55 protein-coding genes (2 of these 55 only partly in view) are annotated in these 55,994 nt (G+C 72.7%); 25 read left to right on the top strand and 30 right to left on the bottom strand.

Features of this window, described 5'->3' with window-relative positions; translation table 11 throughout:
- Positions 1–163 carry the 3' end of a FadR/GntR family transcriptional regulator gene (locus tag IFT88_RS00575; protein ID WP_231567194.1) on the top strand. 575 nt of this gene lie to the left of the window's left edge, so only the last 163 of its 738 coding nucleotides appear in the window; the start codon falls outside the window, past its left edge; it ends in the stop codon at positions 161–163.
- A gap of 137 nt (positions 164–300) precedes the next feature.
- Here IFT88_RS00575 and aqpZ read toward each other — a convergent pair whose 3' ends face one another.
- Both aqpZ and IFT88_RS00565 read right to left on the bottom strand, forming a co-directional pair.
- The gene (aqpZ, locus tag IFT88_RS00570; protein WP_192118314.1) at positions 301–1,083 is read right to left on the bottom strand and encodes an aquaporin Z; all 783 of its coding nucleotides are present in this window, start codon (positions 1,081–1,083) and stop codon (positions 301–303) included.
- 89 nt (positions 1,084–1,172) lie between these two features.
- Entirely contained in the window at positions 1,173–1,571 is a 399-nt protein-coding gene (locus tag IFT88_RS00565; RefSeq protein WP_192118312.1) for a phage holin family protein, read from the bottom strand.
- Positions 1,572–1,883: 312 nt separating this feature from the next.
- Between IFT88_RS00565 and IFT88_RS00560 the strand changes: the two genes are divergently transcribed.
- On the top strand, positions 1,884–2,408 hold the full coding sequence (locus IFT88_RS00560) for a hypothetical protein (protein ID WP_192118310.1): 525 nt from the start codon (positions 1,884–1,886) through the stop codon (positions 2,406–2,408).
- 52 nt (positions 2,409–2,460) lie between these two features.
- Here IFT88_RS00560 and IFT88_RS00555 read toward each other — a convergent pair whose 3' ends face one another.
- Positions 2,461–3,069, bottom strand: coding sequence for a hypothetical protein (locus IFT88_RS00555; protein ID WP_192118308.1), 609 nt, complete (start codon positions 3,067–3,069; stop codon positions 2,461–2,463).
- A gap of 157 nt (positions 3,070–3,226) precedes the next feature.
- Here IFT88_RS00555 and IFT88_RS00550 point away from each other — a divergent pair, with 157 nt between their 5' ends.
- From IFT88_RS00550 to IFT88_RS00505, 10 genes are all read left to right on the top strand, one after another.
- Positions 3,227–4,675, top strand: coding sequence for a sugar porter family MFS transporter (locus IFT88_RS00550; protein WP_082060225.1), 1,449 nt, complete (start codon positions 3,227–3,229; stop codon positions 4,673–4,675).
- A 40-nt stretch (positions 4,676–4,715) separates the two neighbouring features.
- Entirely contained in the window at positions 4,716–5,684 is a 969-nt protein-coding gene (gene iolC / locus IFT88_RS00545) for a 5-dehydro-2-deoxygluconokinase (RefSeq protein WP_043597712.1), read from the top strand.
- Positions 5,677–6,600, top strand: a complete 924-nt coding sequence (locus IFT88_RS00540; protein ID WP_043597710.1) for a Cgl0159 family (beta/alpha)8-fold protein — start codon at positions 5,677–5,679, stop codon at positions 6,598–6,600. Before iolC ends, IFT88_RS00540 begins: the two co-directional genes overlap by 8 nt.
- On the top strand, positions 6,597–8,126 hold the full coding sequence (locus IFT88_RS00535) for a CoA-acylating methylmalonate-semialdehyde dehydrogenase (RefSeq protein WP_192118306.1): 1,530 nt from the start codon (positions 6,597–6,599) through the stop codon (positions 8,124–8,126). The genes IFT88_RS00540 and IFT88_RS00535 overlap by 4 nt, the downstream gene beginning before the upstream one ends.
- Positions 8,127–8,200: 74 nt before the next feature.
- Positions 8,201–9,127: a 5-deoxy-glucuronate isomerase gene (iolB, locus tag IFT88_RS00530; RefSeq protein ID WP_192118304.1), complete on the top strand. Its 927-nt coding sequence runs from the start codon at positions 8,201–8,203 to the stop codon at positions 9,125–9,127.
- Positions 9,124–11,022, top strand: a complete 1,899-nt coding sequence (gene iolD, locus IFT88_RS00525) for a 3D-(3,5/4)-trihydroxycyclohexane-1,2-dione acylhydrolase (decyclizing) (RefSeq protein WP_192118302.1) — start codon at positions 9,124–9,126, stop codon at positions 11,020–11,022. The genes iolB and iolD overlap by 4 nt, the downstream gene beginning before the upstream one ends.
- Positions 11,023–11,066: 44 nt before the next feature.
- Entirely contained in the window at positions 11,067–12,023 is a 957-nt protein-coding gene (locus IFT88_RS00520) for a sugar phosphate isomerase/epimerase family protein (RefSeq protein ID WP_056227903.1), read from the top strand.
- Between the two features lie 40 nt (positions 12,024–12,063).
- On the top strand, positions 12,064–13,116 hold the full coding sequence (locus IFT88_RS00515; protein WP_255349715.1) for a Gfo/Idh/MocA family protein: 1,053 nt from the start codon (positions 12,064–12,066) through the stop codon (positions 13,114–13,116).
- A 6-nt stretch (positions 13,117–13,122) separates the two neighbouring features.
- On the top strand, positions 13,123–14,001 hold the full coding sequence (locus tag IFT88_RS00510; RefSeq protein WP_043597727.1) for a sugar phosphate isomerase/epimerase family protein: 879 nt from the start codon (positions 13,123–13,125) through the stop codon (positions 13,999–14,001).
- A 113-nt stretch (positions 14,002–14,114) separates the two neighbouring features.
- Positions 14,115–14,534, top strand: a complete 420-nt coding sequence (locus IFT88_RS00505) for a tautomerase family protein (RefSeq protein ID WP_043597700.1) — start codon at positions 14,115–14,117, stop codon at positions 14,532–14,534.
- A 59-nt stretch (positions 14,535–14,593) separates the two neighbouring features.
- Here IFT88_RS00505 and IFT88_RS00500 read toward each other — a convergent pair whose 3' ends face one another.
- From IFT88_RS00500 to IFT88_RS00485, 4 genes are all read right to left on the bottom strand, one after another.
- Positions 14,594–15,349 (bottom strand): GntR family transcriptional regulator, encoded by a 756-nt coding sequence (locus IFT88_RS00500; protein ID WP_043597698.1) that lies wholly within the window; start codon positions 15,347–15,349, stop codon positions 14,594–14,596.
- A 103-nt stretch (positions 15,350–15,452) separates the two neighbouring features.
- On the bottom strand, positions 15,453–15,938 hold the full coding sequence (locus IFT88_RS00495) for a tetratricopeptide repeat protein (RefSeq protein WP_192118300.1): 486 nt from the start codon (positions 15,936–15,938) through the stop codon (positions 15,453–15,455).
- Between the two features lie 106 nt (positions 15,939–16,044).
- Complete coding sequence (locus IFT88_RS00490; RefSeq protein ID WP_192118298.1) at positions 16,045–16,851, bottom strand: DUF4184 family protein; 807 nt, start codon at positions 16,849–16,851, stop codon at positions 16,045–16,047.
- Between the two features lie 141 nt (positions 16,852–16,992).
- Entirely contained in the window at positions 16,993–17,916 is a 924-nt protein-coding gene (locus IFT88_RS00485; protein ID WP_192118295.1) for an NmrA family NAD(P)-binding protein, read from the bottom strand.
- 321 nt (positions 17,917–18,237) lie between these two features.
- Here IFT88_RS00485 and IFT88_RS00480 point away from each other — a divergent pair, with 321 nt between their 5' ends.
- Positions 18,238–18,618: a hypothetical protein gene (locus IFT88_RS00480; protein ID WP_043597691.1), complete on the top strand. Its 381-nt coding sequence runs from the start codon at positions 18,238–18,240 to the stop codon at positions 18,616–18,618.
- Positions 18,619–18,793: 175 nt separating this feature from the next.
- On the opposite strand, the gene IFT88_RS00475 is transcribed toward IFT88_RS00480, so the two are convergent.
- The 6 genes from IFT88_RS00475 to IFT88_RS17520 all read right to left on the bottom strand — a co-directional run bounded on the left by IFT88_RS00475 (position 18,794) and on the right by IFT88_RS17520 (position 25,032).
- Complete coding sequence (locus tag IFT88_RS00475; protein WP_192118293.1) at positions 18,794–19,477, bottom strand: hypothetical protein; 684 nt, start codon at positions 19,475–19,477, stop codon at positions 18,794–18,796.
- Positions 19,478–19,731: 254 nt separating this feature from the next.
- Positions 19,732–20,277: a cysteine hydrolase family protein gene (locus tag IFT88_RS00470; protein WP_192118291.1), complete on the bottom strand. Its 546-nt coding sequence runs from the start codon at positions 20,275–20,277 to the stop codon at positions 19,732–19,734.
- 99 nt (positions 20,278–20,376) lie between these two features.
- Positions 20,377–21,681: a PP2C family protein-serine/threonine phosphatase gene (locus IFT88_RS00465; protein ID WP_192118289.1), complete on the bottom strand. Its 1,305-nt coding sequence runs from the start codon at positions 21,679–21,681 to the stop codon at positions 20,377–20,379.
- A gap of 174 nt (positions 21,682–21,855) precedes the next feature.
- A complete protein-coding gene (locus tag IFT88_RS00460; protein WP_192118287.1) occupies positions 21,856–22,971 on the bottom strand; it encodes a nuclease-related domain-containing protein in 1,116 nt (371 codons plus the stop codon).
- Positions 22,972–23,039: 68 nt separating this feature from the next.
- Entirely contained in the window at positions 23,040–24,308 is a 1,269-nt protein-coding gene (chrA, locus tag IFT88_RS00455) for a chromate efflux transporter (protein ID WP_342212014.1), read from the bottom strand.
- Positions 24,309–24,381: 73 nt separating this feature from the next.
- On the bottom strand, positions 24,382–25,032 hold the full coding sequence (locus IFT88_RS17520) for a GNAT family N-acetyltransferase (RefSeq protein WP_192118285.1): 651 nt from the start codon (positions 25,030–25,032) through the stop codon (positions 24,382–24,384).
- A gap of 135 nt (positions 25,033–25,167) precedes the next feature.
- Between IFT88_RS17520 and IFT88_RS00445 the strand changes: the two genes are divergently transcribed.
- A complete protein-coding gene (locus IFT88_RS00445) occupies positions 25,168–26,478 on the top strand; it encodes an amidohydrolase (RefSeq protein ID WP_192118283.1) in 1,311 nt (436 codons plus the stop codon).
- Positions 26,479–26,536: 58 nt separating this feature from the next.
- Here the strand turns inward: IFT88_RS00445 and IFT88_RS17305 are convergent, their stop codons facing one another.
- Positions 26,537–27,037 (bottom strand): MarR family winged helix-turn-helix transcriptional regulator, encoded by a 501-nt coding sequence (locus IFT88_RS17305; RefSeq protein ID WP_082060148.1) that lies wholly within the window; start codon positions 27,035–27,037, stop codon positions 26,537–26,539.
- A gap of 66 nt (positions 27,038–27,103) precedes the next feature.
- Between IFT88_RS17305 and IFT88_RS00435 the strand changes: the two genes are divergently transcribed.
- Positions 27,104–28,453, top strand: coding sequence for an FAD-dependent monooxygenase (locus IFT88_RS00435; RefSeq protein WP_192119346.1), 1,350 nt, complete (start codon positions 27,104–27,106; stop codon positions 28,451–28,453).
- A gap of 231 nt (positions 28,454–28,684) precedes the next feature.
- Here the strand turns inward: IFT88_RS00435 and IFT88_RS00430 are convergent, their stop codons facing one another.
- The 4 genes from IFT88_RS00430 to IFT88_RS00415 form a co-directional block, all read right to left on the bottom strand.
- On the bottom strand, positions 28,685–30,124 hold the full coding sequence (locus IFT88_RS00430) for a PTS ascorbate transporter subunit IIC (RefSeq protein ID WP_446718814.1): 1,440 nt from the start codon (positions 30,122–30,124) through the stop codon (positions 28,685–28,687).
- A gap of 8 nt (positions 30,125–30,132) precedes the next feature.
- Positions 30,133–30,435 carry a PTS sugar transporter subunit IIB gene (locus IFT88_RS00425; protein ID WP_043596598.1) on the bottom strand — a complete coding sequence of 101 codons (303 nt, stop codon included), beginning with the start codon at positions 30,433–30,435 and terminating at the stop codon, positions 30,133–30,135.
- On the bottom strand, positions 30,432–30,887 hold the full coding sequence (locus IFT88_RS00420) for a PTS sugar transporter subunit IIA (RefSeq protein WP_137848180.1): 456 nt from the start codon (positions 30,885–30,887) through the stop codon (positions 30,432–30,434). The genes IFT88_RS00425 and IFT88_RS00420 overlap by 4 nt, the downstream gene beginning before the upstream one ends.
- Positions 30,888–30,999: 112 nt before the next feature.
- Positions 31,000–31,731 (bottom strand): GntR family transcriptional regulator, encoded by a 732-nt coding sequence (locus IFT88_RS00415; protein WP_043596597.1) that lies wholly within the window; start codon positions 31,729–31,731, stop codon positions 31,000–31,002.
- Between the two features lie 161 nt (positions 31,732–31,892).
- Here IFT88_RS00415 and IFT88_RS00410 point away from each other — a divergent pair, with 161 nt between their 5' ends.
- The gene (locus IFT88_RS00410; RefSeq protein ID WP_192118279.1) at positions 31,893–34,058 is read left to right on the top strand and encodes a transketolase family protein; all 2,166 of its coding nucleotides are present in this window, start codon (positions 31,893–31,895) and stop codon (positions 34,056–34,058) included.
- 135 nt (positions 34,059–34,193) lie between these two features.
- Here the strand turns inward: IFT88_RS00410 and IFT88_RS00405 are convergent, their stop codons facing one another.
- The gene (locus IFT88_RS00405; protein ID WP_192118277.1) at positions 34,194–35,339 is read right to left on the bottom strand and encodes a BMP family lipoprotein; all 1,146 of its coding nucleotides are present in this window, start codon (positions 35,337–35,339) and stop codon (positions 34,194–34,196) included.
- Positions 35,340–35,639: 300 nt separating this feature from the next.
- A complete protein-coding gene (locus IFT88_RS00400; protein WP_192118275.1) occupies positions 35,640–37,250 on the bottom strand; it encodes an ATP-binding cassette domain-containing protein in 1,611 nt (536 codons plus the stop codon).
- 648 nt (positions 37,251–37,898) lie between these two features.
- Here IFT88_RS00400 and IFT88_RS00395 point away from each other — a divergent pair.
- Positions 37,899–38,390 (top strand): hypothetical protein, encoded by a 492-nt coding sequence (locus IFT88_RS00395; protein WP_056227872.1) that lies wholly within the window; start codon positions 37,899–37,901, stop codon positions 38,388–38,390.
- Positions 38,391–38,474: 84 nt separating this feature from the next.
- On the opposite strand, the gene IFT88_RS00390 is transcribed toward IFT88_RS00395, so the two are convergent.
- Complete coding sequence (locus tag IFT88_RS00390) at positions 38,475–38,891, bottom strand: hypothetical protein (RefSeq protein WP_056227869.1); 417 nt, start codon at positions 38,889–38,891, stop codon at positions 38,475–38,477.
- A 204-nt stretch (positions 38,892–39,095) separates the two neighbouring features.
- On the opposite strand from IFT88_RS00390, the gene IFT88_RS00385 reads away from it, so the two are divergent.
- On the top strand, positions 39,096–39,749 hold the full coding sequence (locus IFT88_RS00385) for a DnaJ family domain-containing protein (protein WP_082060133.1): 654 nt from the start codon (positions 39,096–39,098) through the stop codon (positions 39,747–39,749).
- A 285-nt stretch (positions 39,750–40,034) separates the two neighbouring features.
- Positions 40,035–41,039, top strand: coding sequence for a C40 family peptidase (locus IFT88_RS17515; RefSeq protein ID WP_052505390.1), 1,005 nt, complete (start codon positions 40,035–40,037; stop codon positions 41,037–41,039).
- A 515-nt stretch (positions 41,040–41,554) separates the two neighbouring features.
- Here the strand turns inward: IFT88_RS17515 and IFT88_RS00375 are convergent.
- Positions 41,555–43,183: a SulP family inorganic anion transporter gene (locus IFT88_RS00375; RefSeq protein WP_192118273.1), complete on the bottom strand. Its 1,629-nt coding sequence runs from the start codon at positions 43,181–43,183 to the stop codon at positions 41,555–41,557.
- 100 nt (positions 43,184–43,283) lie between these two features.
- Here IFT88_RS00375 and IFT88_RS00370 point away from each other — a divergent pair, with 100 nt between their 5' ends.
- Positions 43,284–43,715 (top strand): MerR family transcriptional regulator, encoded by a 432-nt coding sequence (locus IFT88_RS00370; protein ID WP_249408725.1) that lies wholly within the window; start codon positions 43,284–43,286, stop codon positions 43,713–43,715.
- A 10-nt stretch (positions 43,716–43,725) separates the two neighbouring features.
- Here the strand turns inward: IFT88_RS00370 and IFT88_RS00365 are convergent, their stop codons facing one another.
- Positions 43,726–44,796 carry a glycoside hydrolase family 6 protein gene (locus tag IFT88_RS00365; RefSeq protein ID WP_192118269.1) on the bottom strand — a complete coding sequence of 357 codons (1,071 nt, stop codon included), beginning with the start codon at positions 44,794–44,796 and terminating at the stop codon, positions 43,726–43,728.
- Between the two features lie 427 nt (positions 44,797–45,223).
- Here IFT88_RS00365 and IFT88_RS00360 point away from each other — a divergent pair, with 427 nt between their 5' ends.
- On the top strand, positions 45,224–46,477 hold the full coding sequence (locus IFT88_RS00360; RefSeq protein WP_192118267.1) for a M23 family metallopeptidase: 1,254 nt from the start codon (positions 45,224–45,226) through the stop codon (positions 46,475–46,477).
- 96 nt (positions 46,478–46,573) lie between these two features.
- Here the strand turns inward: IFT88_RS00360 and IFT88_RS00355 are convergent, their stop codons facing one another.
- Positions 46,574–47,506 (bottom strand): LysR family transcriptional regulator, encoded by a 933-nt coding sequence (locus IFT88_RS00355; protein ID WP_192118265.1) that lies wholly within the window; start codon positions 47,504–47,506, stop codon positions 46,574–46,576.
- 71 nt (positions 47,507–47,577) lie between these two features.
- Between IFT88_RS00355 and IFT88_RS00350 the strand changes: the two genes are divergently transcribed.
- Positions 47,578–48,549, top strand: a complete 972-nt coding sequence (locus IFT88_RS00350) for an EamA family transporter (RefSeq protein WP_056227852.1) — start codon at positions 47,578–47,580, stop codon at positions 48,547–48,549.
- Here the strand turns inward: IFT88_RS00350 and IFT88_RS00345 are convergent.
- The gene (locus tag IFT88_RS00345; RefSeq protein WP_199858852.1) at positions 48,539–49,015 is read right to left on the bottom strand and encodes a GNAT family N-acetyltransferase; all 477 of its coding nucleotides are present in this window, start codon (positions 49,013–49,015) and stop codon (positions 48,539–48,541) included. The genes IFT88_RS00350 and IFT88_RS00345 overlap by 11 nt on opposite strands.
- 214 nt (positions 49,016–49,229) lie before the next feature.
- Between IFT88_RS00345 and IFT88_RS00340 the strand changes: the two genes are divergently transcribed.
- On the top strand, positions 49,230–49,907 hold the full coding sequence (locus tag IFT88_RS00340) for a ScbR family autoregulator-binding transcription factor (RefSeq protein ID WP_192118263.1): 678 nt from the start codon (positions 49,230–49,232) through the stop codon (positions 49,905–49,907).
- 44 nt (positions 49,908–49,951) lie between these two features.
- On the opposite strand, the gene IFT88_RS00335 is transcribed toward IFT88_RS00340, so the two are convergent.
- The 4 genes from IFT88_RS00335 to IFT88_RS00320 all read right to left on the bottom strand — a co-directional run bounded on the left by IFT88_RS00335 (position 49,952) and on the right by IFT88_RS00320 (position 53,694).
- Positions 49,952–50,917: a hypothetical protein gene (locus IFT88_RS00335; protein WP_192118261.1), complete on the bottom strand. Its 966-nt coding sequence runs from the start codon at positions 50,915–50,917 to the stop codon at positions 49,952–49,954.
- Positions 50,914–51,651: a response regulator gene (locus tag IFT88_RS00330; RefSeq protein ID WP_192118259.1), complete on the bottom strand. Its 738-nt coding sequence runs from the start codon at positions 51,649–51,651 to the stop codon at positions 50,914–50,916. Before IFT88_RS00330 ends, IFT88_RS00335 begins: the two co-directional genes overlap by 4 nt.
- A complete protein-coding gene (locus IFT88_RS00325) occupies positions 51,648–52,907 on the bottom strand; it encodes a sensor histidine kinase (RefSeq protein WP_043593845.1) in 1,260 nt (419 codons plus the stop codon). Before IFT88_RS00325 ends, IFT88_RS00330 begins: the two co-directional genes overlap by 4 nt.
- Before the next feature lie 166 nt (positions 52,908–53,073).
- Positions 53,074–53,694 (bottom strand): superoxide dismutase, encoded by a 621-nt coding sequence (locus IFT88_RS00320; RefSeq protein WP_043593847.1) that lies wholly within the window; start codon positions 53,692–53,694, stop codon positions 53,074–53,076.
- A 197-nt stretch (positions 53,695–53,891) separates the two neighbouring features.
- On the opposite strand from IFT88_RS00320, the gene IFT88_RS00315 reads away from it, so the two are divergent.
- Positions 53,892–54,470, top strand: a complete 579-nt coding sequence (locus tag IFT88_RS00315) for a molybdopterin-dependent oxidoreductase (protein WP_192118257.1) — start codon at positions 53,892–53,894, stop codon at positions 54,468–54,470.
- Positions 54,467–55,441 carry an oxidoreductase gene (locus IFT88_RS00310; RefSeq protein ID WP_342212012.1) on the top strand — a complete coding sequence of 325 codons (975 nt, stop codon included), beginning with the start codon at positions 54,467–54,469 and terminating at the stop codon, positions 55,439–55,441. The genes IFT88_RS00315 and IFT88_RS00310 overlap by 4 nt, the downstream gene beginning before the upstream one ends.
- 206 nt (positions 55,442–55,647) lie before the next feature.
- Here the strand turns inward: IFT88_RS00310 and IFT88_RS00305 are convergent, their stop codons facing one another.
- Positions 55,648–55,994, bottom strand: the 3' portion of a protein-coding gene (locus tag IFT88_RS00305) for an SDR family NAD(P)-dependent oxidoreductase (protein WP_192118255.1). Its footprint extends 331 nt past the window's final position; 347 of the gene's 678 nt are visible here — the last part of the coding sequence; its start codon lies off the right edge, out of view — the gene reads right to left on this strand; its stop codon occupies positions 55,648–55,650.

Here is a 55,994-nt window from a genome sequence, read left to right as displayed (position 1 = left end):
CGAGCGCGGGCTCACCGAGAAGGACCAGGCCGAGGCCGCGTACCGCGAACACCGGGCCGTCTTCCGGGCGATCGAGGCCCGCGACCCGAACGCGGCGCTCGCGGCGATGCGCGACCACATGGCCACCGCCGCCGACCGCGTCCGGAGCGCGACGGTCGTCTAGGTCGTCGCCGCCCGACGGGCGGGGCGACGTCGTCGCCTCTGCTAGAGAGTCGGTCGGCACCGGCGCGACCGCACGAGAACGCAGGAGGCGCGGGTCACGCGACCCGCGCCTCCTGCGTTCCCTGCCGCTCGGGCCGGTCAGGCGCGACGGCGCAGGACGCGGTGCGCGAGGCCCGCGAGGGCGGCGCCGACGAGGGGTGCCACGAAGAAGACCCAGACCTGGGCCAGCGCGTCGGGGCCGCCGTAGAGGGCCGCCGCCAGCGAGCGGGCCGGGTTCACCGACGTGTTGCTCACCGGGATGCTGATCAGGTGGATCAGCGTCAGGGTCAGGCCGATCGCCAAGGGCGCCAGGGCCTTGTACTCACTCTTGGCGGTTACCGACAGGATCACGCCGACGAAGACGGCCGTCAGCACGATCTCGGTGACGAGCACGGCTCCGAGGCCGAAACCGCCGGGCGACGACGCACCGAAGCCGTTCGAGGCGAAGCCTGAGTCACGGGCCGCGGCGAAGTAGCCGGCGGGGCCGTCGGCGGCGACGAGCGCCACGACGCTCGCCCCGGCGGCGGCACCGACGAGCTGTGCGACGACGTAGCCGGGCACGCTCGCCCACGTGGTCCGGCCGGCCAGGGCGAAGCCGACCGTCACGGCCGGGTTGAAGTGGCCACCCGAGATGTGGCCGACGGCGTAGATGCCGGCCATCACGCTGAGGCCGAACCCCAGGGCCACGCCGAGGAAGCCGACACCGAGCGTGTTGCCGTCGTCCGGGAACGACGACGCGAACACGGCCGTGCCGACGCCTCCGACGACGAGGAGGAACGCCCCGAACGCCTCGGAGCCGTACCGCGCGAGGGGCGTATAGGTCTCGGCGTGCTGCGTGCGCTGTTCTTTCGTGGACCGGCTGGCGGGTGTGGTGCGAGGCATGGGGGATTCTCCGGTGTCGGGTGCGGACGGTGTCGGGTGGGGAGGGGGTCGGGTGTGGAAGGGGGTCGGGTTCGGAGGGGTGTGGGCGGCTAGTCGGCCGACGAGGTGAGGTTCTTCACCGTGTCGGAGGGCACCGGCGGGATGCCTCGCTTCACGCCCTTCAGACCGACGGCGACGAGCACCGCGGTCACGACGGCGAAGACGGCGAACGTGATGAGCGCGGCGGCCCAGAGCGGGAGGGCCAGGGCCAGCAGGGCGACGGCGGTGCCGGCGAGGAGGATCACGGTCACGATCGCGAGGACGGCCCCGACGGCGAGCAGCACGGCGCCGGATCGCGCATCCCGTGCCCGGCCGGCGATCTCGTCGCGCGCCGACCGCAGTTCGGTGCGGACGGCCTTGATGAGGGGCTCGATCGCCCGGCTGCCGAGCTGGTCGCGGAACCTGCCCGCGAAGCCTGCGTCGGCCTGCTTCTCGTCGTCTGCGCTCATGGGGTGGTCCTTCTCTCGGCGGGGCCACTCGGGTCGGTGGCCGGGGATCGCTGTGCCGCGGTGCGGACACGCCGTGTCTCGGTGACACACCATTCGGACGCGAGCGGCAGCCCACCCGTCATCGACCTCCAGCGAGCTTCCAGCCTGGGGTCGCGGCGCACTCGCGAAGCGGCCAGGCGGGGGACAGTGCGGGCCTGTCCGGTGGAGGGTGTGCGGTGTGCGGTGTGCGGCGTGCGGTGTGCGGCGTCGGGTGTCGGGCGGCGTGCGTGCGGTGTGCGGCGTCGGGCGACCGGCGTCCGGCAGGATGGCCTCGTGGCTCGACGCGAACCTCCCGTCATCCGCATCGTCGCGTTGACCAGCGCCGCGGTGCGCCAGGCCGACGGGCCCGAACGGTTCGCGCGCACCGACGCCGCCGTCGACCGTCTGCGCGAGGGCGGACGCTCCCGCGAGGACGCCCTCTACCTGCTCTCGTCGTACTGGACCGGCGAGCACGGCCGACAGCTACCGAGCCCGCGCACGCTGACGATCACCTTCGTGGCGACGCTGGTCGTCTGCATCGGTGCCGTCGTCGCCTTCGGCTCGACCGGCATCGCCTGGATCGCCGCCGTCTTCTTCGGCGGGGGACTGCTCGTGCGGGGGATCGTCGAGCTCTGGCGCCTCCACCGCAACTGGTACGGCTCGCGCGAGCGGCGCACCGCCGTCCGCTCCCTCGTGGGCGTCGCCCTCGACGTCGTCGGCGTCTACCGCGACGGCTACCGCCTCCCCCGGGAGGCGCGCGCGGCCGACCGGCGCTGGTCCCGGTTCACGAAGCCGGGGCCGTCACCACGACGACGGTGACCGGACGGCCTCGTGGCCGTCGTTCGGCTCGGCCAGCCACCGACCAGCGTCGTCAGTCGACCAGGATGCGGAGGGCGTCGACGAGCGCCCGGTTGCCGGCGCGGAGGGCGGCGACCTCGGCCTCGAGGGCGGTGAGGCGGCTGTCGGCGGGTGGGGGTGTGGGTGCGGGAGCGGGTGCGGGTGCGGACTCCGGCTCCGGCCGCGGCTCGGGTTCGCTCTCGGGTGTCGGCTCGGGATCGGGGGCAGGACCGGATGCCGCCCAGGGGTCCTGCTCGGGCTCGGGCTCGGGCTCGGGCTGCGGTTCGGGCACGGCCGCGGTCTGCGGCCCGGCCTCGGCGTCGGGCTCGGGCTCACGCGCGGGCTCCGGAGGTGCGGCGGGCTGCGGAGCGTCGATCGGTTCGTCGTCCGTGGGGGACTCGACCCGCGCCTCCTTGGTGGTCTTGACGACCTGCGAGAACTTGGGCCGGGGCTTCCGCTTCGGCTTGGCGGGTTCGGGTGAAGCCTCGTCGACCCAGTCGCTGAGGGTCTGCCGCGGGACGTTGAACTCTTCCGCGACGACGGTCAGGACGTTGCGGTCGGTGGGATTGGTCATCCGACGTTGCAGCACGCGGGCCGTCGCGGCCTCTCGCGTCTCGTCGTCGTACCACTCGTCGAAAGGCATGCTCCGATTTTAGGGACGCGTCCCTCCCTCCCCTCCCATGGACATGTCATGACCGATTGACAGGACATGAAGACATGGATAACCTCGTCCTGTCGCAGCGGCAGGGCGACGACCCGCACCGACGCGGGAAGCTGTAACCACAACCAATGGAGGAATCGTGGTCACCGACACATCGGGCAGTTCGCCCCGAGTAGCTCTTCCCGCCCTGGTCTCGGGCCCGCACACCAAGCGCCTCGGCACCGTCGCGGTCATCGCCACCTTCGGTGGCCTTCTCTTCGGCTACGACACGGGCGTGATCAACGGCGCGCTCGACTCGATGGAGGAGAGCCTCGGGCTCACGCCGGCCAGCGAGGGGGTCATGGTCTCGGCCATCCTCATCGGGGCCGCGGTCGGGGCGTTCTTCATCGGGCGCATCTCGGACGCCTTCGGGCGGAAGCCCACCATCAACACCCTCGCCATCCTGTTCTTCTTCGCCGCCCTCGCCTGCGTGCTCGCGCCCACGTGGGAGTTCCTCACCGGGGCACGGTTCTTCCTCGGCATCGCCGTCGGAGGGGCCTCGGTCACCGTTCCGGTGTTCCTCGCCGAACTCGCGCCCACCGAGCAGCGCGGCGGGCTCGTCAGCCGCAACGAGCTGATGATCGTCTCGGGGCAGCTCGCCGCCTTCACGATCAACGCCGTCATCGGCAGCGTCTGGGGCGAGCACGACAACGTGTGGCGCTACATGCTCTCCGTCGCGGTGCTGCCCGCGATCGCCCTCTTCATCGGCATGTTCCGCGTCCCCGAGAGCCCTCGCTGGCTCATCGCCAAGGGCCGTGACGACGACGCGCTCGCCGTGCTCAAGCAGATCCGCGCCGACGACCGGGCGGTGGCCGAGATGGCCGAGGTGCGCCTCCTCGCCGACGAGGAGAAAGAGGCCAAGAGCGCCCGCCTCGCCGACCTCATCGCCGCGCCCTGGCTCCGCAAGATCTTGTTCATCGGCATCGGCCTGGCCGTCGCACAGCAGCTGACGGGCATCAACTCGATCATGTACTACGGCACCCAGGTGCTGCAGCAGTCCGGGTTCTCGCAGAGCGGGGCCCTGATCGCCAACGTCGGGGCGGGCGTCATCGCCGTCGTCGCCATGCTCGTCGCCCTGCGCATCATCAACAAGGTCGGACGGCGCACGATGCTGATGGTCGGTTTCGCCGGCGTCGCGATCTTCCACCTGCTGATCGGCCTGTCGTCGCTGCTGATCCCCGAGGGGCTCGGCCGGGCCATCGTCGTCCTGGTCTTCGTCATCGGCTTCGTCGGCACCATGCAGGGCACCATCGGCCCGCTCGTCTGGCTGATGCTCAGCGAGATCTTCCCCCTCAAGCTGCGTGGCGTCGGCATGGGGCTCACGGTGCTGATCCTCTGGCTGACCAACTTCGCCGTCAGCCTGCTCTTCCCGATCCTCGTCGCCGGCATCGGCATCTCGACGACGTTCTTCATCTTCGCGGTGCTCAACGCCGGGTCGTTCCTCTTCGCCGTCAAGAAGGTGCCCGAGACGAACGGGCGGTCGCTCGAGCAACTCGAAGAGGACTTCAGCACCGGTGCCATCTACGTCGTCAAGAACGGCAAGAAGTGACCGCGACCGCTCGCCTGGCTCCCGAAAGGACGACCACGTCATGACCGACCACAACGACAGCGCCCCCTACGAGGTCCTCACCATGGGCCGCGTCGGCGTCGACATCTATCCGCAGCAGTCCGGTGTTCCCCTCGAAGAGGTCGAGACCTTCAGCAAGTCCGTCGGGGGAAGCGCGACCAACGTCGCCATCGCCGCCGCCCGGCACGGCCGCCGGTCCGCGGTGGTCACCCGCACCGGCGACGACCCCTTCGGCCGCTACATCGTCCGAGAGCTCGAGCGGCTCGGCGTCTCGACCCGGCTCGTCTCGACCGTCGACGGGCTGAACACCCCGGTCACGTTCTGCGAGATCTTCCCGCCCGACGACTTCCCGCTCTACTTCTACCGTCAGCCGAAGGCACCCGACCTCATGATCACCGCGGGCTCGCTCGACCTCGCCGCCGTCGAGAAGGCCACCGTCTTCTGGGCGACGGTCACCGGCCTCAGCGAAGAGCCGAGCAGGCAGGCGCACCACGTGGCCTGGCAGGCCCGGGGTCGTCGTCCCCTGACGATCCTCGACCTCGACTACCGCCCCATGTTCTGGAAGAGCCCCGAGGTCGCCACTCGCGAGGTCGGGCGCGCCCTCGAGCACGTCACCGTCGCCGTCGGCAACCGCGAAGAGTGCGAGATCGCCGTGGGCGAGACCGAGCCCGAGCGGGCGGCCGACGCCCTCCTCGAACGAGGCGTCGAACTCGCCGTCGTCAAGCAGGGCCCCAAGGGCGTCCTCGCCAAGACGCGAGACGAACGGATCGAGGTGCCGGCCCACCTCGTCCAGGTCATCAACGGTCTGGGGTCGGGCGACGGGTTCGGGGGAGCCCTCTGCCACGGCCTCATCGAGGGATGGTCGCTCGACCGCACCCTGCGCTTCGCGAACGCGGCCGGGGGCATCGTCGCCACCCGGTTCGAGTGCTCCACCGCCATGCCCACGACCGACGAGGTCGAGGCCGTCCTCGAGGAGGCGCACCATGTCTGACCGCACCGCCCCGGTTCTCGACTTCGAGCGCCTCCGCACCCTCCGGGCCGCCGAACCGCACCGGGTGGCCGAGGTCCTGGCCGCCCGCACGCGGCCCGTCCCCTTGGCGGCCGACGGACGCCTCTTCATCGTCGCGGCGGACCACCCCGCCCGTGGTGCCCTCGGCGTCCGAGGCGACGCGACCGCCATGGCCGACCGCTACGACCTCCTCCGCCGACTCGTCGTCGCCCTCGGGCGACCCGGCGTCGACGGTGTGCTCGGCACTCCCGACATCCTCGAGGACCTCGCCCTGCTCGGAGCCCTCGACGGCAAGGTCGTCGTCGGCAGCATGAACCGCGGCGGACTCCAGGGCGCCACGTTCGAGCTGGACGACCGCTTCACCGCGTACTCGGCCGCGTCGATCGCCGACTCCCGGTTCGACTTCGCGAAACTGCTCGTCCGCGTCGCCCTCGACGACCCCGGCACGGCCTCGACGCTCGCCGCCACGGCACGCGCGGTGACCGAGTCGGCCAGGCTGCGCCTCCCGATCATGCTCGAGCCCTTCATGAGCTCGTGGCTCGACGGACGCGTGACCAACGACCTCACGGCCGACGCCGTCATCAAGTCGGTCGCCATCGCGTCGGGCCTCGGCGAATCCTCCGCCTACAGCTGGCTCAAGCTGCCCGTCGTCGACGACATGGAACGCGTGATGGCGGCGACGACCCTGCCCACGCTGCTGCTGGGGGGCGACCCCGCCGTCGACCCGGCCGACACCTACGCCCGCTGGGCCGCGGCCCTCGCCCTCCCCGGCGTCCGCGGGCTCGTCGTCGGACGCACCCTGCTCTACCCGAGCGACGACGACGTCGCCGCCGCCGTGGACCACGCCGCCGGGCTCGTCCACCCACCCTCGACCACGAACGGATCGGCAGAACGATGACCAGCACCACCAGCACGCACACCGCCACCGCCACCGATCGCCCCCTGGTCGCGCACTGGATCGACAACGCCGAGGTGCCCGGCACGAGCGGCCGCACCGCCCCCGTCTACGACCCGGCCCTCGGGGTCGCGACGAAGGACGTCTCGCTCGCCGACGCCTCCGAGATCGAGGCCGCCGTCGCCTCGGCACGACGGGCGTTCCCCGCCTGGCGCGACCTCTCGATCACGAAGCGTCAGCAGATCCTGTTCCGCTTCCGTGAGCTGCTGAACGAACGCAAGGGCGAACTGGCCGAGATCCTCACGAGCGAACACGGCAAGGTGCTGAGCGACGCCCTCGGCGAGATCACCCGCGGCCTCGAGGTCGTCGAACTGGCGACCGGGTTCCCCCACCTGGTCAAGGGCGAGTTCTCGCAGCAGGTGTCCACCGGGGTCGACGTCTACTCGACCAAGGCGCCCCTCGGCGTGGTCGGCGTCATCAGCCCCTTCAACTTCCCGGCCATGGTGCCGATGTGGTTCTTCCCGATCGCCATCGCGGTCGGCAACACCGTCGTGTTGAAGCCGTCCGAGAAAGACCCGTCCAGCGCCATGTTCCTCGCCCGCCTCTTCGCCGAGGCCGGCTTGCCCGAGGGCGTGTTCAACGTCCTCCACGGCGACAAGGAGGCCGTCGACGGCCTGCTCGAGCACCCCGACGTCAAAGCCATCTCGTTCGTCGGGTCGACACCCATCGCCCGGTACATCTACGAGACCGCCGCCCGGCACGGCAAGCGCGTCCAGGCACTCGGCGGTGCCAAGAACCACATGCTCGTCCTGCCCGACGCCGACCTCGACCTCGTCGCCGACAGTGCGATCAACGCCGGATTCGGCTCGGCGGGCGAGCGCTGCATGGCGATCAGCGTGGTCGTCGCGGTCGAACCCGTGGCCGACGAACTGATCGAGAAGATCACCTCACGCATGGCCGGCCTCACCGTCGGCGACGGTCGCCGCAGCTGCGACATGGGCCCTCTCGTCACCGAGCAGCACCGGGACAAGGTCGCGAGCTACATCGACATCGCCCTCGCCGACGGAGCCGACGTCGTCGTCGACGGCCGGGGCGTCGACGTCGACGGTGAGGCCGACGGCTTCTGGCTCGGGCCCACCCTGATCGACAAGGTGCCGCTCACCAGCCGCGTCTACACCGAAGAGATCTTCGGGCCGGTGCTGTCGATCGTGCGCGTCGCGTCGTACGACGAGGGCGTCGCCCTCATCAACGCCGGGGCCTACGGCAACGGAACGGCGATCTTCACCAACGACGGAGGCGCGGCGCGGCGTTTCCAGGCCGAGATCGAGGTCGGGATGATCGGCATCAACGTGCCCATCCCGGTGCCCGTCGCGTACTACTCGTTCGGCGGCTTCAAGGACAGCATCTTCGGTTCGGACAAGGCCTACGGACTTCAGGGCTTCGAGTTCTACACCCGCGAGAAGGCGATCACGTCGCGCTGGCTGGACCCCAGCCACGGCGGCGTCGACCTGGGCTTCCCCCAGAACTGACCGCCCGCCCGATCTGTCCCCAGGCAGTACCCCCGTGGCCCCCGGGCCGCCCGCTCGATGATGAGGTGGACGACATGAACGACGACCCCCGCTGGTTCTTCCCCCGCGGCGACCTGACCCGCGACGGCTGGCAGACCGTCGTCGACGGCGACCTCGACGGTTGGCAGCACACCGGCCTGCGTGTCGGCGAGCTCGGTGACGGTGTCTCGTTGCCCCTCGCCGCCGGTGGGGTCGAGCGCATGGTGGTGCCGCTGGTCGGCGACGTCGTGGTCGAGTGGAGTGATGGCCGAGGTGGGTCGGGCACCGTCGAGCTCGCCGGGCGGGCTTCCGTCTTCGACGGGCCGGCCGACGTCGCCTACCTCGGCGTCCGGACGGAGGCGGTGGTCACCGGGAGCGGTCGGGTCGCGATCGCCGAGGCACCCGCCGACCAGGTGCTCGACGTGCAGGTGCTCCGTCGTGACGACATCCCCGTCGAGATCCGCGGCGCCGGTCGATCGACCCGCCAGGTGCACAACTTCGGCACCCCGGACGGGTTGCACGCCCAGAAGCTCATCGTCTGCGAGGTCGTGACGCCCGCCGAGAACTGGTCGTCGTACCCTCCGCACAAGCACGACGACGGGGTGCCCGGTACCGAGTCCCGCCTCGAAGAGATCTACTACTTCGAATCCGCCGTCGGCCGCGGCCTCGACGCCCCCTCGCAGGCCGACCCGTTCGGCATGTTCGCCACCTACAGCTCACCCGCGGGGCAGATCGACGTGAACGCCCTCGTCCGCACCGGCGACGTCGCCCTCGTCCCGTACGGGTACCACGGCCCCGCCGTCGCCGCCCCGGGCTACGACCTCTACTACCTCAACGTCATGGCGGGGCCCGACCCCGAGCGCGCCTGGCTCATCACCGACGACCCCGCCCACGGGTGGGTCCGAGCCGGCTGGGAGTCCCAGGCCCCCGACCCCCGGCTGCCCTACCTCCCCACCGCACCCTCGAAAGGACCGCGTCGATGACGACGAAGAGACTCACCGTGGGCCAGGCGCTCGTCGAGTTCCTCGCCAACCAGTGGACCGTCGACGGCGACGTGCGAGAGCGCACGATCCCCGGCATGTTCGGCATCTTCGGCCACGGCAACGTCGCGGGCGTCGGCCAGGCGCTCAAGCAGTACCACGTCGATCGGCCGGGCCTGATGCCGTACCTGCAGGCCCGCAACGAACAGGCGATGGTGCACCAGGCCGTGGGCTACGCCCGCATGCACCGGAGGCGCGCGACCTACGCCAGCACCGCCTCCGTCGGTCCGGGTGCCGCCAACATGCTCACCGCCGCCGCGCTCGCGACGACGAACCGCCTGCCGGCCCTGCTGTTGCCGAGCGACACCTTCGCGACCCGGGTCAGCGATCCCGTGCTGCAGCAGATCGAGATGCCGCACGACACGTCCCTGCAGGTGACCGACGCGTTCCGGCCGTTGTCGCGATTCTTCGACCGGGTCGACCGGCCCGAGCAGCTCTTCTCGATCGCGCTCGCCGCGATGCGGGTGCTGACCGACCCGGCCGAGACCGGCGCCGTCACGATCGCCCTGCCCGAGGACGTCCAGGCCGAGTGGCTGGACGTGCCCGACGAGTTCCTGCAACCCCGCGAATGGCACATCCGTCGGCCCGTGCCCGAGAGAGGGCCGCTCGAGCGCGCCGTCGCCGCGATCAAGGCCGCGAAGCGCCCCGTCGTCGTCGCCGGCGGTGGAGTCCTCTACTCGGGCGCCGAGCAGCAGCTCGACGCCCTCGCCAGGGCGACCGGCATCCCCGTCGGCACGACGCAGGCCGGCGGAGGGTCCCTCGCCTGGGACCACCCGCAGTACCTCGGGGGCATCGGTGCCACCGGCACGACCGCCGCGAACCGCATCGCCGCCGAGGCGGACCTCGTCATCGGCGTCGGCACCCGGTACAGCGACTTCACCACCGCCTCGCGGACGGCCTTCCAGGGCTCCGACGTGCGATTCGTCAACGTCAACGTCACGTCGTTCGACGCCTACAAGCACGGTTCGCAACTGCCCGTCGTCGCCGACGCCCGCGAGACGCTCGACGCGCTCGCCGCGGCGCTCGCGGGGCATCGGGTACCCGACGAGCACTCCGCTCGCGTGGCCGCCGAGAAGGCGACCTGGGACGCCCTCGTCGACGAGGCCTTCCAGCCGTCCGGGCTCGCGTTGCCCGGCCAGCCCGAGATCATCGGTGCCGTCCAGGCCGCCAGCGACCCGACCGACGTCGTGGTCCAGGCGGCCGGGTCGCTGCCCGGCGACCTGCACAAGCTGTGGCGGGTCCGCGACCCGCTCGGGTACCACGTCGAGTACGCGTTCTCGTGCATGGGCTACGAGATCGCCGGTGGCCTCGGCGTCAAGAGGGGTGCACCCGACCGCGACGTCATCGTCATGGTGGGTGACGGCTCGTACCTCATGCTGCACACCGAACTGGTCACCGCCGTCGCCGAGGGCATCAAGATCATTGTGGTGCTCATCCAGAACCACGGCTACGCCTCGATCGGCCACCTCTCCGAGACCGTTGGGGCCGACCGCTTCGGCACGCTCTACCGCAAGCTCGATCCCGACTCCCTCGACTTCCAGGGCACCGAGGTGCTGCCGGTCGACCTCGCGATGAACGCCCGCAGCTACGGGCTCGACGTCGTCGAGGTGGAACCGACGCCGAACGCGGTCGCCGACCTCTCCGCAGCCCTCGCCGCGGCCAAGGCCTCGTCGACCAGCACGCTCATCCACCTGAACAGCGACCCGCTCGTCTACGCCCCGGACGGCGAGGGCTGGTGGGACGTCCCGGTCGCGCAGGTCTCGACCCTCGACAGCACCACGGCCGCCCTGGCCGATTACCGCGAGCAGCAGGCCGCGCAGCGCCCGCTGCTCGGCTGACACCGCCACACCTCACCCGCACCCTCTCGAAAGGCACCGCCGCCATGACCGACACCGTCACCGACCCCGACGCCACGCCCACCGGCCCGGGTGGGCGCGGACTCCGCATCGGGACCGCACCCGACTCGTGGGGCGTCTGGTTCCCCGAGCACCCCGGTCAGATCCCCTGGCCGCGATTCCTCGACGAGGTGCAGCAGGCGGGCTACCACTGGATCGAACTGGGCCCCTACGGGTACCTGCCGACCGACCCCCACCAGCTCGAGGACGAGCTCGGTCGGCGCGACCTGAAGCTCTCGGCCGGGACGGTCTTCACCGGGTTCCACAAGGGCGACGACCAGTGGCGACGCGCGTGGGACCAAGCGCTCGCCGTCGCCGGCCTCGCCTCGGAGCTCGGTGCCGAGCACCTCGTCGTCATCCCCGACCTCTGGCGCAGCGACGCCACGAGCGAGGTGCTCGAGGCCCGCACCCTCACCGACGAGCAGTGGGCGGCGCTCGGCGCCGGCCACGACAAGCTCGGCAAGGCGCTCCTCGAAGAATTCGGCGTCAAGCAGCAGTTCCACACCCACGCGGACAGCCACGTCGGCACGTACCGAGAGACCGAGCGGTTCCTGGCCGAGACCGACGTGCGCTACACGAACCTGTGCCTCGACACCGGGCACTTCGCCTACTACGGCGGTGACTCCGTGCGCCTCGTCGAGGAGTACCCCGACCGCATCGGTTACCTGCACCTCAAGCAGGTCGACTCCGACCTGCGGTTCACCGTGCTCAAGAACGACGTGCCGTTCGGTGATGCCGTCGCTCAGGGCGTCATGGTCGAACCGCCGCACGGCGTGCCCGACCTGGCGCCGGTGCTCGACGCGGTCAGCCGCATCGATCCCGAGATCTTCGCCATCGTCGAGCAAGACATGTTCCCGGTCGAATCGATCGACCTGCCCCTCGGGATCGCGACCCGCACGCGCGAGCACATCATGAGCTGCTCGCCTCGCTCCCGTCTCGTCTGACGTCCCGCCGCTGACACCCCCGCCCCGAAGGAGAACACCCGTGAACACCACAACCCCCGACCTCCGCGTCGCCGTCGTCGGTGCCGGCATGATGGGCGCCGACCACGTCGCCCGCATCACGTCCACCATCAGCGGGGCCACCGTCGTCGCCGTCGTCGACCCCGACACCGCTCGTGCCGACGCCGCGGCGGCGACGGCCCCCGGCGCGATCACCGCGGCCGACTTCGACGAGGCGCTCGCCGCCACCGAGATCGACGCCGTCATCATCGCCACCCCGGGCTTCCTCCACGAGGCCGTCCTCCTGCCCGCACTCGACCGCGGCCTGGCGATCCTCTGCGAGAAGCCCCTCACCACCGACGAGGCCGCCTCGCTCCGCGTCCTCGAGGCGGAGCAGAAGCTCGACCGGCCGCACATCCAGGTCGGCTTCATGCGTCGCTTCGACCAGGGGTACCGAGACCTCCGGGCCCTCGTCGCGTCCGGCGAGCACGGTGCCCTGCTCGCACTGCACTGCGCCCACCGCAACGCCACGACGCCGCCGAGCTACTCCGAAGAGATGCTCATCCTCGATTCCGTCATCCACGAGATCGACGCCGTCCCCTTCATCGCCGGTGAGCCGATCGTCGCGGTCGAGGTCAAGAAGCCCCGCCGCAACTCGCTCGCGCCCGAGGGGCTCCGAGAGCCGCAGTTCGTGATCCTCGAGACCGAGTCGGGCACGATGGCGATCGTCGAGATCAACGTCAACATCCAGTTCGGCTACCAGGTCACCACGGACGCCGTCTTCGAGAGCGGCGTCGCCTCCATCGGGCGCGAGTCCGGACTCCAGCTCACCACGGCCGCCCGGTCGGGCGTCGCCGTGCCGCCGACGTTCAAGGAGCGCTTCGGCGCTGCCTACGACACCCAGGTGCAGCGCTGGGTCGACGCCGCGCACCGCGGCACCATCGACGGTCCGAGCGCCTGGGACGGCTACCTCGCGAGCGTGGTCGCCACGGCGGGTGTCGAGGCGCAGAAGACCGGCCGCCGCGTCGAGGTCGACTACGCGATGGCCAAGCCGTCGTTCTACGATCTGCCCCGTGCCGCCGCGACGGGGGAGTGACCGGTGGTGAAGATCGCCCTCGACCCCACCCCGCTGCACCACAGCCACTCCCTGCTCGAGCTGCCCGCCAAGGTCGCCGAACTGGGGTACGACCACCTGCAGTTGACGCCGCACCGCGATTTCATCCCGTTCTTCCGACACCCGAAGGCCGACGACGACCTCGTCGACGCCTTCGCGGCGGCCTGCAAGGAGGCGCGGGTCGAGATCGCGTCCGTCCTGCCCGTCCTGCGCTGGTCAGGTCCCGACGAGGAGTCCCGTCGGGCCGCCGTCAAGCACTGGAAGCGCGTCATCGAGATCACCGCCCGCCTCGGCGTCGGGGTCATCAACACCGAGTTCAGTGGTCGTCCCGAGCTGTCCGAAGAATCGGAGCGTCAGTTCTACTGGTCGATGGAAGAGTTGCTGCCCGTCCTCGAACGCGAGGGCATCCGTGTGTTCATCGACCCGCACCCGGACGACTTCGTCGAGGACGGTCTCGAAGCCCTCCGGGTCATCCGCGGCCTCAACACGAAGCAGGTCGGTCTCGCCTACGTCGCGTGCCACACCTTCCACTACGGCGGCGACATGGCCGGGATCATGGCCGCCGCCGGGCGATCACTCGGCCTCGTCCACATCGCCGACACGTTCGACCACCGCCGCTCGCACGGGCTGAGGTACATCAGCAACCCGCCCGGCAACGCGGCCCGCGTCCACCAGCACCTGAAGATCGGGGACGGTGACGTCGACTGGGACGGCTTCTTCGGAGGCCTGCACGGGCTGGGCTTCTTCGATCGCGACGACACGATCGCCGTCTCGAGCGTCTTCGCCGAGGACGAAGCCGTCGACGGCGTCAGCCGCTACCAGCGAGAGCAGATCCTGGCGCGCATCCACGCGGCGTCACGCGCCTGAGTCGCCGACTCGCCCGGCACCTGCGGCCCCCACGGCCCCCGCCGCCCCCGCGGCACCCGCGGCACCCGCGGCACCCTGGCCATCCCCGACCACACCCGACGAAAGAAGAACCCATGCCCCTCGTCCGCATCGACCTCCTGCCCGGTCGCAGCCCCGATCAGATCACCGCGATCGCCGACGCCGTTCACGACGCGATCGTCGACGTCTACGGCATCCCGCCTCGCGACCGCTTCCAGGTGATCAGCGAACTGCCAGCCGGTCGCATCATCGCGCAAGACGCCGGGCTCGGTTTCGAACGCTCCGGCGGAGTCGTCATGATCCAGATCTTCACCCAGAGGGGGCGCACCGACGAAGCCAAGCAGGCCCTCTACGCCCGGATCGCCTCGGGCCTCGAGACCGTCGGCGTGGCCGGAGAGGACGTCTTCATCGGCTACGTCGAGAACGGTCCGCAGGACTGGTCGTTCGGCTTCGGGGTGGCGCAGTACGTGACGGGTGAACTGCAGGTGCCTTCCGCCGCCGGACAGGCCGACTGACCCGCCGGCCGGGCATCGGCGCCCGGCGCCGGCCGCCACCGCCCGGCGTCGCTCGTCGACTACTTGTCGACGAGGGTGATCGAGAACGAATAGAGGTCGGGCCGGTAGCAGTGGTGCCCGACCTCGACCGCCCGCCCCGACGCGTCGTAGGCCGTGCGGGTCATGGTCAGCACGGCCCCGCGCGGCTCGATCTCGAGCAGCTGGGCCTCGTCGGCGTGGGCGGCCCGGGCCCCGATCCGCTGCTTCGCCACCCGGATCGTGACGCCGAGGGCTCGGAGCAGTTGGTACAGGCCCTGGGCGGCGAGGTCGGCGTCCGAGAACGGAGCGAGGTCGAGGGGCAGGTAGTTCTCAAGCACCGCGACGGGGACCCCGTCCGCCAGGCGGAGGCGCCGTACGTGGCTGACCCGGTCGCCGACCTCGATGCCGAGAGCCAGGGCGGTCTTCTCGTCGGCCGCGACGACCTGGTGGGCGAGCAGGCGTGTCGTGGGGGCCTTGCCGCTGTCGGTCAGGTCTTCGAACAGGCTGGTCAGCTCGACGTTGCGGGTCACGGGGCCGTGGACGACCTGGGTGCCGATCCCGCGCCTCCGGACGACGAGCCCCTTGTCGACCAGCTCTTGGATGGCTCGCCGGACGGTAGGCCTCGACAGGCCGAGACGTTCGCCGAGTCCGACCTCGTTCTCGAGTCGAGCGCCCGCCGGCAGCTGCCCACCCAGGATGGCCGCCTCGAGTCGCGTGGACATCTGGAACCACAACGGGATGGGGCTGCCGCGGTCGAGGTCGGCGAAGAGATCGGCCGGAAGCTTCGCGTCGGTCATGTGGTCCCCTCAGCCGAACGTATGTCGTGACAACCTTACGGGCGGCGCGGCACGGTGGCCATCCCGACCGCCGGGTCGATGTCTCGCACGGGCAGCGGCCGGATCACCGCTCGGTGAGCGCGGCCGCGTAGGCGCGGACCGAGCGGTGGTAGCGGGGGAGGGTCGGCTCGACGGCCTCGATCGCGACCCGCAGGGCCTCGTCGACCCGGCCGGCGCTGTGCAGGGCGAGCGCGAGGAAGACCTTCGGCGCCGCTCCGGTGGCGGGGTGCTCGGGGGCGTCACGCAGCATGGCGATGGCCTCGTCGACGCGGCCGAGGTTGCGCAGCGTGGAGGCGTGCTGCACGACCATCTGCGCGGCACGGGCCGGGTCGACGGCATCGAGCCCGGCCTCCGTCGCCGCCGCGTAGTGCACGTGAGCCTCGGCCTCACGGCCCCCGGAGTCGTGCGCACCGCCGACCTCGAACTCGCCCAGCGCGGGGTGGGGTGCATCGGCAGCCAGCGCCGTCATGCGCTCGATGCGCTGCGCGTCGTCGACGGTCTCGTCGGCCCAGAGGGCGGCGACGCGGTCTTCCCAGGCATCGGTGCTCATGGGGCCACGGTAGCGCGCTCCTCGATCGAGGCGACCCGCGCCTCCTGGTGTCGGAGCGCCGGGCCCCGGGGTCCGAGTTGGGAGCCGCGGGCGACTGGCCGCGGCCTCAGGCCCGCCGGGCGCGGGCGGACCGTGCCAGCTGTACGGCCACCGCCGCGACGGCCGTCGCGACCAGGACGAGAGCGCCCGCGAGGGTGCCGGCGAAGAACGTGAACGACTTGGCCGTGTGGACGTCGGTCGGCAGTCCCCGGGTCACGGCCACGATCACGATGCCGGCGACGAGGGCCGCGGCGAGCGAGACCCAGAAGGCGTGGCGGATCCGCGGGGTCGGGACGGTGGCCGGCCCGTGGACCGACGCCGTCGGCGGAGTGCGCCGCAGGTACCGGACGGCCGCGATGCCGAGCACGACGAGCCCGCCGAGCGACGAGACGTACTGCGCCCACTGCGTGCCGACCAACGGCCCCCACTGCTGGGCCAGTGCCGGGATCACCGTGCTGCCGAACCGGTCCGGGTGCGTGAACGCGTCCCAGAGCACGTGGGTGAGCACGCCGAGGACGAGGGCGAGGAGGGCCCACGGGGCGGTGCGGGCGAGGCCGGTCCGCGAGCCGGCCACGGGCACACGTCCGGCCTCGCGCCCGTCCCACGACGCGGGCAGGCGCGACCCGATCGACGTCGGCAGCAGGGCGCGGGCCGCCGGCCGCAGCAGCACGCGCCAGACGAGGTACAGCAGCACCGCGACGGGCACCGAGAACAGCAGCAGGCTCGGGAACCCGTGGGTCTGCTCGTAGGTCACGCCGACGGGGAAGAACAGCGGCACGTCCGGGGCCATCGATCCGACCGCGACCGCCCCGAACGGCAGGGGCGTGCGGACGAACGGCAGGGCGACGACGGCATGGCTGGGGGTGAACGGCACACGCCATCGTGGCCGACGAGGGCCGCGGCGGGCGTCCACCCGGGGGTTGAGAGCGGCGCGACCCGGGGACGACATGGGTCGTCGGGCGGTCTCGGGAAGCGACGGAGGCGTGATCGACGCGACCCGCGCCTCCTGGGGTCGTCAGGCGGTGGACCCCGCCGACGAGCCGGTCCGCGTCGCGAGGACGTCGCGCACGGTCGTCCAGCGCTCGGGGCCGTAGCGGTCGTTGTCGACGTGGCGCAGCTGCGCGTCGCCGCTGAACATGCTGACGAAGTACTGCATGCCCTGCCAGGCGGGGAACGTGTCGTCGCCCTTCGACGTGCGACGCATGACGGCCGCCATCGCCGAGAGGGTGCCGGTCGTGCCGGCCCACTGCGGCTTGAAGTCCTGGCCGGTGAGCTCGCTCATCGTGCGGGCGACCCGGCGCGCCGTGACCCGGTCGCCGGCGACCTCCACGACGCGCGGCGCCTCGGGGTCGAGCGCGACGCGGGCGACGATGTGGGCGACGTCGTCCTTCGTCGTGAAGTCGAGCACCTGGTCGGCCGACGACCAGAACAGCACCCGCTTCCGGTCGAACAGGACCATCGGCGCGTCCCCGGTCAACAGGTCGGTGAACATGCCGTTCAGCACGGACGTCGCCCGGATCGGAGCCGCGTCGACACTGGCCGCGAACTCGCGCCGCAGCTCGAAGTTGCGGTTGCTGCCCGGCGGGATGCTGCGGTAGTCGGCCGAGTAGTCCGACGGCACGAACCGCGGCACCCCGGCCGCGACGGCCGCCGTCAGCAGAGCACGCTGCGCGTCGACGATCACGGGGCGGACGCCGCTCACGGCGGACACGACGACGTCGGCGCCGCGGGCGGCCTCGGTCAGGGCGGGCACGTCCGTGTAGGAGGCGCGGGTCACCTCGACCCGGTCGTCGTCACCGAACAGCGTGGTCGCGCCGGTGCTGCCGGGGCGGGTCAGGACGCGCAGACGCACGTCGCTCGTGGTGTCGCGGAGCAGCTCGCGGGAGATGCGCCGGCCGAGGTCGCCGGTCGCGCCGGCGAGGAGGACGGTGGTGGTCATGGGGGAGTGGCTCGTTCCGTCGGAGGGTCAGAGGCCAGTCTGCGCGCTCGGCGGCGGTGCGGTGCGGTGCGGTGTGCTGGGGGAGGGCGCACGACGCCAGGATGTGGTCACAGCGCCAGGACAAGGGCTGGCGCTGTGCCCACTTCCTGGCGTGGTGCGCTGGGGGCGGGCGTCCTCGGGGACGCGACCCGCGCCTCCTCGGGGACGCGACCCGCGCCTCCTCGGGGCTCGGGGCGTCGGCCGTGCGCACCCGCTGTCGGAGGGGAGCACGATGGCGGGGACCCGTCGCACCCGTGCGCGGGCGAACGGAGAGAGCCGACCATGAGCACCACCGACCCCGACGACTTCGTCACCCGCGCCGCACGACGGGCCCGTGAACTCATCGACACCTCCGACGTCGTGCCGCCCGTGGCCCGCGGTGCCCTGCACGACCTCGCGGGCCGGGCCGAGACCGTGGTGCGCGACGTCACCGACCGGGCCGGGTCGTCGGCCCACGACCTGGTCGACCGCGCCGAGGTGATCGCCGACCGCGCCGAGAAGACCGTGCGCGACGTCGCCGAGACCGTCACGATCGCCGCGATGGAGGCCACCGACCAGGCCCACCAGCGCTACCGCCGCCGGGCCCGCGTCACCAACGCCGTGGGGGCCACCGTCATCACCGGGCTCGTGGTCGCGCTGGTGGCGAGCCGCCGTCGCGGGTAGCCCCGCCACCTCGCCGCCTCGCCGCCCGGCCACCCCGCCACCCCGCCACCCCGCCACCCCGCCGCCCGGCCACCCCGCCACGAAGTAAACATCCCGCCACGGGAAGAGGTGGCGGGATGTGTACTTCGTGGCGGCGTGGGCGCCGTTCGAGGGTCAGGAGGCGCGGCGCGGCCGGTCAGTCGCGCGCCGGTGGGTCGGGCAGCACGAGTTCACGGTCGCCGAGGGGCGCCGAGAGGGGCACGTGCACGATGCGGAGTTCGTCGGCGTCGGGCTTCGTCAGCGGGTTCGACGTGCCGCAGCGCAACGGCGCGCCCTGGAACCGGATCGTCGAGACGCCCGTCACCGCCACCGAGACCTCATCGGCACCCTCTTCGATGAAGACCGTCCCGGGCTGACAGCTGCCCTGCCGCACGGCGACGACGACGTCACCGTCGGCCAGGTCTCCGCCCAGCTCACCGAGGTCGTCACGCCCGACGACCTTCGCCTGCCACACCGGCAGCCCCTGTTGCTCGCCCGCGCTTCGCGACATGACACCGGCCGCGCTGGTCGTCTGCTCGACGTCGGGGTCGAGGTCGATCTGCAGGTCGCCGTAGGACGAGAAGACGCCGATGTCCCAGGCGTCCTGCAACGACTCGCGCGCCTCCGCTTGTCGCTGCGCGGTGAAGCCCCAGAACCCGAAGCCGATCGAGAGCACGATCAGGATCACGCCCGAGACCCGGGTGTAACGGATCAAGAGGTCGCTCGGCTCGGCCCGGTCGCCGTCGCGCACCTGCCAGCGCGAGCCGAACAACATGGCGCGGGGCGGCGCGACCAGGCACCAGACTCCGGCCAACACCCCGACGACGGATATCCATAACATGACCGAACCCTATCGAGCCGGTCGGATGCCCTCACGTCTCGCAGGTCAGCAACGGCCTGCCCGCCTGCCGACCGGCAGCCGGCCCGCCCGCCGCCCAGCCCGCCAGCCGACCAGCCCGCCACGAAGTAAACATCCCGCCACGCAAAAAGATGGCGGCATGTTTACTTCGTGGCGGGAAGGCCCGGCCGACAACGCGGCCCGGCCCGACCCGGCGCGGCCCTGCGCGGCCCTGCGCGGCCCTGCGCGCCGACCGGTCAGGCGGCGAGCAGCGCCTCGCTCGTGACGACGGTCGCGAAGCTGCCGTCGAGGGCGGCCATGAACGCCGCGTGGACGTCGCGGCCGGCGACGGTCGTCCCGCCGTGTACGAGGTCGGGGGCGGCACACGCGTCGGCGACGACCGTGCAGGTGAAGCCGAGCTCGTGCGCGGCCCGTGTGGTCGAGTCGACGCACATGCTGCTCATCATCCCGACGATCACGAGGTCGGTCACGCCGCGTTCGCGGAGGCTCGCCTCGAGTCCCGTGCCCACGAAGCTGTTCGGCACGTGTTTCTCGACGACCAGTTCACCGTCCCGGGGTTCGACGGCCGGGTGGAAGGCGAGGCCGGCCGTCCCCGGTCGGAAGAACGTCGCGCCGTCGCCGGTCGAGACGTGGAAGACGTGCACCACGGGCTCGCCCGACGCCCGGAACGCCTCGAGCACGTCGCCGGCGGCCGCTGCCGCCGCCTCGGGCTCGACGAGGGGGAACGCGCCCCCGGGGAAGTAGTCCAGCTGGATGTCGACGATGAGCAGGGCGCGGGTCATCGGGCCAGCATGCCAGGCTGCGCGCCCAGGGCGGGGACGAGGAGGCGCGGTGTGCGTCCGACGGGCACCGCGCCTCCCGCGATCCGGTCGCCGCCCGGCTCAGGTGCGCGCCGGGACCGACGTCGGCACGAGCGTCGTCGCGACGACCGTCACGTCGTCGCTGCGCTCGCGCTCGCGGGCCAGCCCCTCGACGACCTCGACGATGCGGGCCGGCTCGGGGGTCGCGGCGAGCAGCTGCTCGAGGTCGTGCAGCGCCTCGAGCTCGATCGGGAACAGGTCGAGCACGCCGTCGCTGACGCAGACGAACACGTCGCCCTCGTCGAGCTGTGAGCGGTGCCGCTGCCAGCCGGTGCCCACGCCGATCGGCAGGTCGGCCGAGTTGAGACGGTCCACGCCGCCCGCCGCGCGCCGGATGAACGCCAGCCCGTGCCCCGCGTCGGCCCAGAGCACGCCGCCGTCGGCGTCGATGCGGGCGTGGAACGACGTCGTGAACTGCGTCTCGGTGTCGTACGCGCTGGTCGTCAACCCCACGGAGGCGCGGTGGAAGGCCTCGGCCGGGTCGCCGTCGTCGACGCTGCTGCGGATCACCGAGCGCACCGCGGCCGCGATCATGCCCGCGCCGACGCCCTTGCCCATCACGTCGCCGACGGTCACGGCGATGCCGGACGAGGTCGGGTACCAGTCGAAGAAGTCGCCGCCGACCTCGCGGGCCGGCACGCACGCCCCGAACACCGCGAACGAGTCGGGCAGGGTCGAGGCGTCCGGAGGCAGCAGCGACTGCTGCACCACGGCCGCCCGGTTGAGTTCTCGCTCGACGGCGTGCTGTTGGGCCCGCGCCCGTTCGAGGCGCGCCTTGGCTTGTCGGGCCAGCTCGTTGACCGCCGCGGCCACCGTCGCGTAGACGATCAGGGCGAACGCCAGGCGGATCAGTTCACTGGGGCCACGGCCTTCCGAGCTGAACAGGTACGGCAGCAGCAAGGTGACGCACGTTCCGAGCAGCGGTAGCAGCACGTTGCGTCGGCCGGGCCAGGACGCGACCCAGATCACCGCCAGCAGCACGATCGGCAGGAAGACCGACCGCTGGTCGCCCGTCCCGTAGCGCAGCAGACCCACGGCGACGAAGTCGGCGGCGGGGACGAGCATCTCCCACCGGCGGAGCTCGGCGTGCCGGGCCATCAGGGCGGCGAACGTCAGAGCGGCGACGGCCACCCCGACGCCGAGCCACATCGTGACCGCGTCGGTGACGATCAGCCACGGCAGGGTCGCACTGAGCACCGCGGCCAGCACGACCAGAAGGGCGATGAACGACTGTCGGAACAGAGGCACCTTCTCGAGAGGTACGCGCCGCAGGGCCGTGTTGAGTGCCCGCCCGACCGCGTCGGCACCCTCGGTCACGCGTCCCATGCCGGTCCCCTCGCCCCTGGGTCGTTCATCGACCACAGGTGTCGTCTTGTCTCGCCTTCGGGACGACGCTACAGGGTGCGACCGACGGAAGGACGACCCGAGGAGGCGCGGTGTGGGCACGACGTGCACCGCGCCTCCTGGGGGCGAGGCGTCGTCCCCGGGCGACGCCTGGACTCACTCGGTCGGGTCGGAACCCCGGGCATCCCGGGTGGCGGGGGCCGCGGCCTCCGGCGTGGACGCGATCCGAGCCTCCTGCACCTCCGCGGCCTCCGGGTTCGACGCGACCCGCGCCTCCTGCGCCTCCGCGGCCTCCGGCGTCGGCGTGACCCGCGCCTCCTGGGCGTAGGCGCCGAAGCGCAGCACGTCGGCGCCGTACGACGCGAACAGCCGGGCCAGGTCGTCGACCCGGGCCCGGGACAGCTTCTTCGTCGGGCGCGAGGTCAGTTCACGGATGACGCCCGCGAGCTGGGACCGGTGCGACACGACCGCTGTGGCCGCGCCTCCGTCGGTGGCGTCGCGCTCGGTCGCGAAGACCGTCGCGTCGCGGTGCGAGTAGAAGACGCAGGTGTCGAACCAGAGCCGGACGCCGGTCTCGGCCTGCACCCGGTCGGACAGCCGTTGCGCCTGGCGCCGCGCCTGCGACGCGGGGGCCTCGCGGCCGAGGTGGGTGCGCACGGTGAGCACGGTGGGGGAGTCCTTGACGACCTGCAGCGCGAACGGCGGCGTCATGGTGCTCTCGTCGAACAGGCCCGCGAACGCCGGGAACACGCTGCTCGGCGTGAGGCCGTCGAAGACGATGCCGTTCCAGCCCTTGTTCTCGATCACCATCACGCCGGTCTCGGCGAGCAGGACGTGGTCGACCTGCGCGACGAACCGCGAGGAGGCGCTGGTCGCCACGGGCACGAAGACCACGTTGGTCAGCAGCACGGCGTCCACGCCCAGCTGACGGCAGGCGTCGGCGATGTCGTCGCGCGAGGTGGCCTCCCACTTGAGGCCGGCGGCGACGAGGTCGCGGGCCTGCTTCGCCTCGGAGAGGGCGGCCTGGCGCTCGACACCGAGGGCGTCGCGCTCGCGGGCGTGGTCGGCGGCGGCCTGGGCGAGGGCGTCGTCGTGGGCCGCGGCGAGGGCCTCGTGCTGCTCGCGAGCGGCCCGGGCCTGTTCGTCGGCGGCCGCCTTCGCGGTGGCCAGGGCCCGCTTCGCCCGGGCGCGCAGCACGACGGCGACGACGATCAGGGCGACGAGCAGGACGGCGGCGATGATCCACGGGACGAGGCTCTGGTCGAACGGCATGCCTCCAGCAGAACACGGGGTGCGGGCGGGGCGCGGGTGCCTCGCCGGGCCCCGCCCGGTCCGGGGGGTCAGGCGGGCAGGGCCCCGAGCACCAGTCCGCCGGCCGCCGCCACCGCGACGACGGCCCACGGCGGGGTCCGCCACACGACCAGCAGCACGAAGCAGACGAGCGCCAGGCAGAACGGCGCCACCCCGGTGATCGCGGTCGTGACGACGGGGTCGTAGAGGGCGGCGACCAGGAGGCCCACGACCGCCGCGTTGGCCCCGCGCATCAGAGCCCGGACCGGCCCCCGGCTCCCCAGGGCGTTCCAGAACGGCAGCACCCCGACGAGCAGGAGGAACCCGGGCGCGAAGATCGCGACGGTCGCGAGCGCGGCCCCGAGCGCGCCTCCCGGCCCGATGTCGGCCACGGTGCCGAGGTAGGTCGCGAGGGTGAACAGCGGGCCGGGGACGGCCTGGGCGGCGGCATAACCCGTCAAGAAGGTGTCGTCGTCGACGAAGCCCGGCTCGACCAGGCCGGCGTGCAAGAGGGGCAGGACGACGTGCCCGCCGCCGAAGACCAGGGCGCCGGCGCGGTAGAAGACGTCGACGAGCGCGATCGTCCCCGAGCCGGTCGCGGCGGCGACGGCGGGAAGGCCGACCAGCAGGGAGGCGAAGGCCACGAGGCAGACGACGCCCGCGGCCCGCGAGACGGGGAACAGGAGGGGCTCGGGGTGGACGGGTGGCACCGCCGCTCCGGCCGTCGGGTCGGACCCCCGACAGAAGGCGAGCCCGGCCAGCACCCCCAGCGCGATGGCCGAGAGCTGCCCGGCCGGACCGGTCAGCGCCAGCGCGAGGACGGCCGCGGCCACGGCGATGCTCGCCCGCGTCGGGTCCGGTGCCAGCGCGCGGGACATGCCGATCACGGCATGGGCGACGATCGCGACCGCGCCGATCCCCAGCCCCGCGACGATCGCCGAGCCCAAAGGCCCCTCGAACAGGCCGATGCCGGTGGCGATGACGAACATGACGAGTGCCGACGGCAGGGTGAAGGCCACGAAGGCGACGAGCGCTCCGACGGGCCCCGCCCGGAGCAGGCCGAGCCCGAACCCGACCTGGCTCGACGCCGGGCCGGGCAGGAACTGAGCGATCGCGACGAGGTCGCCGTACCCGGTGTCCCCGAGCCAACGTCGTCTGCTCACGGCCTCGGCCCGGAAGTACCCGAGGTGCGCGACCGGACCGCCGAACGACGTGACCCCGAGCACCGAGAACGCCGCCAGCACCTCACGCACCCGGGCCGGGCCGCGGCTCGACAGCTTCTCGGCTCGGGCCGTCGGATCGGGTGCGCGCTCGGTCACGAGGTCATCGTGGCAGGTGACCGCCCCGCGCGGTACCGCGGCCACGGGGCCACCGACGAGGAGGCGCGGGTCGTCACCCCGGGAGGCCGCGGCCTCGCCAGGTCCCCAGCTCGGCGACCTCGCGCCAGCCGAGGCTCTCGTAGAGGCGGCGACCGTCGACGCTCGCGAAGAGCAGGCCCGTCGTCGCTCCTCGAGCGGCGGCCCCGTGCTCGAGGCCGGCCATGACGCGGCGACCCAGCCCGCGCCTCCGGAAGTCGGGTTCGGTCGCGATGCGGTCGAAGACGACGTGCTCGCCGACGACCGCCGCCTGGCCGCGGGCGGCGACGACGCCGTCGACCTCGACTCTCACGTGCACGACCTGGTCGTCACCGTCACCGTCACCGTCGAGGATCACGTCGGCGGGTAGCAGCGTCGCCGACACGGGGGCCGTCATCATGCGCTCGGCGTGGGTGACCGCTTCGAGTCGGGCCAGGGTCTCGTGGGCGACGCCGTCGAGGGGGCCGACGACCGACAGCCAGACGTCGGACGTGGTCGTCTCGTCGACGAGGCGGGTGAGTTCGGCCGGCGTCGGCCGGGCCACGATGCGTTCGACCGCGCGGGTCGCGGCGGCGACGTCGACCTGCCAGGCGTCGCCGTCGCGGTGACGTGCGGCGCCACGCGAGAGCGCCCAGCCCTCGACCCACCGGTCGACGAGCGGGATGAGGCCGTCGGTCGTCTCGATCACCCCTCGAGCGTAGGCCGGGTCGGCGGTCACGAGGGGCGGCGAGAGGGCGGCGGGCACGTGGCACGTGGCGAGTGACGGGGGTGGTGGGTAGCGTCGTCGCGACGAACCACCCACGCACCACCAGAGGAGCACCTCATGACCTCGACCGGCACCGACCAGCCGCGCCCCCTCCCCGACGACGCCCGACCGCCCGCCGTGGGCGCACCGCTCGACGAGTTGTACCGGCACCTCCACCGACACCCCGAGTTGTCGTTCCACGAGGACGCGACGGCCGCCATCGTCGCGGCCGAGCTCACCGCCCTCGGCTTCGAGGTGCACACCGGCGTCGGGGGCACGGGTGTGGTCGGCGTCTTGCGCCGCGGGGACGGCCCGACCGTGCTGCTGCGGGCCGACATGGACGGACTGCCCGTCGCCGAGGCCACCGGCCTGGACTACGCCAGCACGGCCCGAGGCACCGACCCCGACGGGCGCGACGTGCCGGTGATGCACGCCTGCGGTCACGACGTGCACGTGGCCTGCCTCGTCGGTGCCGCCCGCCAGCTGGCGACCGGCGACACCTGGTCGGGCACCCTCGAGGTGCTCTTCCAGCCCGCCGAAGAGCTCGGTGCCGGCGCCCGCGCGCTCGTGGCCGACGGGCTGTTCGACCGCGTCCCCACCCCCGACGTCGTCCTCGGCCAGCACGTCGCGCCGTTCCCGGCCGGTCTCGTCGCCCTGCAGTCCGGCCCCGCCTTCGCCGCGCAGGACGGCATCCGCATCACCTTCCACGGTCGCGGTGGGCACGGGTCGCGCCCCGAGACGACCGTCGACCCCATCGTGCTGGCGGCCGCGACCGTCCTCCGGTTGCAGACCGTCGTGTCGCGTGAGACGTCGGCGGCCGAGCGGCTGGTCGTCACCGTCGGGTCGATCCACGCGGGCACCAAGAACAACGTGATCCCCGACACCGCCGAGATCCTGATCAGCATGCGATCGTTCGACGAGCACGTCCGCGAACGCGCGCTCGCCGCCGTCACGCGCATCGCCGAGGGCGAGGCCGCGGCGGCCGGCGCACCGCAGCCGCCCACGGTCGAGCACTACGAGAGCTTCCCGGCCGTCGTGAACGATCCGTCCGCGGCGGACCGCACCCGCGCCTCCTTGGTGCGTCGTTTCGGCGAGCGGCAGGTCATCGCTCCCGGGCCGGTGACGGGTAGCGAGGACGTCGGCATCCTCGCCACCGCCGCCGGTGCCCCGTGCAGCTTCTGGCTGCTCGGGGGCGCCGATCCCACGTCGTTCGCCGAGGCCGCCTCGCCTGCGGACCTCGCCCGCATCGTCGGACGACTGCCCTCGAACCACTCGCCGCTCTACGCGCCGGTCGTCGATCCGACCCTGACGAACGGCGTGGACGCACTCGTCGCGGCGGCCCACGAGTGGCTGACGGATCACGGTGCGTCCGGAGGCGCAGGGCACTGAACGCACGGCCGCGCGTCTCGGCACGTCGTGACGTCTCGTCCACGAACTCGGGGCGGCCTCAGGGGGTGGCGTCGTCGTACACGGCGATCAGCCGGTCGAGGAAGCCCTGCACGACCGCCCGCTCGGTCTCGTCCATGCCGTCGACGAGGCGCTCGATGCCGTCGATCATCGGCAGCACCTGCTCGTAGGCCCGGTCGGCCGACGCCTGCTCGGCCGTGACGATCAGCTTGCGGCCGTCGGAGGGGTGTCGCTCACGCCGCACGTGACCGGCCGATTCGAGCCGGTTCAACACGAGGGTCATCGCCGCCGTCGACACCTCGACGCGGCGGGCCAGCTCGCTCGGGGTCGCCGGGCCGGTCGTGATCAGGTGGTCCATGGCGTCGAGCCCGGCCCGGTCGACGCCGAGGCTCTCGGCCAGGTGTCGCTCGAAGCGTTGCTGTCGGACGGCCACCTGCTGCACGCGAGCGCGGATGTCGTCCGCGGGCAGCTGGCGACCGTCACGCCGCGCCCGGGTGCGGTCGTCGCGGTCGGGGCGGTCGAGGGCATCGCTTTCGGTCACGACCCAACGATAGCCGTGTAGATTGCCAATGACATTGATAATCAACCGGAGGAGCAATCCGTGACCATGCCCACCCCGCGCACCCGCGTCCTCGTCTCGGGCGCCAGCATCGCCGGTCCCGCCCTCGCCTACTGGCTCGATCGCTACGGGTTCGAGACGACGATCGTCGAACGGGCCCCCGAGCTGCGGACCGGCGGACAGAACGTCGACGTCCGCGGTGCGGGCCGCGAGGTCGTGCGCCGCATGGGCCTCGAGGGCGAGGTCCGCGCCGCCACCACGGGCGAGGTCGGCACCCGGTTCGTCGGGCCGACGGGTGGCACGGTCGCCGAGTTCCCCGCCGGAACCTCCGATTCGGGAGGCGCGACCGCCGAACTCGAGATCCTGCGGGGGGACCTCGCGCGGCTCCTCGTCGGGCGTACCAGGGGCGACGGTCAGGGTCGTGGCACCACGTACCGCTTCGGCGATCGCATCACCGGCATTCGCGAGGACGACGGGGCCGGGGTCGAGGTGGGGGCCGCCGGCCCCGCAGCCGATGCCGCCACCGGAGGCGACCCGACGACCACCGAGGCCTCCACGCCCGTCGGCACCGCGCCTCCCGGGTCCGGCGCGCGGGGCGTCGTCGTGTCCTTCGAGCACGCTCCCGACGAACGCTTCGACCTCGTGGTCGCCGCCGACGGCATCGGCTCGTCGACACGGCGCCTGGTGTTCGGCGACGAGCCGACGATCCGATCGCTGGGGCTCGAGACCTCGTACGCGACGATCCCGCGGACGGCCGCCGACGACGACTGGTGGCGTTGGTACAACGCCGCCGGGGGTCGCTCGATCACCCTGCGGCCCGACGCCCACGGGACGATCCGCGCCGCGATGTCGTTCGTCACCGACCGCACCCGTGAGCGGGGCGGGGCCGAGCGCCGCACCGTCGCAGAGCAGCGGGCCCGACTGCACGAGATCTTCGACGACGCGGGGTGGGAGGCCCGACGCGTGCTCGACGGCTTCGACCACGCCGACGACCTCTACTTCGAGTCGATCGGGCAGGTGCGGGCGCCGCGATGGTCGACGGGACGGGTCGTGTTGCTCGGCGACGCCGCGTACTGCGCCTCGCCGGTGAGCGGCATGGGCACGAGCCTGTCGCTGGCCGGGGCCTACGTCTTGGCCGGCGAGCTCGCCTCCCACCGTCACCACCGTGACGCCTTCGCCGGGTACGAGCGCCTGATGCGTCCCTACGTCGAGCAGGCGCAGCGGCTGCCGCCGGGGGTGCCGCGGGTCGCCAACCCGACGTCCCGCGCCGGCGTCGCGCTGTTCCACGACGGGGTGCGGCTCGCGTCGACCCGGGTCGCGGGTCGGCTCGGGGCGCGCTTCTCCACCCCGCCGGCGGACGCGCTCGACCTGCCCGACTACACACATCTCGAGCCCTGACGCCCTGACGTTTCCGTCGAGTGGTCCCGAATCGTCCTTCGCCCCGTCGGGAAGGACGATCTCGGACCACTCGACCGAGCAGTCGGGACGAGGAGGCGCGGTGCAGGCGTCCGACGGAGGGTGCGGACACGCGCGGCGGACACGCACGTGCAGAACGGGCGGGTCCGGGCGAGGCGGGCGTCCGAAGACGACCGCTCACACCGGACCCGCCCGTCCTGGCGGGAGGTCGGCCTAGCGAGCCGAGGCGGTCTCGCCGACGCGCGTGCCGTCGGCGTCCGTCGGAGCGTCGCCCGCGTCGTCGCCGCCGTCGCGGCCACCGGCCCGGCGGGCACGAGCCCGCACGAACAGGCTCGACGCGTACACCAGCACGAGCGACGCGAGGATCGCGACGATGACGGCGATCTGGCCGCCGGCCAGGCTGATCTGACCGAACAGGATGCCGACCACGCCGTAGTCCGAGTCGGAGAAGGTCGAGTTCGACAGTCCGATGTCGCCGAGCACCGGCAGCAGGAACAGCGGCAGGAACGTGATCGCGAGACCGTTGGCGAAGGCACCGAGCACGGCACCACGTCGACCACCCGCGGCGTTGCCGATGACGCCCGAGGCGGCTCCGGTCATGAAGTGGGCGACGACGCCCGGGATCACGATTGCGGTGCCGGCGAAGATCATCACCGACATGCCGACGATGCCGCCGACGAAGCTCGCGAGGAACCCGATCAGCACGGCGTTGGGGGCGAAGGTGAACGTGATCGGCACGTCGAGTGCGGGGATCGCGTTCTTGACCAGGCGCTCGCTGATGCCCTTGAACGCGGGCACGATCTCGGCCAGCACGACGCGCACGCCGGCGAGGATCACGAAGACGCCCGCCGAGAAGGTGGCGGCCTGCATGACGACGTAGACGATGTAGTTCTGGCCGTCGCTCAGCTCGGTCTCGACGAACGCCGACCCGGCGAACAGGGCGACGATCACGTAGATCACGGCCATCGACAGCGCCACGATCACCGTGGTGTCGCGGAGGAATCCGAGGCCCTTCGGGAACGTGATGTCTTCGGTCGACTTCGACGGCGTGCCCTTGCCCCGGGTCAGCGTGGCGACCAGGCCGCTCAGGGCGACGCCGGCACCGCCGGTGTGGCCGAGGGCGACGTCGTTCGAACCGGTGACCTTGCGCATGAAGGGCTGCACGATCGCCGGCGACAGCGTCGTGACGAGACCCTGCAGCAGCGCACCCCAGAGCACGACGCCCCACACCGGGAACCCGGCGACGCCGAGGATCACGGCGATCATCGCGGCCATGTAGAAGGCGACGTGACCCGAGAGGTAGATGTACTTGAAGTGCGTCGTCGCGGCCAGCAGCACGTTGACGATGAACCCGAAGAAGAAGATCAGCGCCGCGGCCGACCCGTAGTCGAGCAGCACCTGACCGACGATGGCCTCGTTGTTCGGCACGACGCCCTGGACGTCGAACGCCTCCTGGAACATGGCGCCGAACGGGTCGAGCGAGGCGACGACCACGCCGGCACCGGCGGCCAGCACGAGGAACCCGACGAGGGTACGCACGGTGCCCTTGAGCACGTCGCTGAACGCCTTGCGCTGCAGCAGCAGGCCGACGAGCGAGATCAGCGCGACGATGATCGCGGGCTGGCGGAAGACGTCCAGCAGGACGGAGAGCACGCCCTCCATCAGTTGGCCCCGGCGTCGGGCACGGTGACGCCCTTGCGGATCGCGGTCTCGCGCACCTTGGTGCGCAGCTCGGCCAGGTCGATGATGCTGTCGAGCACCACGACGTCGCCGAGGCCGCCGACCGAGTCGGCCAGGTCGGCGCCGACGAAGATGACGTCGGCGGCACCCGGGCCGACCGAGCCGAGGTCGGCGTGGTCGACGTCGACCCCGGTGATGCCCTGCTCTTTGAGGACCTTCTCGATGTTCATGTGGACCATGAAGCTCGAACCGAGGCCCGAGCTGCAGACGGCGAGGAATTTCATGCGTTCTGTCCGATCTTGGTGAGGACCGCCAGGGTGTCGGCGGGGGTGGAGGAGGCGAGCAGCTCGGCGCGGAGCGTCTCGTCGGAGAGCAGGGTGGCGAGGGCCATCATCGTGTCGAGGTGGCTCTGGGGGTCGGTCGCGGCGAGGCAGAAGAAGAGGTCGATCGGGTGCGCGGGTTCGTCGTTCAGCAGCACGGTCTCGCCGACGCGCAGGCTCGAGAGCCCGGTGCGCTCGACGCCGTTCTCGGGTCGGCTGTGCGCGAGGGCGATGCCGAAGCCGAGGTCGATGTACGTGCCGCCCGCGGCGATCGAGTCGGTCATCGCCGCGACGTAGTGGCTGCTGACGGCGCCGCTGTCGAGCAGGGGCTGCGCGACGCGTTCGACGGCGTCGCGCCAGCCGTCGACGCGGTCGGCGAAGAGGATGGTCTCGGGGGTGAGGAGGTCGGTCAGCACTGTCGTTCCTGGTGGGGGTCGGTGACGTCGGCGTCGGGACGGGCGTCGGTGGTCGTGGTGGTCGGGAGGGGTTCAGGAGGCGCGGCTCGGCGGACGAGGCGCACCCGGTCGGTCAGCCGTGCAGGCCGAAGAAGATCTCGCTGTTCTGCGGGGTGAAGTGGCTGGTCCCGTACGCGACGGCCCGCTCGTCGCCGTCGAACACGGTCGACGCGATCTTCAGCAGGGTCGTCCCCAGGGGGACGTCGAGCTCGTCGGCGTGCAGGGTGCTCGCGCCGTCGAGCGAGACCAACAGGTCCTGCCGGGCGAGCGTGACGCCGTGCTCGCGGTCGAGGTGCCCGTAGAGCGAGCCGTCGGTGAAGTCGACGGTCGCCGTCTCGGGGAACAGCGCGTACGGCAACCAGGTCACGACGAGGTGGTGCAGCGAGCCGTTGACGAAGCGCAGGCGGGTCAGTTCGACGACCTCGTCGGCCGAGTTGATGTCGAGGTGGCTCGCCACGGTCTCGCCGGCCCGGACGACCTTCTGGTCGAGCACGCGGGTGCTGACCGCGAAGCCCTCGCCCGTCTGCTGCGCGTGGAAGCCCTTGACCTCGTCGGCGAAGCGCTCGCGGTAGTGCAGGCGGTACTGCGGCTCGGTGACGAAGGTGCCCCGGCCGTGCTCGCGCACCAGGTGGCCGTCGGCGATCAGGCCGTCGACCGCGTGCCGCAGCGTGATGCGGCTGACGCCGTACTCGTCGCACAGCACGGGCTCGGCGGGCAGTTGCGATCCGGGCTCGAGCTTCTGGATGCGGGAGAGCAGGTGCTCGCGCACGGCCACGTACTTGCTCGTGCCGCTCGTGGTGCTCATCTGGTGCCTCCGCGCCGTTGCTGAAGTGGGTGGTGCCCGACCGACGTCGACAGGGCGTCGAGTCGTCAGGTCGTCAAGTCGTCATGATGACTTCGACGAGGGTACGTCTCGCCGACCACGGGTGCAAGTCGGCAGTCGTCTTGATTCATCATGACGTCCTGATGACCGACGGTACGGTCGTCGGAGACCAGCCCGTCCCACCCCGAACCGGAGCCCCCCACGTGACCCATGCTGTCAATCAGGCCACTCTCGACGCCGCCGCCGTCACCACCGCCCGCCTGCTCGCCCTCGACGCCGTCGAGCGTGCCGGGTCCGGCCACCCGGGGACGGCGGCCGCGCTGGCCCCCGTCGCGCACCTCCTCTTCCAGAAGCACCTGCGGCACGACCCGCAGGCACCCGACTGGGCCGGCCGCGACCGGTTCGTGCTGAGCTGCGGGCACGCGAGCGTCCTGCTCTACACGCAGCTGTTCCTCACCGGCTACGACGTGTCGCTCGACGACCTGAAGGCCTTCCGGTCGTTCGGGTCGCGCACCCCCGGCCACCCCGAGCTCGGCCACACCCCCGGCGTCGAGACGACGACCGGGCCGCTCGGGCAGGGCCTCGCCACGGCAGTCGGCATGGCGATGGCGATGCTGCACGAGCGTGCCGTCAACGACCCCGACGCCGCCCCCGGCGAGTCCGTCTTCGACCGCCGCGTCTTCGTGCTCGCGTCCGACGGCGACCTGCAGGAGGGCCTCTCGTACGAGGCCGGCGCGCTCGCCGGGCGGCACCGCCTCGGCAACCTCACCGTGATCTACGACGACAACGACATCCAGATCGAGGGCGACACGAGCCTCACCTCGAGCGAGAACGTCGGCGCCCGGTTCGCCGCGCAGGGCTGGCGCGTCGACCACGTCGGGCTCGCCTCGGACGGCGACGTCGACGTCGAGGCCCTCGACGAGGTGCTCTCGACCACCGACCGCCGCGGCGACCGCCCGCACCTCGTCGTGCTCAAGTCGCAGATCGCCTGGCCCGCCCCGAACGCCCGCAACACCTCGGCCTCGCACGGCGCCCCGCTCGGAGCCGCCGAGGTCGCCGCCACCCGGGTCGAGCTCGGCGTCGACTCCGAGCCCTTCACCGTCGACGACGCCGTGCTCGCCCACACCCGGTCCGTGCTCGAGCGCGGCCGGGCCGCCCGCGAGGCCTGGCAGGTCGCCGCCGACGCCTGGGAGCTGGACCACCCCGCGGCCGCCGCCGAACTGCGGCGCTCGCGGTCGCGCACCCTGCCCGCGGACCTCGGGTCGCGCCTCCCCGTCTTCTCGCCCGGCGACACCCTCGCCACCCGGGACGCGTCGGGCAAGGTCATCCAGGCGCTCGCCGAGGCGCTGCCCGAGCTGTGGGGCGGGTCGGCCGACCTCGCCGAACCCAACCGCACGGCGATCGCAGGAGGCGCGTCGTACCTCCCCGAGGAAGCCCCCGGCACCGGCCGCGCCGGTCGCAACGTCCACTGGGGCGTGCGCGAGGGGGCGATGGCCTCGGCCATGAACGGCATCGCGCTGATCGATGGGTCGCGGTTCTTCGCCGGGACGTTCCTCGTGTTCAGCGACTACCAGCGCCCGGCGATCCGGCTGGCGGCGCTCATGCAGCTGCCGGTCACCTACCTCTGGTCGCACGACTCGGTCGCCCTCGGCGCCGACGGCCCGACCCACCAGCCGATCGAGCACCTGGCGAGCCTGCGCGCGATGCCCGGGTTCTCGGTGGTGCGCCCGGCCGACGGTGCCGAGACGGCCGCGGCGTGGCTGGCGATCCTCGAGAAGGACGGTCCGGCCGGTCTCGTGCTGGCCCGCCAGCCGCTGCCGGTCGCGGCGACTCCGGCCGACGTGGTGCTCGCCGGCGTGCGCCGCGGGGCCTACGTGGTGCAGGACGCGCCGGCTTCGGCCGGTGGCTCGGCCGGTGGCTCGACCGACGGGGGCACGCCCGACGTGGTCGTCGTCGCCACGGGCAGCGAGGTCGCCCTCGTGCTCGAAGCCGTCGCGCGGATCGACGACCTCGCCGTGCGCGTCGTGTCGATGCCCTGCCGCGAGTGGTTCGACGCCGAGCCCGCCGAGTACCGCGAGCAGGTGCTGCCCCGCGCGGTGTCGGCCCGGGTCGTCGTCGAGGCCGCCGCGAGCTTCGGCTGGGAGGGCGTCGCCGGCCCCGACGGCGTCGTCGTCGGCATCGACGAGTTCGGCCTGTCGGCCCCCGCGGCCGACGCGCTGCGCGAGCGCGGCATGACGACCGACCGCGTCGTCGCCGCGGTGCGCGCCGCTGCCGCCCGGGCCGCGGTCGGCCGCGCCGCGAGGGCCTGACCTGGTCCGATGCCGGAACGGGCGAGTTCGGCGTCGCCGGGCGCTCAGGAACGCCCGGGTCACGCGAACCCGCCCGCCTCGAGGAGGCGCGGTGCGACATCTCGCGCACCGCGCCTCCCGGGGGCCGGGCCCGGCCTACGGCTGGCTGGGCGAGGTGACGGTGACGGCTCCGCTGGCGATCTGGTCGCGCAGGGCGTCGAGCTCGGACGACAGCTCGGGGCTGACCGACGACGCCAGGTCGTGGAACGGCGCGAGGCCGACGCCGCCGTTGTCGAGCGTGCCCACGTAGGGCTCGTTGGTGAACGAGTCGTCGGTCGACGAGACGGCGATCTGCTGGACGGCCTTCTCGGTGTCCTTGATGACGCTGGTCAGCAGGATCGGCCGGTACTCGGCGGGCAACGTGTCGTAGCCGTCGTTGTCGACCCAGATGACGTCGACGCCGCCCGTGGCGAGTGCGGCCGACGCCGCCCCCTCGCCGACCTGCCCGGCCACCGGCATGATCACGTCGGCGCCCTGGTCGATCAACGCCTGGGCGAGCTGCTTGCCCTTGTTGACGTCCTCGAAGTCGCCGGTGAACGAGCCGTCCTGCGCCTCCTTCGACCAGCCGAGCAGCTGCACGCTCGTGCCGTGCGCGGCGTTGTAGGCGTCGACGCCGTCCGCGAAGCCGTCCATGAACAGGGTGACCGGGGGCTGGTTGCCGCCGCCGAAGGTCGCGACCTTGCCCGTCTTGCTGACGCCCGCCGCGAGGTAGCCGGCGAGGTACGAGGCCTGCGCGGTGTCGAAGAGGATCGGCTTGACGTTCGGGGCCTCGACGGTCTCGTCGACGATGGCGAAGTCGATGTCGGGGTTGGCCTTCGCCTGCTCCTCGGTGGCGGGAGCGAGCTCGTAGCCGACCGTCAGCACGAAGCCGCAGCCCGAGTCGACGGCCTGCGCGACGTTCGGGGCCAGGTCGTTCTCGGTCGTCGAGACGAGCACGCGGGCCTGGATGCCGTCGTCCTTCTCGGCCTTCTGCAGGCCGGCCCAGCTCGACTGGTTGAACGAGCGGTCGTCGAGCCCACCCGAGTTCGTCACCATGCGGGCGCAGTCCTCGCCCGCGGCGGAGGTGCTGGCGCCTCCCTCGGCGGGGGCGCTGGCACAGCCCGCCAGCAGTGCGAGACCGGCGAGGCCGCCGGCGACCCCGAGGAGGCGCGGGTGGCGGAGGCGGGACGACGAGCGGTCCCCGAGGCGGGCGGCCCCGAGGCGTTCTGCCGGGCGTGCGGACGTGGCGGGGTGGACGGACATGAGGCGGGACCTCCGGGAACGGGTGTGCTGTGGGGTGCCGGCGGTGCGGGCCGGACGGGTGGACACAGTCAACTGCCTGCGGGCCGCCGTGCCAAGCGTGTGACGGGGGCGGGCTGCGTCGGCGGGCCGACCCGCGCCTCCTGTGTTCGCCCGTCCGGCCCGCGCCGCGCCTCCCGCGCTCCCCGCCAGGAAATGGTCACAGCGCCAGGACTAGTCGTGGTGCCGTGACCATTTCCTGGCGTCGTGCGGCGGGCTGGCGGCGAGGGCGGGACGGCGGGCTGGCGGGCGGGTGCCCGGGGCTCAGCCGACCTCGACCCGGGCGTCGAGCCCGAGCCGCTCGAGGAACTCCTCGTCGTGGCTGACGATCACGAGCGCCCCGCGGTAGCCGCGCAGCGCCTGGAGCAGGTGGTCGGTGCTCGCCATGTCGAGGTCGTTCGTCGGCTCGTCGAGCACCAGCAGCTCGGGCGGAGGGTCGGCGAGCAGCAGTCCGGCCAGCGCGACCCGGAACCGCTCGCCGCCCGAGAGGGTCGAGGCGAGCCGGTCCACGACGTCTCCCCGGACGAGGAACCGCGCGAGGCGGTTGCGCACCTCGCGCGGGGGAACCTCCGGTGCAGCCCGCCGCACGTTCTCGAGCACCGTGAGCGCGTCGTCGAGCGAGTCCTTCTTCTGCCCGAGGTGGGCGACCCGGGCGGTCAGGGTGACGGCGTGCGTGTCGGGCAGCGAGTGCGGCCGCGCGTCCGGCGCGCCGACGAGTTGCTCGAGCAGCGTCGTCTTGCCCGACCCGTTGTCGCCGACGACGGCGATGCGCTCCACCCCCTGGACGACCACGGTGCGGCCGCGCACGGTCAGCTCGGCGAGGCGCCGGGACGCCGGGACCGCCGGGTCCGGCAGGTCGACCACGATCGTGTCGTCACGACGCAGGCGTCGTTCGGCGGTGTCGACCGCGACCCGCGCCTCCTGCTCGGACGACGCGTGCGCCCTGCGCAGCGAGCCCGCCGTCGCCTCGGCCTGGCCGCGCAGCTGGTTCGCCATGATCTTCGGCATCGATTCGCCGGCCTTGGCTCCGGCCTTGGCCCGCCGCGCGATGGTCGTCTCGGCCTCGATGCGCTGCCTCCGCTCGGCCTTGAACACCTGCTCGGCGGCCCGGACGTCGCGCTCGGCCGCCGCCTGCAACACCGCTAGCTGCTGCTCGTAGGCCGACCAGGTGCCGCCGAACACGGTCATCGAGCCGTCGCGCAGCTCGGCGATCTCGTCGACGTGCTCGAGCAGCTCGCGGTCGTGGCTGACGACGACGAGCGCCCCGCGCCAGCGGTCGACCACGTCGAGCAGCAGGCCGCGAGATCGTCGGTCGAGGTCGTTCGAGGGTTCGTCGAACACGGCGATCGGCCGACCCCGCAACCGCACGCCGGCGATGGCGACGAGCACGGCCTGCCCACCGGACAGCGTCGACACCGGGCGGTCGAGGACGGTGGAGGGGCCGGTGCCGATGCCGGTGCCGCCGTCGAGGTGGCCCAGCCCGACGTCGGCGAGGGCCGCGGCGGCGCGCGACTCGACGTCCCAGTCGTCGGCGAGCAGCTCGAACTGCCCTTCGGTCGCGTCGCCGGAGAGGATCGCCCGCAAGGCGAGGAGGCGCGGGCCGACCCCCAGCAGGCCCGCCACGGTGTCGCCGGCGCGGGACCGCAGCCGTTGCGGCAGCAGGTCGACCTCGCCGGTGGTCGTGAGGCGTCCGCCGGTGGGGACGAGGTCGCCGGTGACGAGCCGGACGAGCGTGGACTTGCCGGCGCCGTTCGCACCGACGAGGCCGGTGCGGCCACGCCCGAACGCGGTCGACAGGTGGTCGATCACCCCGGAGCCGTCGGGCCAGGAGAACGAGAGGTCGGAGAGGACGATGGAGGGTGTGGTGGTGGGCACGAGGGCTCCCGGTGGATGGTGTCGGAGCACGACGACCACCCGTCCCTCGCCGGCGACGGAGGTCGGCTGCGGCGGGGGAACGACCCGGCAGGGGGCGCGGCGCCTCGAGCGAGGCGGCGCCCGGTTCACGGGGCGGGCGGGAGTGTCGTCAGTGCGAGGGCGACTGCTGCGCGAGGGGCGCAGTACCGGTGATGAGACGCAACGCTCTGCCTTCTGTGCGGTGGGCCCCCGTGCCCGCGAGGGCGGTCGACCGGCCGGTGTGTCGGCCGCACCGGTGCCTGCTCTCGCGACGGGGTACCCCGCCACGGTAGGTCGTGCCCACGCCGGTCCGCAAGGGGCGGGTGTCGGCCGACCCGCGCCTCCTGCGCTCGCCGCCACGAGATGGACACCGCGCCAGGACTGGTCGTGGCGCTGTGACCACTTCCTGGCGTCGTGCGAGATGGCGAACTGCAGCGCGCCTCCTGCCCTCGCCGCCACGAGGTAAACATGCCGCCACCTTTTTACGTGGCGGGCTGTTTAGTTCGTGGCGGGCTGGCGGGCTGGTGGGCTGGCGGGCTGGCGGGCTGGCGGGCTGGCTGGCGGGCTGGCGGTGGCGGCGGGGGGCCGGCGGGTGCGGCGGCGTCCAGGCGGGCGGGGCACACTGTCGGCATGTACCGAGGCCTGCCGACCATCTCGTTGCCCGAACCCGAGCGTCCGCCGTTCGTCGACCGGCTGCGGCGTGCCCTCGACCTGGCCGCCGCGGAGGAGAGCGGACGCCTGCGGGTCGTCCACTCGTGGGTCGGCGACGAGGTGCCGGGTGGTGCGATCCGTCGTGCCGGCTGGCAGTCGCGCGTGCTGACGATCACGGGCCCACGGCGGGCGCCGATCGACGTCTGGTTCGACGCCGACGACGGCGACGTCAGCGTGATCGGCGACGTCTCCGTGCCCGACTGGTCCCTGCACGACGCCGCGGCCGAGTCCGCCTGCCTCGCGGCGTCCGGCCAGTTGCTCCACGACCTCGCCGCCGGGCGCCTGCCCCGCGGTCGCCGCTCGGACTTCGTCCGGTCGAGCACCGTGCTCGCCCTGCTCGGTGCCGGGGCCGTCGTCGGCGCGGTCGTCGTCGACGTGCTGCGCGCCCGGGGTCGGGGCCGCTCGGCCTGACGACCCGCGCCTCCTGCCCTGACGACCCGCCCCTCCTGACCTGACGACCCGCGCCTCCTCGAGAGGTCGCGGGGGCCGGTACGCCTAGCGGGCGTGCCGCTCGAAGAACGCCGTCGACGGCGGCACGAGCATCAGCAGGCAGGCGATCAGGGCACTGACGACGGACGCCCACTCGAGCACCCCGCCGCCGCTCGCCCCGCTCACGCCGCCCAACACCTGCAGGATGGTCAGCACGAGCAACACGGTGCGCGCCCAGCGGCGGCCGTCGCGCATCGACCGCACGACGGCGAGCTGCACGAGGGCGACGACGATCGCGAACACCCCACCGGCGATGTCGGCCCCTCGCGGGTTCGCCAGGGCCCCGCCGGACGTCGACACCCGTGCCGGCCCGCCGAACAGCATCAGCAGGACGGCACCGACGACGGCCAGGGCGACCACGACGATCCACAGGACGTACGCCGCAGAGATCGTGCGGGGGGCGGGTGGGGCGGCGTCGCGCATCGGGCCTCCTCGGACGGCGGGCGAGGCCTCCAGGGTAGGCCCGGCCACCGTCGGTGGTGCGGCGTACCCTCGACGCCACGAACCCCGAAGAGCACGAACGAGCAGTTTACGAACGGGCAGTGCGCGAACGGGCAGAGCACGAACGAGCCGAGGGGACGGTGGGGCACCGCCTGCCGCCCACGACGAGCGCAGGAGGCACGGCGCATGGACCGAGAACCCGAACGACGACCGCAGGGTCGCGACCACCGCGTCGACGCGGCCCGCTACCGGGTCGACGGCGACGTGCCGAGCGACGACGCGCCTCGCGACACCCGCACGGCGGCCGAGATGCGAGCCTGGGCCCGAACCGCCATCGACCTGGCGATCGCCCGCGGCGAGTTCGACGACCTGCCGCTCGCCGGCAAGCCGCTGCCCGGGCTGGCGGCGGGCACGGTCGACCCCGACTGGTGGCTGCGCGGCCTGATCGAACGCGAGGGGCTCACCGGGCTCGCGCCTCCGGCCCTGTCGTTGCGGGCCGAGAGCACCGGGTTGCACGCCGAGCTCGACCGGCTGCGCTCCGAGGCCGCCGTGCGGTCGCACCTCGACGACTTCAACGCGCGCATCGTCGAGGCGAGGCGCCAGCTGTCCGGGGGCCCGCCGGTCGTGACGCCCACGCGGGACGTCGACGGCGAGGTGCTGCTGTGGCACGAGCGGCGCCAGGCGCGTCGGGCCGCCGAGGCCGCGGCCGTGCCGCCCCCGCCCCCGAGCTGGCGTGAGAGGCGTGCGCTGCGGCGCGAGCTCAAGCGGCGTCGCGGGGTGCCGGGCCCGTCCACCGAGCAGGGTGACCCGCACTCACCCGACGAGAGCTCACCCGCATGATCCCGTGACCGATTCGTGATCTTTTTCCGACGACAACTACACCTCGAGGATGATGCGCGCTAGGGTCGAGTGTTCGCACCACCCCCAGACGAGAGGACCGCACGCGTGACGAAGCCCGCCTCCCCGACCTCTCCGGATCAGGGTGGCGCGACGGCTGGTCACGTCGAAAGTGCTGGCCAGAACCTCGCTGGTCAGAACCCCACTGGTCATGACGGTGCTCGGCCGCTCGGTGAGCGTTCGGCCCGACTGGCCCTCGAGCGTCGCGAACGCCGTGCCCGTCGCGACGTGCTACCGACCTCGCACCGCGAGTCCTTCGTCGAGTGCGCCGCCCTCGTCGGTGCCGCCGAGGCCGCGGTCGCCCCGCGCGTCCGGCCCCGACGCGCCGACGCTCCGGTCCGGACCAGCCCGCTGCTCGGTCTCGAGGAGTCCGCGGCGACCGAGGCCGCTCGTCCTGCCGTCGCCGCCCGCGCCTCCTCGGCCACCGCTCACCCCGCGCCTGCCCGTCCCTCGCGTCGCGCTCGCCGTGCCGCGGTCGTGGCCGCCCGTCCGGTGTCGCCGACCCGTGGTGCCGCCGGTCGTGCCGGTGCCCCCGGTCGTGCCGGTGCGGCGCGCAGCGTCGGCACCGCCGTGAAGAAGCTCTCCATCGTCACCGCGATCGTCGGTTTCGCCGCCAGTGGCGTGCTGCCCCTGCTCGCGACCACCGGCGACGAGGCCCAGGCCGTCGCCGCGGGTGCGTCGGCGCGATCGTCGCTCGGCTCGCAGACGCTGTCGGTCGACACCGCCTCACTGGCCGACGAGTCCGACGAGACCGCCCGCGACGCCTACTCGGCCACGTCGATGATCGACGTCGTGACGCAGAACCTGCAGAACCGCAAGGCCGCGGCGAACACGACCTACGAGGGCCCGACCACGGCCGACTACCTCGCGAACCCGCTCTACCCCGAGCTCGACCGCGACCAGGTGCTCGCCGTGGCGCTGCAGTACATCGGCACGCCGTACGTGCACGGCGGCGAAGACCCCTCGAAGTTCGACTGCTCGGGCCTGATCACCTTCGTCTACGCGCAGTTCGGCATCAAGCTGACCCACTACGTTCCGACGCAGAACACCGAGGGGCGCACGATCCCCGAGTCCGAGGCCGTGCCCGGCGACCTCGTCGTGTTCGACAACCTGGCCCACGACGGCATCTATGCCGGCAACGGCATGATCCTCGACGCCCCGAAGCCCGGCGGCTTCGTCGACGTCCGCCCGATCTGGAACCAGGCGCACCACTTCGTCCGCATCGACGGCTGAGCCGGGCCCTCGGGCCTCGGCCGCCTCAGGTCGCCGCGTGCCCTGAGGTGACGACCCGCGCGTCCGGGAGTCGTCGTCCTCGGGTGGTGGCCCGCGCCTCCCGGGGGGTGGTCGTCCTGATGTGGTGAGCCGCACCTTCGGGGGTGGTCATCCTGCGGAGATGAGCCGCGCCTCCGGGGGTGGTCGTCCTGCGGTGGTGATCTGCGCCTCCGGGTGTGGTCGTCCGCGGGTGATGACCCGCGCCTCCCGGGGTCCGCCTTCCGGGAGGTCCGCCTGCGGCACGTCAACGGCGGCGTGCCGCGTGTGCAATTCCCGACCTGCGACGTGCCATCTCGCGTGCCGAACCCGACAACCGGCCGGCGCCGCGCCGCTCATGTTCGTCCAGGGCCGGTCGTCCGGTCGCGGTTGTCGCGATTTGAACACCAGAGCGGGGCGGCGGGCGACACCAGAGCGGGACGGCGGGCGACGGGGGCGCAGGGTCAGGAGGCGCGGGTCGGGCGGCCGACGCGGGCGCGCTACCCGAGGCGGCCGGTGAGGCGGCCGTGGAAGGCCTCGCTGCGGTCGTCCAGTCCGACGAACGTCGCCGTCACGCCGTGCGCCCGGAACTTCTCGTCGACCGAGTCGAGGGCCGCGACGCTCGACGCGTCCCACACCTGGGCGCGGGACAGGTCGACGGTGACCGCCTCGGGGTCGTCTCCGTAGGAGAAGTGCTCGACGAGGTCGTTGCTGCTGCCGAAGAAGAGGGGGCCGATGACGTCGTACCGCACCGTCTCGGGGGACGGGGGTCCGTCGAGGCCAGCTGCCGCACCTCCTGCGTTCGAGGCGTCCGAGGCCTCCGCGACGCGAGAACCGGCCTCGGTGCCGCCCACGGCACCCGGCGTCACGTGCCGCTCGACCGTGATCACGTGGGCCACGCGGCGCGCGAAAAGCACCATCGCGAGGAGCACGCCGACCGCGACGCCGAGGGCGAGGTTGTTCGTCGCGACGACCACGGCGACCGTGACCACCATGACGAGCGTCTCGGGCACGGGCATGCGGCGGAGGGTCGACGGCTTCAGCGAGTGCCAGTCGACGGTGGTGATCGCGACGATCATCATGACCGCGGCCAGCGCCACCATCGGGATCGTCGACATCACGGCGCTCAGCCCGGTGACCAGCAACAGCAGGAAGAGCCCGGCCGCGATCGTCGACACCCGCGTGCGGGCCCGCCCGATCTTCACGTTGACGACGGTCTGGCCGATCATGGCGCAGCCGGCGATGCCGCCGTAGAAGCCCGCCGCGATGTTCGCGACGCCGAGCGCCCAGGACTCCTTGCCCTTGTGCGACGGGGTCTCGGTGAGGTCGTCGACGAGCTTGGCGGTCAGCAGGGTCTCCATCAGGCCGACGAAGGCGACGCTGAGGGCGGTCGGCCAGATGATCTGCAACGTCTCGAGGGTGAACGGGGCGAGCCACGGGGTCAGGCCGGGCAGGCCGCCGCCCATCGGGCCCTCGTCGCCGACGGTGTGCACGTCGAGGCGGGCGGCCACGGCGATGACCGTCACGACGACGATGGCGACCAGCGGCGCCGGCACGGCCTTCGTCACCTTCGGCAGCAGCACGACGATCGCGATGGTCAGGACGAACAGCGGGTACACGACCCACGGCTGGTCGATGATGTGCGGCACCTGCGCCACGAAGATCAGCACACCGAGCGCGTTGACGAAGCCGATCATGACCGAGCGGGGGATGAACCGCATCAGCCGGGCGAGACCGGCGAGCCCGAACGCGAGCTGCACGAGCCCGGCGAGGACGACCGTCGGCAGCACGTAGTCGGTGCCGTGCTCGCGCACCAGCGGCGCGATGACGAGGGCGACCGACCCGGCGGCGGCGGTGACCATCGCGGGGCGGCCGCCGAGTACCGACATGACGAGCGCCAGCACGATCGACGCGACGAGGCTGACCATCGGGTCGACCCCGGCGATCACCGAGAACGAGATGACCTCGGGCACGAGGGCGAGCGTCGTGACGACGCCGGCCAGGGCCTCGCGGGTCAGGAGGCGCGGGTCGCGCAACACGGAGAGCACCGTGTCGGCGGGGCGGGCGGGGCGGACCGACCGCGCGGCGGGTTCAGGGCGCGCGCGGTCGGAGTCGGGGGCAGTGGTCACGGGGGACTCCTGGGGTGTGCGGAAGAATGAGGGGAGCCGGCGACACTGCCGTACGATGCAACCCTACCCTTACGTGAGGGTAGAGATGAAACGAGACCTCATGCCCGACGAGACCGCCACGATGCAGATCGGCGAGCTCGCCGACCGCACCGAGATGTCGCTGCGCACGATCCGCCACTACGACGAGGTCGGTCTGCTGACGCCGTCGGGCCGCAGCGAGGGCGGGTTCCGGCTCTACACGCACGACGACTACCTGCGGCTCATGGTGATCCGACGCATGAAGCCGCTGGGGTTCAGCCTCGACGAGATGGCCGAGCTGCTGCGGGTCGTCGATGCGCTCGACGGCGGGGCGGGCGACGCGGCCGGGGCGGGCGAGGCCGGGGCGGGCGACGAGGGTGACGGGCGCGACCAGGCGACCCGCGCCTCCTTGGCGGCGTTCGTCGACGAGACCGTCGAGCGTCGCGCGAAGCTCGAGCGACAGCTCGCGATGGCCGACGAGTTCCTCGAGCTGCTGCGCGCCCGCCTGCGCTGAGCGCCGCGCGTCAGCTGCGGGCCCACTCAGGGCGGCGGTCGACGAGCATCTCGGCGTACGACGGGTACCACTGGCCGGCCGGGGGTCCGTCGTTGCAGGCGCCGTCGCTGATGCCCGGCGTCTTGACCCAGAGCAGGGCGTCGAGGCGGCCGTCGTTGGACACCACGCGGGGGTCCTGGCCGAGGCCGACGTCCTCCGGATTGCACCAGGTGCCCTTCCAGCCGCGGCCGTTGCGGGACACGTCGATCACGTAGCGGCTGCCGCCCGTCATCGCGGCGACCTCCTCGGCGTAGGGCTGCTCGTCGCCCACGGGGTAGAAGCCCGCGACGTTGGTGAAGAAGCCCCGGGCCTGGTCGACGCCCGCCGCCTGGAGTCGCTCGGCCATCACCTCGGGCTGCACCCAGTGCGAGTTGCCGCCGTCGAGGTAGGCGGGCACGCCGGCCGCCGCGAAGTCGGCGACGGCCTGCTTCAGCAGGGGGAGGCGCGTGTCGGCCAGCTGCGGACACCGGCTCAGGATGCCGAGCGAGTCGGGTTCGACGATGACGACGGCCCGGTGCCCGGCGAGGGTGGCCGCGATGGTCGCGTTCCAGGCGGGGTAGCGCTCGACGGACAGGCCGCCGGCCGAGTAGTTGCCGCAGTCCCGATCGGGGATCGCGTACGTGACGAACACCGGCGTCGCGCCCTGCTCCTCGGCGGCGGAGAGGTAGTCGGTGATCACCTTCACGAGCTGGGCGTCGTCGTAGCCGTCGCCGATCCACATCGCGACGGGACGCTCGGCGATCAGGGCCGCGGCCCGGGCGGCGTCCGTCTCTCCGTCGGCGCTCAGGGTCGCCTCGGCCCGCACCGCCAGCGAGTTCGGCTCGAGCGCGATGCCGCCGTGGAAGACCGTGCCGGACGGAGCCGTGCGGATCGTCTCGGGCGTCACCCGGGTCGCCTGCGACGTCGGGGTCGGGCTCGGAGTCGCCGACCCGTCGGACGGCGTCGGCCGGGTGGTGTCGCCCGACGAGCAGGCGGTCAAGAGGACGACGGCGGCCGCGGCGAGCAGGCCGAGGGTGGTCCGGGCCGGTCGGGACGATGCCATCTGCGCCTCTCTCGGCGCAGTCGGGGGTGCTGCCCCGACGGTGGTGGAAGGGACAGTCGACCACGGATGCGGCCGCGGGCACAGGGGCCGAAAGGGGGACACGGCCGTACCTCGCGGGCACCGGGACCCCCGCCTCTCGCCACCGCGGGGGCGGCACCGCGGGCCGCACCGCGTCGCCACGGCGTCGACGTCTCGTCCCCAGGTCGTCGACGACCCCGAGGAGGCGCGGTGCCGGGTGCCCGCGCTGGCTCGGTCCCCGCCCGCCTCGGTAGGGTGGGTGGTCCGCGAGGCCCGAGCGCGGACGCCCCTGCACCGCGGCGCACCCCCGTCCTCACCGGACGGGTCGTGCGCATCAGACAGACAGAGAGCCATGCACCACTCGGTCCGCCCCGTTCCCTTTTCGTTCCGCCCCGTTCCCTCCCGGGGCATGCTCCGTCGCACGCCGGTCGTCGCCGTCATCGTCGCGCTGGCCATGCTGGCCGCGCTCCTCCTCCCCGAGCGGGCGACCGCCGCCGCTCCGACCTGGCAGGCCGTCCTCGCCGCCCGCGACGACGAGTCGGCCAAGAAGAAGGCCCTCGCCGACCTGCAGACCGCGCTCGACGCCGCGTCGGCCCGTGCCGAGGCCGCCCACACCTCGGCCGACGAGGCCGGACGCGTGCTGGGCGAGGCCCAGGCCGCCGTCGACGAGGCCACCGCCCGGCACGAGCAGCTCGAGACGCGTCGGGCCGAGGCCCGTGAGACGGCCGACTCCGCACGACAGGTCGTCGGCCAGGCCGCCGCGCTGATGGCCCGCCCCGGCAGCGGGGGACTGGTGGGCGACCTGCTCGCGGCCGGCGACGACGCGCAAGAGGTGCTCAAGGGGCTGAGCCTGTCGAGCAAGCTCGGCGAGAACATCGGGCGGCTGCGCGAACGGGCCCAGGCCGCCGACAACCTCGCGACCTCGCTGGCCGACCAGGCCGCCGTGGCGCTCGCCGAGCGCGACCGGCTCGCGGCCGACGCCCAGACCGCGCTCGACGACGCGGCCGCGGCCAGCGTGACGGCCGAGGCCGACCTGGCCGCCGTCGACGACGAGAAGGCCACCCTCGCCGCGCAGGTCGCCCTGCTCGAAGACGACCGCATGACGCTCGAGCAGGCCTACGCCCAGGAGCAGGCGGCCGCGGCGGCCGCCGCTGCCGCTGCTGCCCGCCCCGCCCCGGCCGCCGGTGGCGGCACCGGTCCCGTGGCGCCCGGCACCGGAGGACCCGGCCCGGGCGTCACCGTGCCCGATCCGGGCACCGGGTGGGTCGCGGCCATCCGCTCGTACAGCTCGTACCAGGCCTACGGCTATCGCATCCACCCGATCACGGGCGATCGTCGACTCCACGCGGGCGCCGACTTCGGTGCGGCCTGCGGCACGCCGATCTACTCGGTCTCGGCCGGCCGCGTCAGCTACGCCGGGCCGTCGAGCGGCTACGGCAACCTGATCGTCGTGGACCACGGCGGAGGGGTCAGCAGTGCCTACGCCCACATGGAGCGGAACGGCATCTACGTCTCGGTCGGCCAGCAGGTCCAGGCCGGCCAGAACATCGCCGGCGTCGGCACCTCGGGCGGCTCGACCGGCTGCCACCTGCACCTCGAGGTGCGGCAGGGCGGCGTCCCGACCGACCCCGTGGTCTTCCTCGCGTCGAAGGGCGTCCGCTGACGACCGTCGGGCGTCAGCTGCCGTGAGGCGGGCGTGTTCGGCGGTTCCGGGCGTCCGCATCCGACCGTCTCCGCCGAACTCGCCCGCCGTCGCGCGCTAGTCGGCCGCGCCCGCCAGGTCGTCGTGCACCTGGATCGACGCGGCCTCGGCCCGGATCTCGTCGACCACGGTGCGGACGGCCGGGCGGACGGCCCGGTCCGGTCGCATCAGGGCCTCGAGATGGCGCCCGGCGCGGACGTTCTCGAGCGTCGCCAGGTGGAACCTTCCGGGCGCGCGCGACGCGGACGTGTGGCGGGGCACGAGTGCCACCCCGTGCCCCGCGGCGACGAGGTTCTCGATCAGGGGCAGGTGCACCGTGCGGTGGACGACCTCGGGTGCGACGCCCGACTGCAGGGCCATCGACACCAGCACGCGGTCGATCGGGTAGCCCTCGGGCACGCCGATCCAGGGCTCGCGGATGACGTCGTCGACGGCCACCCGACTGTGGTCGGCCAGTCGGTGGCCGAGGGGGAGGGCGACCTCGAGGGGCTCGCGCAGCAGCGACACGACGGTCGTCGATGCTCGGCCCGGCGGCAGCACGCCGTCCGACCGGTGGGCGAGCACCACGTCGAAGTCCGCCGTCAGCGGGGCGAACTCGTCCTCGGAGACGTCGCGGTCGGCCACGTCGAGCTCGATGCCCGGGTGCGATCGCATGCGGTGCAGCACTCCGGGCAGCAGGAGCTCGGCCGCCGAGGCGAACACGGACACCCGCACCACGCCACCCGTGCCTCCGCGGACGGCGTCGAACGCCGCCTCGGCCTCGGCGACCGCGGTCGCGACCCCCACCGACGCCCGGGCCAGGGCGTGGCCCTCGTCGGTCAGCACGACGCCCCGGCCGGCGCGACGGACGAGCTCGACCCCGAGCTGGCGCTGGAGCGTCTTCAGCTGCTGCGACACGGCGCTGGGCGACCGGTGCGTCGCGGCCGCGACGGCGGTGACGCTGCCGCGGTCGGCGAGTTCTCGCAGCAGGTCGAGGTGGGTGAGGTCCATGAAGGCAGCCTACAAAGATGTCGCAGCAATCTGCGCTGGTCCTGAACGGTCCGGCACGCCACGATGGACCGGTGACCGTCCGCGACCGCCTCCTCGCCCTCGTCGTCGCCGTGTGCTGGGGAATCAACTTCCCCGTGACGGCGATCGCCCTCGAGCACTTCCCGCCGTTCCTGCTCGTGGCGCTGCGCTTCACGTTGCTCGCGGTGCCGACCGTGTTGTTGGTGCCGCGTCCGGCGATCCCGTGGTCGCGCCTCCTGCTGGTGGGGGCGACGCTCGGCATGCTGCAGTTCGCGTTCCTCTACCTCGGCATCGCGGCGGGCATGCCCTCAGGGCTCGCCTCGCTCGTGCTGCAGGCCTCGGCCCCGTTCACCGTCGTGATCGCCGGCTTCTGGCTCCGTGAACGCATCACCCGTCGGCAGGCGATCGGCATCGGCATCGCCGTCGTGGGGCTCGTCGTCATCGCGGGCCACCGGTCGCAGGTCGCGGCGCTGCTGCCCGTCGTGCTGACGCTGTGCGGCGCGCTCGGCTGGGCGATCGGCAACGTGGCCGTCCGACGGGCCGCCCCGCCGAACCCGATGCACCTGACGCTGTGGATGTCGATCGTCGCTCCGGTGCCGATGCTCGCCCTGTCGTTCGTCGTCGAGGGCCCCGAGCGCATCGGCGAGAGCCTCGGCACGGTCCTCACGCTCGAGGCGTTGCCGTCGGTGCTCTGCCTGCTCTACCTCGTGCTGATCGCCTCGGTCGTCGGCTACGGCATCTGGACGCGCCTGCTCTCGGTCTACCCCTCGGCGACCGTCGCACCGTTCTCGATGCTGGTGCCCGTGGTCGGCGTGCTGGCCTCGTGGCTGGCGTTCGGCGAGGTGCCCGACCTGGTCGAGCTCGTCGCCGGCGTCGCGGTGGTCGGCGGTGTGCTCTACGCCAGCCGCGTGCCGAGGGCCCGCGCCCGCGATGGCGACCCCGAGGAGGCGCGGGTCGCCCCGCCCGAGCCGGTGCCCGTCCCCGAGACCGGCACCGCGCCTCCCGGGTCGCCCCTCAGGCGGTGACGGGCTTCTTCATCTGCACGGCGGTCGTCTCGTAGCCGAGCGACTCGTAGAGGTGGCGGGCGACCTGGTTGTAGCCGAACACGTTCAGGCCGAGGGTCTCGGCGCCGTGACGGGCGGCGGCCTGCTCGGCGAGGAGCATCGTCGCCCGGCCGAGTCCGGCGCCGCGGTGGGCCTCGTCGATCTCGACGTCGAAGACCCACCAGTCCGACGAGCCGGGCACGCGGGGTGCGATCCAGAGGATGCCGACGGGCTGACCCGGCCGGGCGTCGTCGATGACGTCGTAGACGAGGTGCCCCTCGGCCGGCGCCCCGTCGGGAAAGGCCTCGCCGAACGAGCGTCGGGCGGCCTCGGCGGCCTGCTCGGGGGTCTCGCCGGCGAGCACGCGGGATTTCTCGTACTCGGCGGTCGAGCGCCGCATCCAGGGCACGAGGCGGGAGGTGGGCATGGGCACGAGGCTGAGCGTCATGACCGCACGCTAGCGCGCCGTGACCAGGCGCGGCACGCGACGTCACGAGCCGCAGGCGGACAGGTCGGTCGTACCCCGAAACGCTTCGCCACGCGTACCCCGGCGGCTGTCGGAGGGCGCAGGTCGCCCCGGTAACGTGTGCAGCGGCCGGCGGGGGGCGGCCGTGCGATGCCTCACAGGGGCACCGTCTCGACCCGCAGGAGAAACCCACCCGATGCCCCAGCAGAAACGCGCCCAGGCGACCCGCGCCGCCATCATCCGAGGGGCCGCCGTCGTCTTCGACGAGCACGGCTACAGCGAGGCCTCGCTCGACCTCGTCGCCGAGACCGCCACGGTGACCAAGGGTGCGCTCTACTTCCACTTCCGCTCGAAGGCCGACCTCGCGAACGCGGTCATCGCCGAGCAACACGCCCTCTCGCGGGCCTACGCCGACCAGGTGTCCGAGACCGCGGGCAGCGGTGCCGAGGCGCTCATGCTCTCGTGTGCGTCGCTCGCCACGCAGCTGACCACCGAGGTGCTCGTGACCGCGGGCATCCGCCTGACCACCCAGTCGCCGAGCCGCGACCTCCGGGTCGAGCACCCGTACCTCGACTGGCAGGCCCAGATCTCGGGTCTCGTCGAGCGGGCGGTCGCCGACGGGGACTTCCGTGCCGACACCGACGTCGAGAGCGTCGCCCGCTTCGTCGTCGGGTCGTACGCCGGCGTCCACATCGTGTCGCAGGCCCTGACCGGCCGGGCCGACCTCTTCGACCGGCTGCGCGACATGTGGGCCTTCGTGCTGCCGACGGTCGTGGCCCCCGGGCACGAAGGCCTGACCAGCTCGTTGCCCCCGCTGATCAGGCCGTCGGATGTGCCCCCGCCCCCCGACGTGTCCTCTGTGCACCCAGGTTAGATACTGGCCGACCGGTTTTCCAGTCCCCTCAAGGAGGGGGCCGGTCAGGACGACGGCCGCGGTGGGGTGAGCTCCGTCAGCACCTGCCGGATCGTGGCATTGTCGGCCGCGAGGGCCGCGGTGTCGATCTGGGACAGGAGCTCACCGTCGTCGTGCGGCACGGTGAGTTGCCGCTGCCACTCGGCCTCGTAGAGGGCGTCGCGGTAGCCGGAGGACTCACGGCACCGGGCGTCGGCCGTCGCGATCTCGATCTCGTCGTCGGTCGGTGACGTGCTCGAGTCGAGCGTCTCGAACCGGTCGGCCATCTCGAGGGTCGGCATGCCCGACGGGTCGGAGGCCACGTCGCCCACCCGGGCGTCCTGCATGCACCCGCGCCAGTCGTCCCAGGTCGCGGTCACCGTCGGATCGTGGCGGGCTCCTTCGAACGCGGCGTTGTTCAGGCGGACGAGCGACTGGGCGCGGTTCGAGTAGTCGTCCAGTGACGGCACCGTCCCGCGGGCGCGCTGCACGCAGGTGTCGAACCGGGCGGACCTCTCGGCCGTCCAGGGCTGCGACGAGAACTCGGACCAGGCGGCCGCCCCCGCGTCGATGACCGACAGGGCGTGGTAGCCACGGGTCTCGGCCGTCGCCAGGTCGAAGGCCCGGAGTCGCAGCGAGCCGTTCATCGACAGCTCGCCCGCCCGGTCGCCCGCCGCCACGTCCCGCCACGGCACCACGAAGTCGTCGTGGCCGGCCGCGACCATGCACTGCTGCGCGACGAGCAGGAGGGCGTAGGACGACGACGTCTCGCCGACCGGCACGTATCGGTCGAGCGGCATCGTCCACGCGTCGACGTCCTTCGCCGGCAGGTCGGGCAGGGCGTAGGCGGCGTTGGCCGGGATGCCGTAGGCGACGACGCCGGCGACCACCGCGACCACGGCTGCGAGCGTCACGCGTTTCGCGCGTCGCTGTCGAGGCGAGACGCCGCCGGGCGGGACGTCGCGGGTCGGGACGGTCTTCTCGTCGGTCATCGCGTGGCCCCCTCGTCGTCGCGGGCCGGGCCCACGAGGTCGTTCTCGTAGGCGAAGACGACGATCTGCACGCGGTTGCGCATGCCGAGCTTCTGCAGCACGGCGCGCACGTGGCTCTTGACCGTCGCCTCGCTGAGCCACGCGCTCTCGGCGATCTCGCCGTTGCTCAGGCCCCGTGCCACGAGCAGGAAGATCTCGCGCTCGCGGGGCGAGAGCACCTCGAGCGGCTCGGTCCGCCGCTTCGGCGACGGGGTCGGCACGGCGAAGGCGTGCACGACGTCGAGAGCGGCGGCCGCGGTCGGCACGGGCTCGCCGGCCGCTGCCGCGCGGATCGTCGTCAGCACCTCGTCGGGCGTTGCGTCCTTGGTCAGGAAGGCGTAGGCCCCGGCCTTCAACGCGCTGAACACGGCCTCGTCACGCTGGATCGTGGTCAGGGCGACGACGCGCGGGGCCGAGTCGGGGTCGGTGCCGGCCGCCGCCACGATGCGCGTGGTGGCCTCGAGGCCGTTCATCACGGGCATGCGCAGGTCCATCAGCACGACGTCGGGCCGCTCCCGCTCGACCAGGGCGACTCCGGCCGCCCCGTCGACGGCCGTGCCGACACAGATCAGGTCGGCTTGCGCCTCGATCAGCATCTGCAGCCCCGAGGCGAACAGGGGCTGGTCGTCGACGACGACCACCCTCACGAGGGCAGGAGGCGCGGTGCGCGTCGTCGCGGTCGTCACGTCGGTCATGCGGGTTGCTCCGTCCAGGACTGCAGGAGTCCGATCGGTTCGGGAGTCGGCAGGAAGGAGGTGACGACGAAGACGCCGTCGTCGCCGAGCTCGGCCGTCAGCCAGCCGCCGGCGAGCCGGGCACGTTCGGTCATGCTGGCGATGCCGGTGCCCCGGCCGGTGCCGCGGCGGGCGGCGACGAGCGGGTCGTCTCCCGAGGACGTCACCAGCAGGGCGAGGCCGGGCCCCCGCCAGTCGAGTGCGACGTCGACCGTGCTCGACGAGCCGGAGTGCTTGAGGGCGTTGGTCAGGCTCTCTTGCACGATGCGGAAGACCGCGAGCTCTTGCGAGGGCAACAACTCGGTGGCGTCGCCGAGGTGCCGCAGGGTCACGGTCATGCCCACGTCGCGCATCGTCGTCGCGAGCCGGTCGAGGTCGGCGAGGGTCTCGCGAGGCGTGACGTCGTCGGCGTCCTGCTGGATGCGCTCGACCAGATGCCGCACGTCGACCAACGAGGTGCGGCCGACGTCCGCGATCGTCCGCAGTGCCTGCTCGACGACCTCCGGGCGGGTCGCCGACAGCGCCAGGGCGCCCTGCGCCTGGGACACGACCACCGCGAGCGAGTGGGCGAGGGCGTCATGCACGTCACGGGAGATCCGCGCACGGTCGTGGGCGAGGCGCAGCTCGAAGTCCGTCTCGTGGAAGCGTGTCTCGGTCCGTTCGAGCACCAGCCCGATGCGGCGTACGCGCAGCACGCTCGAGAGGAAGATGCCGACGGCCCAGGCCGCGGCCGCGGCGCCGAAGAGCGAGGCCGCCAGGGTGATCACGTCGGTCTTCGTGCCTTGGCCGCCGCCGACCCACGACGACCAGACGTACGGCCGTGCGAGGGTGGGCACGGCCATCGCGATCGCGGCCAGCCCCGAGGCGAGGCCGGCGGCGGCCAGCGCGACCAGCCGCACGGCGATCGACCGGGCGAACGCGGCGAAGAACGCCACGAACGCGATGGCCAGGTACGTGGGCCACGTGGTGTCCGTCGGGGGCTGCACCCAGCCGGCGAGCTGCAGGGCCGGGATCGCCACCGTCAAGCCGATCGAGGTCCACGGCATCCACACCGCGAGGCCGACGGCCAGGCCGAAGAGGCCGAACAGGACGACGTTCTCGACGATCTCGCCCCGGCCGGCCTCGGCGATCGTCCACAGCAGCACGAAGACCGCGGCGGCGACGGGGGCCGCGAGGCGCGGCACCCAGGTGCGCAGGTCGTCGGGGATGGTGTCCATGTCGACGACCGTAAGGCGTCGCCGACCGGCCGCGCGCGCCTCCTGCGGGGTTTTCATCCTTGAGGACGAACGCACCTCGGTGGGGACGAGCCGTCGGGCCCCCGGGACGCGGCGACGGCGCGCCCCGGGATGGGGACGCGCCGTCGGCGTGGTGCGGGTGGAGCGACTAGAGCGTGATCAGACCGTCGGTCTTGGTCGTCGCGGCGGCGAGGCGGGCCTCGACGTTGCTCCAGTTCACGATGTTCCAGAAGGCCTTGACGTAGTCGGCGCGCACGTTCTGGTAGTCGAGGTAGTAGGCGTGCTCCCACACGTCGAGCATCAGCAGGGGGACGAGGCCGAACGGCACGTTGCCCTGCTGGTCGAAGAGCTGGAAGACGCTGAGGCGCTGGCCGAGCACGTCGTAGGCGAGCACCGACCAACCGGAGCCCTGCACGCCGAGCGCCGTGGCGGTGAAGTGGGCCTTGAACTTCTCGAGGTCGCCGAAGTCGCGGCCGATGGCCTCGAGCAGGTCGCCGGTGGGCTCGCTGGTCTCGGGGGTGAGGTTCGTCCAGAAGATCGAGTGGTTGACGTGGCCACCGAGGTTGAAGGCGAGGTCCTTCTCGAGCTTGTTGACGTTCGCCAGGTTGCCGGTCTCGCGGGCCTCGGCGAGGGCGGCGTTGGCCGTGTTCGCACCGGTGACGTACGTGTTGTGGTGCTTGGAGTGGTGCAGCTCCATGATCTTCGCGCTGATGTGCGGCGCCAGAGCGGAGTAGTCGTAGGGCAGATCGGGCAGGGTGTACTCAGCCATGTGGGGTCCTTTCGAATTGACCTGCATCCACCGTACGACCTCCACCCATGCCGGGGTCAACGTTCTCCCAGCGCGGACGCAGCCTCGGGGCCCGGCACCGTCGAGGGTCGTGCGTAGGCTGACGGGCGTGGGACGCACCCGCGACGGGTGCACGTCTCACCGACCGACGACCCCGCTCCACCCCGAGGAGGCGCACCATGGCAGGATTCACCGGCTTCGGCAGGCGGCGCGCGGCCGACCCGCGACTGCCCCCGGGGCAGTACCTCGAGAGCGGGTTCCCGGTCCTGTCGGCCGGCCCCACGCCGAACATCAAGCGGTGGGAGCTCCAGGTCGCGACCGAGACCGGGCACCGCTCGCTCAGCTGGGCCGACTTCCAGGCGCTTCCGCACGAGGCGATCGAGACCGACATCCACTGCGTCACGAGCTGGTCGAAGCTCGGCACGCACTGGCGCGGCGTCTCGCTCGACACCCTCTTCGACGGCCTCGAGACCACGCACGAGTTCGCGATGGCGACCAGCCACGGCGGGTACACGACCAACCTGCCGCTCAGCGAGCTGCTCGGGGGCAAGGCCTGGGTGGTCGACACCTACGAGGGGCAGCCGTTGCACGCCGAGCACGGCGGGCCCGCGCGCCTCTTCGTGCCCGGGCTCTACTTCTGGAAGAGCGCCAAGTGGCTGCAGGGCATCCAGACCATGGCCACCGACCGCCGCGGCTTCTGGGAGAGCATGGGCTACCACCCGCACGGCGACCCGTGGAAGGAAGAACGGTACGCGTGAGCGAGTCCGTCGCCGGGGCCGGTGAGGCCGGGGTCGCCGGGGCTGTTGGGGTCGGCGGGGCCGCCGGGGTCGGTCCCTCGGGCGATCCGTACGCCTGGCTGCCCGCCACGATCGTCTCGTCGATCGCGCGGACGTCGCGGGCCCGGTCGTTGACCCTGGCGGTTCCTGGCCTCCGCCCCGCGCGAGCCGGCCAGCACGTCGACCTGCGGCTCACCGCCGATGACGGTTACACGGCCGTCCGGTCGTATTCGCTGAGCGACGTCCGGGCGTCCGGGGCCTCCGATGTCGACGGTGACGGCGCCGATCCGGCGGCCAGCGGCGCGCGAGGCGGAGGAGGCGCGGGCCCGGTCCCGCAGATCGAGGTCACCGTCGAGCGTCTCGACGACGGCGAGGTCTCGCCCTACCTCGTCGACGCGGCCGAGCCGGGCGACCCGATCGAGGTGCGCGGCCCGATCGGGGGCTGGTTCGTCTGGCCGCCGACCGAGTTCGACCCCGAATCGGCCGTGCACGCGGTGCTGCCCGAGCCCGAGGGAGCGACCCCGCCGACGTCGGCCCCCGTGCAGTTGGTCGGCGGGGGGTCGGGCGTCGCACCTCTCATGGCGATGGTGCGGGCACGAGGCCGGGACGCACCCCCGATGCGGCTGCTCGCCTCGGTCCGCGACCCGGGTTCGCGGTGGTTCGTGGCGGAGCTCGACGAGGCCGCGCGCGCCTCCTCGGGTCGCGACGCGACCGGGCCTCGCGCGCCCCTCGTCGTCGACTGGGTCTACAGCCGCACGGCTCCCGAGGGGCACGACAGGCGGGCCGGCCGACTCACGCGCGACGAACTCGAGCGGTCGGTGCTGCCCGCGTCCGAGCACCCACTCGTCTACGTCTGCGGAGCGAACTCGTTCGTGGCGGTCGTCGCCGGGTGGCTGGTCGAGCTCGGGCACGCCCCGACCCGCGTCCGGACCGAGCGCTTCGGCGGCGTCTGAGCCGGCCCCCGCCGACCCGGGCCCCGCCCGCGCCCGCACCCCCGCCGTTGCCCGCACCCACGCTCGGGTGTGCCGATGCGGTCCGTACCTGATCAGCGAAGAACCCCGTTCCGAACGATGAACCCAGAAGAAAGCGGGTGCATCGTTCGGAACGGGGTTCATGGCCGTCCGGCGGAGGTGCCAGCCCTCCGCCCGAGCGCCGGACCTCAGGCGGGCGTGCCCTTCTCGGGCGCGGTGGTGCGGAACTCGCCGCGCGTGACGTGCTGCTGCCAGAGCAGCTCGGCCAGCGCCTCCGGGCTCTTGTCGCTGCTCTCGGGCTCGATGCCGCCGGGGATGATCAACTGACCGACGTGGATGCCCTCGCCGGCGAGCTCGTCGTGGAGCAGCTGTGCGTAGGCGGTCAGCCCCGCGAAGGCGATGGACGTGCCGGTGACCTTCGCGCCGGGCGTGACGGCCGAGCCGCCGTTGACGAAGAGGATGGTGCCACCGCCGTCGGGCAGGAACCGCATGCCGGGCAGCACCTGGTGCACAGCCGCGACCGGCCCGTAGATCG

The organism is Frigoribacterium sp. CFBP 8751, assembly GCF_014841545.1.
Classification (GTDB): domain Bacteria; phylum Actinomycetota; class Actinomycetes; order Actinomycetales; family Microbacteriaceae; genus Frigoribacterium.
The sequence above is the reverse complement of the archived record's forward strand: the minus strand, read 5'-3'. Positions and strand labels throughout refer to the sequence as shown.

Bases quoted from the DNA above. Each gene is read 5' to 3' on its own strand.
- IFT88_RS00425 (WP_043596598.1), bottom strand. From the start codon at position 30,435: ATGAAATTCCTCGCCGTCTGCAGCTCGGGCCTCGGTTCGAGCTTCATG.
- IFT88_RS00475 (WP_192118293.1), bottom strand. From the start codon at position 19,477: ATGTTATGGATATCCGTCGTCGGGGTGTTGGCCGGAGTCTGGTGCCTG.
- IFT88_RS00540 (WP_043597710.1), top strand. From the start codon at position 5,677: ATGTCTGACCGCACCGCCCCGGTTCTCGACTTCGAGCGCCTCCGCACC.
- IFT88_RS00445 (WP_192118283.1), top strand. From the start codon at position 25,168: ATGACCTCGACCGGCACCGACCAGCCGCGCCCCCTCCCCGACGACGCC.
- IFT88_RS00315 (WP_192118257.1), top strand. From the start codon at position 53,892: ATGGCAGGATTCACCGGCTTCGGCAGGCGGCGCGCGGCCGACCCGCGA.
- IFT88_RS00330 (WP_192118259.1), bottom strand. From the start codon at position 51,651: ATGACCGACGTGACGACCGCGACGACGCGCACCGCGCCTCCTGCCCTC.
- IFT88_RS00520 (WP_056227903.1), top strand. From the start codon at position 11,067: ATGACCGACACCGTCACCGACCCCGACGCCACGCCCACCGGCCCGGGT.
- IFT88_RS00360 (WP_192118267.1), top strand. From the start codon at position 45,224: ATGCTCCGTCGCACGCCGGTCGTCGCCGTCATCGTCGCGCTGGCCATG.
- IFT88_RS00495 (WP_192118300.1), bottom strand. From the start codon at position 15,938: ATGAGCACCGATGCCTGGGAAGACCGCGTCGCCGCCCTCTGGGCCGAC.
- IFT88_RS00345 (WP_199858852.1), bottom strand. From the start codon at position 49,015: ATGACGCTCAGCCTCGTGCCCATGCCCACCTCCCGCCTCGTGCCCTGG.
- IFT88_RS00565 (WP_192118312.1), bottom strand. From the start codon at position 1,571: ATGAGCGCAGACGACGAGAAGCAGGCCGACGCAGGCTTCGCGGGCAGG.
- IFT88_RS00320 (WP_043593847.1), bottom strand. From the start codon at position 53,694: ATGGCTGAGTACACCCTGCCCGATCTGCCCTACGACTACTCCGCTCTG.
- IFT88_RS00340 (WP_192118263.1), top strand. From the start codon at position 49,230: ATGCCCCAGCAGAAACGCGCCCAGGCGACCCGCGCCGCCATCATCCGA.
- IFT88_RS00465 (WP_192118289.1), bottom strand. From the start codon at position 21,681: ATGGGACGCGTGACCGAGGGTGCCGACGCGGTCGGGCGGGCACTCAAC.
- IFT88_RS00370 (WP_249408725.1), top strand. From the start codon at position 43,284: ATGCCCGACGAGACCGCCACGATGCAGATCGGCGAGCTCGCCGACCGC.
- IFT88_RS00435 (WP_192119346.1), top strand. From the start codon at position 27,104: ATGCCCACCCCGCGCACCCGCGTCCTCGTCTCGGGCGCCAGCATCGCC.
- IFT88_RS00390 (WP_056227869.1), bottom strand. From the start codon at position 38,891: ATGCGCGACGCCGCCCCACCCGCCCCCCGCACGATCTCTGCGGCGTAC.
- IFT88_RS00385 (WP_082060133.1), top strand. From the start codon at position 39,096: ATGGACCGAGAACCCGAACGACGACCGCAGGGTCGCGACCACCGCGTC.
- IFT88_RS00470 (WP_192118291.1), bottom strand. From the start codon at position 20,277: ATGACCCGCGCCCTGCTCATCGTCGACATCCAGCTGGACTACTTCCCC.
- IFT88_RS00555 (WP_192118308.1), bottom strand. From the start codon at position 3,069: ATGCCTTTCGACGAGTGGTACGACGACGAGACGCGAGAGGCCGCGACG.
- IFT88_RS00405 (WP_192118277.1), bottom strand. From the start codon at position 35,339: ATGTCCGTCCACCCCGCCACGTCCGCACGCCCGGCAGAACGCCTCGGG.
- IFT88_RS00500 (WP_043597698.1), bottom strand. From the start codon at position 15,349: ATGACCGACGCGAAGCTTCCGGCCGATCTCTTCGCCGACCTCGACCGC.
- IFT88_RS00325 (WP_043593845.1), bottom strand. From the start codon at position 52,907: ATGGACACCATCCCCGACGACCTGCGCACCTGGGTGCCGCGCCTCGCG.
- aqpZ (WP_192118314.1), bottom strand. From the start codon at position 1,083: ATGCCTCGCACCACACCCGCCAGCCGGTCCACGAAAGAACAGCGCACG.
- IFT88_RS00415 (WP_043596597.1), bottom strand. From the start codon at position 31,731: ATGAGCACCACGAGCGGCACGAGCAAGTACGTGGCCGTGCGCGAGCAC.
- iolD (WP_192118302.1), top strand. From the start codon at position 9,124: ATGACGACGAAGAGACTCACCGTGGGCCAGGCGCTCGTCGAGTTCCTC.
- IFT88_RS00335 (WP_192118261.1), bottom strand. From the start codon at position 50,917: ATGACCGACGAGAAGACCGTCCCGACCCGCGACGTCCCGCCCGGCGGC.
- iolB (WP_192118304.1), top strand. From the start codon at position 8,201: ATGAACGACGACCCCCGCTGGTTCTTCCCCCGCGGCGACCTGACCCGC.
- IFT88_RS00410 (WP_192118279.1), top strand. From the start codon at position 31,893: ATGACCGACGGTACGGTCGTCGGAGACCAGCCCGTCCCACCCCGAACC.
- IFT88_RS00535 (WP_192118306.1), top strand. From the start codon at position 6,597: ATGACCAGCACCACCAGCACGCACACCGCCACCGCCACCGATCGCCCC.
- IFT88_RS00355 (WP_192118265.1), bottom strand. From the start codon at position 47,506: ATGGACCTCACCCACCTCGACCTGCTGCGAGAACTCGCCGACCGCGGC.
- IFT88_RS00460 (WP_192118287.1), bottom strand. From the start codon at position 22,971: ATGCCGTTCGACCAGAGCCTCGTCCCGTGGATCATCGCCGCCGTCCTG.
- IFT88_RS00480 (WP_043597691.1), top strand. From the start codon at position 18,238: ATGAGCACCACCGACCCCGACGACTTCGTCACCCGCGCCGCACGACGG.
- IFT88_RS00395 (WP_056227872.1), top strand. From the start codon at position 37,899: ATGTACCGAGGCCTGCCGACCATCTCGTTGCCCGAACCCGAGCGTCCG.
- IFT88_RS00365 (WP_192118269.1), bottom strand. From the start codon at position 44,796: ATGGCATCGTCCCGACCGGCCCGGACCACCCTCGGCCTGCTCGCCGCG.
- iolC (WP_043597712.1), top strand. From the start codon at position 4,716: ATGACCGACCACAACGACAGCGCCCCCTACGAGGTCCTCACCATGGGC.
- IFT88_RS00505 (WP_043597700.1), top strand. From the start codon at position 14,115: ATGCCCCTCGTCCGCATCGACCTCCTGCCCGGTCGCAGCCCCGATCAG.
- IFT88_RS00485 (WP_192118295.1), bottom strand. From the start codon at position 17,916: ATGACCACCACCGTCCTCCTCGCCGGCGCGACCGGCGACCTCGGCCGG.